The 57,671-nt window shown below is 61.0% G+C and carries 51 protein-coding genes and 4 pseudogenes (1 of these 55 running past the window's edge); 20 read left to right on the top strand and 35 right to left on the bottom strand.

Annotation, left to right across the window (positions count from 1 at the left end; all coding sequences use genetic code 11):
• The 6 genes from EN859_RS28265 to EN859_RS28240 all read right to left on the bottom strand — a co-directional run.
• On the bottom strand, window positions 1-364 hold the 5' end (the start) of the coding sequence (locus EN859_RS28265; RefSeq protein ID WP_127856005.1) for a CoA-binding protein. Its footprint begins 2,348 nt before the window's first position; 364 of the gene's 2,712 nt are visible here — the first part of the coding sequence; its start codon is at window positions 362-364; the stop codon falls past the left edge of the window.
• Between the two features lie 12 nt (window positions 365-376).
• On the bottom strand, window positions 377-1,660 hold the full coding sequence (locus EN859_RS28260) for an ATP citrate lyase citrate-binding domain-containing protein (RefSeq protein WP_127856004.1): 1,284 nt from the start codon (window positions 1,658-1,660) through the stop codon (window positions 377-379).
• Window positions 1,661-1,854: 194 nt separating this feature from the next.
• Complete coding sequence (locus tag EN859_RS28255) at window positions 1,855-2,631, bottom strand: ABC transporter permease (RefSeq protein ID WP_095491414.1); 777 nt, start codon at window positions 2,629-2,631, stop codon at window positions 1,855-1,857.
• Window positions 2,615-3,445 carry an ABC transporter ATP-binding protein gene (locus EN859_RS28250; RefSeq protein WP_127856003.1) on the bottom strand — a complete coding sequence of 277 codons (831 nt, stop codon included), beginning with the start codon at window positions 3,443-3,445 and terminating at the stop codon, window positions 2,615-2,617. The genes EN859_RS28255 and EN859_RS28250 overlap by 17 nt, the downstream gene beginning before the upstream one ends.
• Before the next feature lie 13 nt (window positions 3,446-3,458).
• Window positions 3,459-4,460, bottom strand: a complete 1,002-nt coding sequence (locus EN859_RS28245; RefSeq protein ID WP_127856002.1) for an ABC transporter substrate-binding protein — start codon at window positions 4,458-4,460, stop codon at window positions 3,459-3,461.
• Between the two features lie 45 nt (window positions 4,461-4,505).
• On the bottom strand, window positions 4,506-5,588 hold the full coding sequence (locus EN859_RS28240; RefSeq protein ID WP_127856001.1) for a 4-oxalomesaconate tautomerase: 1,083 nt from the start codon (window positions 5,586-5,588) through the stop codon (window positions 4,506-4,508).
• Between the two features lie 104 nt (window positions 5,589-5,692).
• Between EN859_RS28240 and EN859_RS28235 the strand changes: the two genes are divergently transcribed.
• On the top strand, window positions 5,693-6,613 hold the full coding sequence (locus EN859_RS28235) for a LysR family transcriptional regulator (RefSeq protein ID WP_127856000.1): 921 nt from the start codon (window positions 5,693-5,695) through the stop codon (window positions 6,611-6,613).
• Window positions 6,614-7,530: 917 nt separating this feature from the next.
• Window positions 7,531-8,754 carry a Fic family protein gene (locus tag EN859_RS28230; RefSeq protein ID WP_245525739.1) on the top strand — a complete coding sequence of 408 codons (1,224 nt, stop codon included), beginning with the start codon at window positions 7,531-7,533 and terminating at the stop codon, window positions 8,752-8,754.
• An 821-nt stretch (window positions 8,755-9,575) separates the two neighbouring features.
• Here the strand turns inward: EN859_RS28230 and EN859_RS28225 are convergent.
• Window positions 9,576-10,148, bottom strand: coding sequence for a peroxiredoxin-like family protein (locus EN859_RS28225; protein ID WP_127855999.1), 573 nt, complete (start codon window positions 10,146-10,148; stop codon window positions 9,576-9,578).
• A 107-nt stretch (window positions 10,149-10,255) separates the two neighbouring features.
• Here EN859_RS28225 and EN859_RS28220 point away from each other — a divergent pair, with 107 nt between their 5' ends.
• Complete coding sequence (locus tag EN859_RS28220; RefSeq protein ID WP_127855998.1) at window positions 10,256-10,870, top strand: TetR/AcrR family transcriptional regulator; 615 nt, start codon at window positions 10,256-10,258, stop codon at window positions 10,868-10,870.
• A 118-nt stretch (window positions 10,871-10,988) separates the two neighbouring features.
• Here EN859_RS28220 and EN859_RS38340 read toward each other — a convergent pair whose 3' ends face one another.
• The 19 genes and pseudogenes from EN859_RS38340 to EN859_RS28130 form a co-directional block, all read right to left on the bottom strand.
• Window positions 10,989-11,333 (bottom strand): DUF3047 domain-containing protein, encoded by a 345-nt coding sequence (locus EN859_RS38340; RefSeq protein ID WP_189502288.1) that lies wholly within the window; start codon window positions 11,331-11,333, stop codon window positions 10,989-10,991.
• Between the two features lie 16 nt (window positions 11,334-11,349).
• Window positions 11,350-11,472, bottom strand: a pseudogene (locus tag EN859_RS28215) (cytochrome c biogenesis protein CcdA); the annotation flags it as partial.
• A gap of 18 nt (window positions 11,473-11,490) precedes the next feature.
• On the bottom strand, window positions 11,491-11,886 hold the full coding sequence (locus tag EN859_RS28210) for a thioredoxin family protein (protein ID WP_348632950.1): 396 nt from the start codon (window positions 11,884-11,886) through the stop codon (window positions 11,491-11,493).
• Window positions 11,887-12,009: 123 nt separating this feature from the next.
• Window positions 12,010-12,681 (bottom strand): DUF1109 domain-containing protein, encoded by a 672-nt coding sequence (locus EN859_RS28205; RefSeq protein WP_127855997.1) that lies wholly within the window; start codon window positions 12,679-12,681, stop codon window positions 12,010-12,012.
• A complete protein-coding gene (locus tag EN859_RS28200; RefSeq protein ID WP_127855996.1) occupies window positions 12,678-13,340 on the bottom strand; it encodes an RNA polymerase sigma factor in 663 nt (220 codons plus the stop codon). Before EN859_RS28200 ends, EN859_RS28205 begins: the two co-directional genes overlap by 4 nt.
• Before the next feature lie 70 nt (window positions 13,341-13,410).
• Window positions 13,411-13,914 (bottom strand): DoxX family protein, encoded by a 504-nt coding sequence (locus EN859_RS28195; protein WP_127855995.1) that lies wholly within the window; start codon window positions 13,912-13,914, stop codon window positions 13,411-13,413.
• A gap of 41 nt (window positions 13,915-13,955) precedes the next feature.
• Window positions 13,956-14,756 carry a DNA-binding domain-containing protein gene (locus EN859_RS28190; RefSeq protein WP_127855994.1) on the bottom strand — a complete coding sequence of 267 codons (801 nt, stop codon included), beginning with the start codon at window positions 14,754-14,756 and terminating at the stop codon, window positions 13,956-13,958.
• On the bottom strand, window positions 14,740-15,636 hold the full coding sequence (locus tag EN859_RS28185; RefSeq protein WP_127856040.1) for a DUF692 domain-containing protein: 897 nt from the start codon (window positions 15,634-15,636) through the stop codon (window positions 14,740-14,742). Before EN859_RS28185 ends, EN859_RS28190 begins: the two co-directional genes overlap by 17 nt.
• Before the next feature lie 110 nt (window positions 15,637-15,746).
• Window positions 15,747-16,088, bottom strand: a complete 342-nt coding sequence (locus EN859_RS28180) for a DUF2282 domain-containing protein (protein WP_127855993.1) — start codon at window positions 16,086-16,088, stop codon at window positions 15,747-15,749.
• Between the two features lie 180 nt (window positions 16,089-16,268).
• Window positions 16,269-16,485 (bottom strand): annotated as a pseudogene (locus EN859_RS28175) (ISL3 family transposase); the annotation flags it as partial.
• A gap of 323 nt (window positions 16,486-16,808) precedes the next feature.
• Complete coding sequence (locus EN859_RS28170) at window positions 16,809-18,131, bottom strand: FAD-dependent oxidoreductase (protein WP_127855992.1); 1,323 nt, start codon at window positions 18,129-18,131, stop codon at window positions 16,809-16,811.
• Window positions 18,132-18,143: 12 nt separating this feature from the next.
• Complete coding sequence (locus EN859_RS28165; RefSeq protein ID WP_127855991.1) at window positions 18,144-19,031, bottom strand: ABC transporter permease; 888 nt, start codon at window positions 19,029-19,031, stop codon at window positions 18,144-18,146.
• An 11-nt stretch (window positions 19,032-19,042) separates the two neighbouring features.
• Window positions 19,043-19,993, bottom strand: a complete 951-nt coding sequence (locus tag EN859_RS28160; RefSeq protein WP_127855990.1) for an ABC transporter permease — start codon at window positions 19,991-19,993, stop codon at window positions 19,043-19,045.
• 106 nt (window positions 19,994-20,099) lie between these two features.
• Window positions 20,100-21,770: a peptide ABC transporter substrate-binding protein gene (locus tag EN859_RS28155; protein ID WP_127855989.1), complete on the bottom strand. Its 1,671-nt coding sequence runs from the start codon at window positions 21,768-21,770 to the stop codon at window positions 20,100-20,102.
• A 58-nt stretch (window positions 21,771-21,828) separates the two neighbouring features.
• The gene (locus EN859_RS28150; RefSeq protein ID WP_127855988.1) at window positions 21,829-23,160 is read right to left on the bottom strand and encodes an FAD-binding oxidoreductase; all 1,332 of its coding nucleotides are present in this window, start codon (window positions 23,158-23,160) and stop codon (window positions 21,829-21,831) included.
• Between the two features lie 2 nt (window positions 23,161-23,162).
• Complete coding sequence (locus tag EN859_RS28145; protein ID WP_127855987.1) at window positions 23,163-23,891, bottom strand: SDR family NAD(P)-dependent oxidoreductase; 729 nt, start codon at window positions 23,889-23,891, stop codon at window positions 23,163-23,165.
• Window positions 23,888-24,376 (bottom strand): MarR family winged helix-turn-helix transcriptional regulator, encoded by a 489-nt coding sequence (locus EN859_RS28140; RefSeq protein ID WP_127855986.1) that lies wholly within the window; start codon window positions 24,374-24,376, stop codon window positions 23,888-23,890. The genes EN859_RS28145 and EN859_RS28140 overlap by 4 nt, the downstream gene beginning before the upstream one ends.
• 266 nt (window positions 24,377-24,642) lie before the next feature.
• Entirely contained in the window at window positions 24,643-26,202 is a 1,560-nt protein-coding gene (locus EN859_RS28135; RefSeq protein WP_127855985.1) for an ABC transporter ATP-binding protein, read from the bottom strand.
• A 781-nt stretch (window positions 26,203-26,983) separates the two neighbouring features.
• Window positions 26,984-28,024 (bottom strand): EscU/YscU/HrcU family type III secretion system export apparatus switch protein, encoded by a 1,041-nt coding sequence (locus EN859_RS28130; RefSeq protein WP_127855984.1) that lies wholly within the window; start codon window positions 28,022-28,024, stop codon window positions 26,984-26,986.
• 84 nt (window positions 28,025-28,108) lie between these two features.
• Here EN859_RS28130 and EN859_RS28125 point away from each other — a divergent pair, with 84 nt between their 5' ends.
• Window positions 28,109-28,912: a tetratricopeptide repeat protein gene (locus tag EN859_RS28125; protein ID WP_127855983.1), complete on the top strand. Its 804-nt coding sequence runs from the start codon at window positions 28,109-28,111 to the stop codon at window positions 28,910-28,912.
• A gap of 83 nt (window positions 28,913-28,995) precedes the next feature.
• Here the strand turns inward: EN859_RS28125 and EN859_RS28120 are convergent, their stop codons facing one another.
• The 7 genes from EN859_RS28120 to EN859_RS28090 form a co-directional block, all read right to left on the bottom strand.
• On the bottom strand, window positions 28,996-29,436 hold the full coding sequence (locus tag EN859_RS28120; protein ID WP_127855982.1) for a hypothetical protein: 441 nt from the start codon (window positions 29,434-29,436) through the stop codon (window positions 28,996-28,998).
• A gap of 14 nt (window positions 29,437-29,450) precedes the next feature.
• On the bottom strand, window positions 29,451-30,749 hold the full coding sequence (locus EN859_RS28115) for a type II and III secretion system protein family protein (RefSeq protein WP_245525737.1): 1,299 nt from the start codon (window positions 30,747-30,749) through the stop codon (window positions 29,451-29,453).
• 108 nt (window positions 30,750-30,857) lie between these two features.
• Window positions 30,858-33,026 (bottom strand): type III secretion system export apparatus subunit SctV, encoded by a 2,169-nt coding sequence (gene sctV / locus EN859_RS28110; protein WP_127855980.1) that lies wholly within the window; start codon window positions 33,024-33,026, stop codon window positions 30,858-30,860.
• Window positions 33,023-33,334 carry a hypothetical protein gene (locus EN859_RS28105; RefSeq protein ID WP_245525736.1) on the bottom strand — a complete coding sequence of 104 codons (312 nt, stop codon included), beginning with the start codon at window positions 33,332-33,334 and terminating at the stop codon, window positions 33,023-33,025. The genes sctV and EN859_RS28105 overlap by 4 nt, the downstream gene beginning before the upstream one ends.
• Window positions 33,335-33,351: 17 nt before the next feature.
• Window positions 33,352-33,750 carry a hypothetical protein gene (locus tag EN859_RS28100; RefSeq protein ID WP_127855979.1) on the bottom strand — a complete coding sequence of 133 codons (399 nt, stop codon included), beginning with the start codon at window positions 33,748-33,750 and terminating at the stop codon, window positions 33,352-33,354.
• Between the two features lie 38 nt (window positions 33,751-33,788).
• Window positions 33,789-34,790 (bottom strand): EscD/YscD/HrpQ family type III secretion system periplasmic domain-containing protein, encoded by a 1,002-nt coding sequence (locus tag EN859_RS28095; protein WP_127855978.1) that lies wholly within the window; start codon window positions 34,788-34,790, stop codon window positions 33,789-33,791.
• 121 nt (window positions 34,791-34,911) lie between these two features.
• The gene (locus EN859_RS28090; RefSeq protein ID WP_126056235.1) at window positions 34,912-35,097 is read right to left on the bottom strand and encodes a hypothetical protein; all 186 of its coding nucleotides are present in this window, start codon (window positions 35,095-35,097) and stop codon (window positions 34,912-34,914) included.
• Between the two features lie 211 nt (window positions 35,098-35,308).
• On the opposite strand from EN859_RS28090, the gene EN859_RS28085 reads away from it, so the two are divergent.
• Both EN859_RS28085 and EN859_RS28080 read left to right on the top strand, forming a co-directional pair.
• Window positions 35,309-36,169: a MurR/RpiR family transcriptional regulator gene (locus tag EN859_RS28085; RefSeq protein ID WP_127855977.1), complete on the top strand. Its 861-nt coding sequence runs from the start codon at window positions 35,309-35,311 to the stop codon at window positions 36,167-36,169.
• Between the two features lie 77 nt (window positions 36,170-36,246).
• Window positions 36,247-46,215 (top strand): LysM peptidoglycan-binding domain-containing protein, encoded by a 9,969-nt coding sequence (locus EN859_RS28080; RefSeq protein ID WP_127855976.1) that lies wholly within the window; start codon window positions 36,247-36,249, stop codon window positions 46,213-46,215.
• Here EN859_RS28080 and EN859_RS28075 read toward each other — a convergent pair.
• Both EN859_RS28075 and EN859_RS28070 read right to left on the bottom strand, forming a co-directional pair.
• The gene (locus tag EN859_RS28075) at window positions 46,188-47,174 is read right to left on the bottom strand and encodes a LysR family transcriptional regulator (RefSeq protein ID WP_127855975.1); all 987 of its coding nucleotides are present in this window, start codon (window positions 47,172-47,174) and stop codon (window positions 46,188-46,190) included. The genes EN859_RS28080 and EN859_RS28075 overlap by 28 nt on opposite strands.
• Before the next feature lie 48 nt (window positions 47,175-47,222).
• Window positions 47,223-47,867 (bottom strand): L,D-transpeptidase, encoded by a 645-nt coding sequence (locus EN859_RS28070; protein ID WP_245525735.1) that lies wholly within the window; start codon window positions 47,865-47,867, stop codon window positions 47,223-47,225.
• Window positions 47,868-48,325: 458 nt separating this feature from the next.
• On the opposite strand from EN859_RS28070, the gene EN859_RS28065 reads away from it, so the two are divergent.
• From EN859_RS28065 to EN859_RS28000, 14 genes and pseudogenes are all read left to right on the top strand, one after another.
• On the top strand, window positions 48,326-48,757 hold the full coding sequence (locus tag EN859_RS28065; protein WP_245525734.1) for a type III secretion protein: 432 nt from the start codon (window positions 48,326-48,328) through the stop codon (window positions 48,755-48,757).
• 20 nt (window positions 48,758-48,777) lie between these two features.
• Window positions 48,778-49,410 carry a hypothetical protein gene (locus tag EN859_RS28060; protein WP_127855974.1) on the top strand — a complete coding sequence of 211 codons (633 nt, stop codon included), beginning with the start codon at window positions 48,778-48,780 and terminating at the stop codon, window positions 49,408-49,410.
• Between the two features lie 10 nt (window positions 49,411-49,420).
• Window positions 49,421-50,260: a type III secretion inner membrane ring lipoprotein SctJ gene (gene sctJ, locus EN859_RS28055; RefSeq protein ID WP_348632949.1), complete on the top strand. Its 840-nt coding sequence runs from the start codon at window positions 49,421-49,423 to the stop codon at window positions 50,258-50,260.
• Complete coding sequence (locus EN859_RS28050; protein ID WP_127855973.1) at window positions 50,257-50,880, top strand: SctK family type III secretion system sorting platform protein; 624 nt, start codon at window positions 50,257-50,259, stop codon at window positions 50,878-50,880. The genes sctJ and EN859_RS28050 overlap by 4 nt, the downstream gene beginning before the upstream one ends.
• Window positions 50,881-50,885: 5 nt before the next feature.
• Window positions 50,886-51,506 (top strand): type III secretion system stator protein SctL, encoded by a 621-nt coding sequence (gene sctL, locus EN859_RS28045; protein ID WP_127855972.1) that lies wholly within the window; start codon window positions 50,886-50,888, stop codon window positions 51,504-51,506.
• Entirely contained in the window at window positions 51,503-52,861 is a 1,359-nt protein-coding gene (locus EN859_RS28040) for a FliI/YscN family ATPase (RefSeq protein ID WP_127855971.1), read from the top strand. Before sctL ends, EN859_RS28040 begins: the two co-directional genes overlap by 4 nt.
• On the top strand, window positions 52,848-53,336 hold the full coding sequence (locus EN859_RS28035; RefSeq protein WP_127855970.1) for a hypothetical protein: 489 nt from the start codon (window positions 52,848-52,850) through the stop codon (window positions 53,334-53,336). The genes EN859_RS28040 and EN859_RS28035 overlap by 14 nt, the downstream gene beginning before the upstream one ends.
• A gap of 157 nt (window positions 53,337-53,493) precedes the next feature.
• Window positions 53,494-54,474 (top strand): type III secretion system cytoplasmic ring protein SctQ, encoded by a 981-nt coding sequence (gene sctQ, locus EN859_RS28030; protein WP_189502283.1) that lies wholly within the window; start codon window positions 53,494-53,496, stop codon window positions 54,472-54,474.
• A pseudogene (sctR, locus tag EN859_RS28025) lies at window positions 54,467-55,117 on the top strand (type III secretion system export apparatus subunit SctR); the annotation flags it as partial. The gene sctQ and the pseudogene sctR, both read left to right, overlap by 8 nt.
• A 21-nt stretch (window positions 55,118-55,138) precedes the next feature.
• Complete coding sequence (locus EN859_RS28020) at window positions 55,139-55,408, top strand: flagellar biosynthetic protein FliQ (RefSeq protein WP_127855967.1); 270 nt, start codon at window positions 55,139-55,141, stop codon at window positions 55,406-55,408.
• Between the two features lie 9 nt (window positions 55,409-55,417).
• The gene (gene sctT / locus EN859_RS28015) at window positions 55,418-56,233 is read left to right on the top strand and encodes a type III secretion system export apparatus subunit SctT (protein ID WP_127855966.1); all 816 of its coding nucleotides are present in this window, start codon (window positions 55,418-55,420) and stop codon (window positions 56,231-56,233) included.
• 164 nt (window positions 56,234-56,397) lie between these two features.
• Window positions 56,398-57,222, top strand: coding sequence for a DUF1445 domain-containing protein (locus EN859_RS28010; RefSeq protein ID WP_127855965.1), 825 nt, complete (start codon window positions 56,398-56,400; stop codon window positions 57,220-57,222).
• A 33-nt stretch (window positions 57,223-57,255) separates the two neighbouring features.
• Window positions 57,256-57,403 (top strand): annotated as a pseudogene (locus tag EN859_RS39655) (tartrate dehydrogenase); the annotation flags it as partial.
• A 76-nt stretch (window positions 57,404-57,479) separates the two neighbouring features.
• Window positions 57,480-57,671 (top strand): transposase (locus EN859_RS28000; protein WP_189502281.1); only part of this gene is annotated, 192 nt, incomplete at its 3' end.

Raw genomic sequence — 57,671 nt, 5'->3', positions numbered from 1 at the left:
TGATGATGACGATCTTGCGCAAGCCCGGGTTCACCCGCACGAGCTCGGCCACGCCGTCGCGCACGCCCGACGGCGGCAGGTAGACGACGCCGGTGTCGAAGGCATGGCCGGCGTCGAGCCCCTCGCGCACGTTGTTGTAGACCGGGATGTCGCCCACGGGCGTCTTCAGCACCTGTCCGCCGCGGCCGGGCGAGGTGCCGAAGACCACGTTGCCGCCGGAGAAGGCGTGGCTGGTCGGCGTGACCGTGCGCGACTCGCCGCCGAGGATGTTGAGTACGCAGACCCGGCCGTCGCGGGTCGCGATATCGGCCAGTGACCGGAGGCCGAGGAAATAGGGAAAGCCTTCGATGCCCTTGTGATACATGTCCGTCCTCCCTCAGGCCGCCGCGGCCTTGAGCCCCAGGGTAGCGGCGATCTCGTCGCGGCCGCCGTCGCGCATCCACGTGTCGACGCGCTTGGCGTAGTTCACGACCTCGGAGATCGCGCTGTCGAAGCCGAAGAAGCGATAGGGCAGGCCGAGGGACTCCAGCGTCTCGGCGAGGTTGCCCATACCGCGCACCAGGTTCGGACCGCCGCGTCCTACGACGACGTAGAGCGGCGTCGGCCCGTGCGCGGCGAAATATTCGCGCAGCGCGTCGCCCATGCCGCGGAAGGTCTCGAGGATGTCGGTGTTGTTCGACTTGCCGCCGATGATGAAGAGCACGTTGGTCTGGGCGAGGAAGTGCCGGTAGCAGATCGAGGCCACCGCCTTCATCTTCTCGTAGGGCGGGTTGCCGCCGAAGTCCGACGAGATGATCGCCGCCTCGCCCAGCACCTCGGTGACGAGGCTGTTGGCGCCGCCGCCGAAGGTCGGGGCAAGGATGGTGCCGCTCTCGTTGATCACGAAGACGTCCGACTGGCCCTGGTGGGTGCGGAGTTGGTTCACCTCCTGCTCGAAGGCAGAGATGTCTGCCGCGAACAGCTGGTTCGGCAGCCCGAGCCGACCTACGCGTGGATCGTCGCGGTCAAAGCCGCACTTGAAGTCGCAGGCCACCGGCGTCAACCGCCCGTCGCGCCCGGGACGCATGCGGATCGGGTTCAACTCCAGCGTCGTCATGCCGTAGTGGTGCATCAGCTCCCAGAGCTTCGGCAGGTGCTGCACCAGCGGCGAGATGATCTCCCGCGGCGCGCCAATGTCCGTCAGCGCGTTCGCCACCACGAAGGCCTTGAGCCCCGTGAGCGCCTCGAAGGGCACGGTCGCGATGTCGGACTTATCGAGATCCTCGATGTCCACGCCGCCGCGGTGGGTCAGCGTCATGGTCGGCGCGCGGAAATGCGTGTCGTCGGTGATGGCGAAATAGACCTCGTGCTCGGCGGGAATGCCGGCCTCGAAGGTCACGCCGTTCGCCTTGGCGAAGGCGTTGCCATGGCGGTGCTCGGCGAAGTAGAGCCGCTCCTTTTCGGCGAGCGCGGTCTTGAGGTCCCGCGCTTTGCCGATTAGTCCCGCCTTGCCCTTCTTGCCGACGCCACCGCGGAAGACCGGCTTGACGAAGATCAGGCCGTGGCGGGCGATCAGGTCCTGGATCGCGTCTTCGCCAGCATCGGGCCCGTGCACCTCGGACGCGGGGAAGTCGACGTGGCCGAGCAGCCTTGACCCATAAAGCATGCCGTTGAGGTGCATAGCCGTTCTCCCCAATGACCGAGGCGTGGTTCGGTCGTTTGACCTGATGGGCACTCAAATTACGAATTTGCCGAGGTCGATGGAGCGACCAGGTTAGGCTCAGACGCTCGCGGCAACAAGCGCCCGGCTAGCCTCAATTCCGTCGTCACCTTGGTCGCCGGCCGGCATCATTGCCGACCGGCCGTCGGCACCCGTCAGGTGGCCCGGCTCTCGGTCGAATGCGGGCTCCACTTGATCAGACGGGCCTCGGCGATGTCGAGGATGCGGTCGATGATCAGCACGAACATCGCGAGGATCATAATGCCGGCGAAGACGCCGACCGCATCGAAGTTGCCTTCCGCCTGGGCAATTAGATAGCCAAGGCCGGCGGAGGCGCCAAGGTATTCGCCGATGATCGCGCCGACTACCGCGAAGCCGACCGAGGTGCGCAGCGACGATAGGATCCAGCTGGCCGCGGCCGGGAAGTAGACGTGGGTCAGCAGGCTTGAGCGCTTGGCGCCGAGGATCCGCGCGTTCGCCAGCACCACCGGGTTGACTTCCCGCACGCCCTGCATGGCATTGAAGAAGGTGATGAAGAACACTAGCGTCACCGATAGCGCCACCTTCGACCACAGCCCGAGGCCGAGCCAGAGCACAAAGATCGGAGCGAGCACCACGCGGGGGATGGCGTTCAGCGCCTTTATGAACGGGTCGAGGATGCGATAGGCGCCACGGCTAAGCCCTAGCCAGACGCCGGCCGCCACGCCGAGGGCGGTACCAATCACGTATCCGAGCACCGTCTCGGTGAGCGTGATCGACACGTGCCTGTAGAAGCCTGGGTCGATGATCCAGGCCACGATCTGCTTCATGATGTCGAAGGGAGCAGGGAAGAAGAAGACATCGATCACTCCGGCTTCCACGCCGAGCTGCCACCCGCCGACAATGACGACCAGCAGTCCCAGCTGAATCATACGTTCAGTCATGGCGTTCATAGCTTTTCTCCACTTCGCCGCGCAGGGACGACCAGATATTGCGGTAAAGATCCATGAAGCGCGGATCGAGTTTGATTTCCGAGACGTCGCGCGGCCGGGCGAGATCGACGGGGAAGCTGTCGATCACGTGGCTGCAGGGCCCCGCAGCGAGAACGACCACGCGGTCGCCGAGCGCGATGGCTTCCTCGAGATCGTGCGTGATCATCACCACCGCGCGGCGCTCCTCCTGCCAGAGCGCAAGCAGCTCGTTCTGCATCAGGTGGCGGGTGTGGATGTCGAGCGCCGAGAAGGGCTCGTCCATCAGGATCACCTTCGGGCCGGTAATCAGCGCCTGCGCCATCTGAACACGCTTGCGCTGGCCGCCCGAAAGCTGGTGCGGGTAGCGTTGCTCGAAGCCCTTCAAGCCCACCTTGGCGAGCCATTTCATGGACTGTTCGCGCCTTTCGTTCGCGCCTGTTCCCTTGAACATCGGCCCGAGCTCGACATTTTCGAGTGCCGTCTTCCACGGAAGGAGCGCATCCTGCTGGAAAAGATAGCCAATGTTGTTCTGGACGCCATCCACCGGCGCTCCGTCGATCGAAACAGTGCCGCTCGCCGGCTTCAGAAGTCCGGCGATGGCGTTGAGAATGGTACTCTTGCCGCACCCCGTCGGACCGACGATGGCCAGAAACTCGCCATCCGCAACAGTCAGGTTGACATTCTGGACGGCGATGAAGGTGCCAAAGGACATGGTGACCGAATCGATCGACACCATCGGCCTTGGTTTGTCCGGGCTCATCATCGTTGTTGCCGACTTCACTACGGCCAGTGCCATGACTTCCTCCTTGTCAGTTGGCGACGTCGTGCGGCGCCTTGCCAACGAAGTAGTTCGTGTAGGTCTTGGAAAGGTCGATTTCAGCCGCCGCGACCTTTTCGTTGAAGCTTTTCAGAACCGCGAGTGGGGTTTTGACGTTCTCCTCGCTGATGAGGCCATCCGTCGAGAAGATCGCCTTGGCGTTTTCGACGGCCCTGATGTAGGTCTCGCGGTCGCCTGAGATGAATTCCTTTGGCAGTTTTTCGACGATTTCTTCGGCCGAATGGCTGTCCATCCATTCGAGCGCCTTTACCGTTGCGTTGGTGACCTTCTGGACCGTTTCCGGATTGGCGTCGATGTAGTCCTGGGTGGCGTAGAGAACCGATGTCGGATAGATGCCACCGTAGATTTCCTTGGCACCTTCGTCGCTACGTGCGTCAATCAGGATCTTGCCCACGCCCTTTGCTTCGATGAAGGTGGCCGCCGGGTCGTAGTTGACGAGCAGGTCGACCTTGCCCTGTTCGAGGGCTGCGACAGCAGCAGAGCCGGAGCCGACGCCGATCAGCGACACGTCGTCGGCCGACAGGCCGTTCCGCTGCAGATAGTAGCGGACAAAGAAGTCGGACGAGGAACCAGGCGATGTGATGCCGATTTTCGCGCCTTTAATCGTTTCCGGCTTAGACGGGTCGAAGGTGCTATCTTTGCCGCCGGCCAGAACGAGGCCCGAATTGCGGGCGAGCTGGATGAATGCGACGACCGCCTTGTTCTGCGACTGCATCTGGATCGTGTGATCGTAAAAGCCAACGGCGATATCCGTCGAGCCAGCCACGAGCGCCTGAAGGGTCTTCGAGCCGCCCGACGCGAAGTTCTCGACGGTGACCTCCAGACCCTCCTTCTCATAAAGGCCGAGGCCGGCTGCCACCGGGAAAGGCAGGTTGTTGAGGTTGTAGGAACCGACGCTGATGCGCACGGGTTCCGCCAGGGCGGAGCCTGCAAAGGCAACGGTAGCCGCAAGGGCAAGCATGAGCTTACGCATGATTTTCCTCCAAGTTATGTGGCGCCCTCCCGGCGGCCACGGTCATTATGCCGCGCAGACGAACTGCGCGACAGGTTTTGCGAAAACATGTCCTTCGAATAGGCGGCGGGCGGTGCGCAGGATGCCCGCGACGATCTTGCCGTTCCTGTCCTGAAGCTTGACATCGAGATGGCCGCTCGGATGCTCGATCGACAGGACCACCGGTGGTTTGCGAGTGCCAATCAACCGGGATGCCACCGTATTTTCGGTGATGCAGGCCATCGCGATCCCAACAGCACCTGTCGTGGCAAGCGAGGGATGGCACTGGTGCGGCATGAAATAGCGCACATTGAGGTCGCCGTCTGCCCTTGGCCGGGAAATCAGCACCGGCTTCGGTGTCACCTGGTTGCTGACATCACCCATACCCATTCGCTCACCGGCGGCGATGCGCAGGCTCTCGAGCCGTTCCAACAGCGCCTTGTTTCCGTTGAGTTCGGCGGCGGTCTCGAATCCGCTGACGCCGATGGCCTCAGCCTCGAGGAGTATCATTGGCATGGCGCAGTCGATGCAAGTGACGCTGACGCCGTCGATGACCTCGTTCGGTTTGCCTGTGGGAAATAGCTGGCCCGTGCGGGCACCTGCTGCATCCATGAAGGTAAGCGCAATCGGCGCCGCGCTGCCTGGAACGCCGTCAATCGCCGCGTCGCCGAGATAGGAGACGCTACCGTTGGGCGTCGGGACTTCTGCCTCGATCAGCTTTCCGGTGTTGACGTTGTGAATCCGGATGAGCGTCGTAGGACCCTGCACCGGCACAAGCCCCGCTTCGATGGCGAAGGGGCCGACGGCCGCAAGCATGTTGCCGCAGTTGGGTGAGATGTCGACGATCTGCTGGTCAACGCGCACCTGTGCGAAAAGATAATCGACGTCCGCGCCCTTGATGCTTGCGGGCCCGACGATGGCCACCTTGCTTGTGACCGGATTGCCGCCGCCAATGCCGTCGATCTGCAGCGGATGCCCTGACCCCATGACCGAGAGCAGAATCTGGTCACGAAAGGCTGGATCGGACGGTAGATCGGAAGCGAGGAAGAAGGGCCCCTTGGACGTGCCGCCGCGCATCAGAGCGCACGGAATGCGGATCAGATCGTTCATCGTGCGACATCCTCCCTTTCATGCGCTTGGCAGTTCAATCATCTTGTTTGTTACGTGAATCCGATTAATATGAGAAATGCTAAAATCGGAGCTTTTGATGCGTCATGCACATTAACTGTGAAATCCTGGACCTCCGCGCCTTTCTACTCGTCGTGGAGCTCGCGAGCTTCCACCGGGCAGCGGAGTCGCTCAATCTCTCGCAGCCGGCGCTGAGTCGTCGCATTCAGAAACTCGAAGGCTCCATCGGCGCCCCCCTCTTGGAGCGGACTACGCGCCATGTGGCGCCCACCGCCGTCGGCGGGGAGCTGGTCCCGCTGGTGCGCCGGATGCTGGAGGAGTTTGACGGTTCGCTCTTCGCCTTCCGCGAGCTGGGGGAGCGGCGAGGCGGTCTTGTCACCATCGCCTGCTTGCCGACGGCGGCTTATTACTTCCTACCCTCAGTGATCCGGCAGTTCGATGCGCAATACCCCAACATCCGCTTCCGGATTCTCGACCTTCCGGCGACCGACGGGCTTCAGGCGGTCGCGCGCGGGGAGGTCGAATTCGGGGTCAACATCATGGGTTCGTCCGATCCCGACCTGACCTTCGATCGTCTGATCGAGGACCCCTTCGTTCTCGCCGCACGAAAGGAGCATCCCCTGGCATCAAGGGATGTCCTGACCTGGCAGGATCTCGTCCCCTACCAGCTCATCACCGTCCATCGGTCGAGCGCGAACCGGATCCTCTTGGATGCCGCGCTGACGAAGTCCAACCTCGCGCTGCGCTGGTCCTATGAAGTGACGCATCTCTCGACGTCACTCGGTCTGGTCGAAGCCGGTCTCGGGATATCGGTCCTGCCGCGCATGGCGACCCCGCAGGGCGACCATCCGTTCCTGGTCACAAGGCCCATCCGCGATCCCGAAATCTCGCGCACCATCGGGGTCGTGCGTCGACGCGGCGCATCGCTCTCGCCGCCCGCCGAGAGGTTCATGCGGATGCTGATTGGAACCTGGGGTGAAGCTTCAACACCTCGAATGGCAACCTGAAAACAGCATTTGGCGGATGCAGCCTGCGGATCGACAATTCGCCTGCGGAAACCGGCTGACGAGTGAGGCGACCCCCTGGCACTGGGTTAGTCGCTTAGAGAGTGCCTGAGGGATGTGCCCCTGGCCGGGCTTTCGGAAGAATTTCGCGAGGCACCCACGACAGTGGGCCGCAAGCTGGGATATGCCATGTACTGCAAGGAAGTAGGCAGGAGTCTGACACCGGAGCACTATATCTGGACCGCCCCGGTTCACCTGACCAATTCAATGGCAAGGCCGCTCGGGGATTACCTAGCCCGCATGCTCCCCAACCAGACGATAGGGATGCACCGTAACATCAAAGATTACGGACGGTGGTTCGGCTACAAGTCTGGATACAAAGAAGAGGAAGATTTCTTCATTGCCGCATGCCAATTCGGGGCGGGCTTTCTGGTCATCACTATAACGGCCCGGCGGGGGCGAAGGGGAGTGACACCCCGAGCAACGAAATTCACCCGGATCCTCGATCCGCCTGCCGTGGCTAGTCCTGTCAGCCAACCATCGTCAGCGTAAAGAGCAGGACCAAGCAAACCGCAGATGCGCTCCAAACCCGCAACGTCAGCTATCGCTATGATTTTGGCTTTCCGGCCTAGAATGCACACGTCGGCTTCTGTCGCCAGGAGCCCTTCGAGCTCCCAGCGTCGAGTCAATGTGTAAGCTTCACCTCATGTATGCCTCCCTGGACTATCGAACCGACCAACGGCGCGGTTGGCAGCTTCGGCCGTAGTGAGGGCGGAGCCACATCAGGGACCGAAAAAACCGCCCGGGTCGTCGGCGACAATCTATTAAGGCACTCGCGCTAAGAACGATTTCTTGACTAACACTCCAGCGCTAGTAAAGACTTCGTTCCCAAAGAGGTCGCCAAGGAACGCTATCGTTCCTTGCTCGCCTCGATCCGAACGAAGCTGTCCCCAATTGGGCGTCATGAAATGCCGAAGCGAACAACGGGCCGATACGAGAACGTAACCGCAGGCGCAGAGAAGGTCGATGCGTTCATCCCGTTCGATCTGCCGCCTGCGCGTCCGGCACTCTTTGTTGAAGGCAAGCTCGAACATCGTCTGCGGGAAGCCGAGCAGGCGCTCGATCGGCTCGATCTCGCAGGCGATATGGTGCCTTCCCTCGATTGGTTCATCTATGCCTTCGTGCGCAAGGAGGCAGTGATCTCGTCGCAGATCGAGGGCACGCAGGCATCACTCGTGGACCTTCTCGCTTTCGAGGCCGAAGAGGGGCCGGCACCCAATGCCGATGTGGAAGAGGTCACGAACTATCTCGACGCGCTCGCCTATGCCCGCGACCAGCTTGCGTCGAAGCAGGGGCTGCCGATTTCCATGCGGCTCCTGAACGAGGCGCACAAACGGTTGATGCGCGACGTGCGTGGTTCGAACAAGCAGCCCGGAGACGTGCGCCGCAGCCAGAACTGGATCGGAGGAAGCCGGCCAGGCAATGCAACCAACGTCCCGGCGCCACCGGACAAGCTTCCCCAGCTTCTCAGCGAATTTGAGAAATACATCCCCGTCGACGATCCGCTACCGAAGCTGGTGCGGGCGGGTCTTCTCCACGTGCAGTTCGAGACCATTCATCCCTATCTCGACGGCAACGGCCGGATCGGGCGACTTCTGATCGCGCTGCTCTTGGAGCACTGGGGCTTGCTGAAGGCGCCGCTCCTCTATCTCAGCCTGTTTTTCAAACGCCACCGGGAAGAGTACTACCGGCGCCTCGATCTGGTCCGGCTGGAAGGGAACTGGGAGGGCTGGATCGACTTCTTTCTCGATGGGGTCGCCACGATTTCCGATGAAGCCGTCGCTACGGCACGGGAACTGTTCAATCTCGTATCCGCGGACCGGGTGCGACTGCTCGGAGCCCAGTCCGCCTCCGTCTCGGCAGTAAGACTGTTCGAGCAATTGCCGCGTCATCCGATCGTGAGCGTTGCCTCGGTCATAAAGTTGATCGGCGTAAGCAAGCCGACCGCGATCCGTGCGATCGAGGCGCTGACCGAAGCCAATATTCTCGTGGAAACCACGGGGAAGAAGCGCGACCGCAGCTTCGCCTATCGCGCCTATCTGGAGTGCCTGCGAACCGGAACGGAATTGGACAGCGGCAGCTGATCGCTACCAACCGCGAAATCATACCACGCAAGGCCCACATCCTAGGACCTGCATGAAGTCCCATCTTGTGCAGCGCCCTTTGCTTAGGCGCGGAACCATACGGAGCGATATGGAGCATCCAACAGGGGCCGGTCACATACCGTCAGCTGAATCAGCGTGCTGACGGTATTTTTCCAGAGGCTTAAGTTTTGAAATTGTTAGAGAAAAAGCTGTTTCAGGGGACATACCTTGCCTGACGGTATTTTGCGAGAATCCAGGTACTTGATATTGCCTCGCCGATCATCGATCCGGTGAATGGATCATTTCTCGGTCACCATCGGTCGGAACTGGTCGCGCAACCCTGCGAGCCGGATCCCGCACGTACTGTGCCATCTCGCAGCGACATCGGTTCGCGGAGCTGCACCCTCTCTTCGAGGTGCTGGGAGGATGCGATCCGAAGCCACAGAATGTGCGGTCTGGAACGACGAGCACCTCGCCCGCGCAGACGCCTTTGAACCTGAACGTCCGAAAGGCGTAAGCCTGACATTCAGTCAGTGGACTGCTGGGAATTCTCCGGGCCCGAGACAGTGCCGGCCCAGGGCAGCGTGATGAATCCGCTACCGACCAACAGGTCTTGAACGACATGCCTACGGACCATTTCGGGGCGGGATTCCGCCACGTTCGTGAATTCGCGTCACCATAGGCAACTACCTGGCTTGTCACACGAATGTGGCTGACGCGTCTGGTCGGCGCATCGATACTGGAGTTCCAGTGGTTAGGGGATAGCGGGCTCCTGGTGGTCGGCGGCCACGCTCGGCGCCGAAGCGATTAGGGTCTTGCTCTTACTTCGCTTCAGCAGGCTCAAAGTTTACGTCGACCTCGCCTCGCGCCGGGTAATTGTTCTTCACTACGAAATCGATCGCGCCCAGCATGTCCGCGAAATGGGGCCGTGCGAACGGCATTGTCTGGACACTGCCGAAATAGAGTGTCCCGTCGGGGCGCACCAAATAGAGCGCCGGCTCGGAAAAGAGATCAGGCTCCTCTATTCCGATGGACGTCTTCCCATGGCCATGAGAAACATAAAGGCCCCACTCGCGGGCGACCGGCAGGGGCAGCCCATAACCGATGCGAAGCTGCGACAATTGCCAATCGAGGCTCGTCCGAAGTGCGCGCTCTTCATCGTCGGAAGAAATCGCCACGACCAAGACGCCCCGACGCTCGAACTCACCAAGCCTGGTTTCGAGATCTTTCAGTTGGATCCTGCAAATCGGACAGTGCAGCCCGCGGTAGAATACGATCAGCGAGAAAGTCGCCGGAGCCTCCTTGCGGATGTCATAGGTGTTGCCTCCGACAACCGGCACCCTCAGTTCAGGGACGGTCTGGCGCGGAAGAAGGTGGGGAAAAGAGATAGTCATCGTACGCCTTCCTTGTGATACATGCCCGCTGGGCGGGATTGTAATTTTAGATCGATCGATATAAAACTTACACAGCTTGATCGGCTTGGCAAGGGCGGCGACGAGATATGGAATGGGTTAGAGAGGACCAAATGGGGCGACCTCGAGCTTTTGACCAGTCAGCAGCAGTAGGTGCGGCAATGGATCGGTTTTGGCGTCACGGATATGAAGCGACGTCCGTGCGCGATCTTGCGAGCGCGATGTCGATGACCGGCGCCAGTCTCTACAATGCGTTCGGCGACAAGCGTCGCCTGTTCCGGCACTGTCTGGACACCTATCTCGACACCTATGCGCGGCGAAGGATCGCGGAGCTTGACGCCAGCGATGATCCGATCAGTGGGATCCGGACCTTCTTCGACGATCTTGTCGCAGCGTCACTGAAGGACCGCCGTGGATGCCTGCTCGTCAATTCGGCGATGGAGGTCGCACCATGGGATCCGGAATTTGCAGAGCTGATCGAGGCGAGCCTGCGCGAAATCGAGGACGGCTTCCATCGTGCGCTGGAACGGCTTCCGGCTGAGCGGCATCGGCAGCCATATCAGGATACGCGCACCACGGCCCGCCTGATATTGTCGGCTGTTATCTCGCTGCGCGTTCTGGCGCGGGCGGGCGGAGACAGGGACCGGCTTTGCAGCATCGCACGATCGGCGGTCGCCCTGGCTGAAGGCGTACGGGCCACGTGAGCAAGCGGGTCGTCCCGGTCGGTTCAGCCCGGGCGTCTATCATGGACAAATTCCTGAGGACCGCCCTTTGGCTCAAGCGCTGGATCGACCAACGATTCGTCGATGGTTGCAGCCTGGTTTATTCCGGACTGAACCAGATGTCGCCATAAAATGCCGTCGCGCGTCCCTTATGATCGTCGGCGTCCGTCATGATCGCAACGGCATCGATTTCAGTAATGTGTTGACCGAACGCCCTCTTGAGATCGTCCCGCAGATTGCGCTTGCGATTGACCCAGGCGCCGAGCCCCTGTTGACCGCTGTCGGTCGCTACCAGGCGCACCCGATCCGAGTAGGGGCTCGGCCATTCGCTGCCCAGGCTATGCTGGCTTGCCCAGACGTAGTTGAGGGCGAGCGAGCTCGCTCCGAGTATGCCGCGTTTGACCACCACATAGATGCGGGCTGGAAAGTCGTCTCCCGACTTCACGCTCTCATCGATGTCCCGGCCCCGCCTTGTGCTCGGAGACAGCGGCGCCAAGAACGAGCGGCAAGAGCGGCAAGACGCAAGGCGACAGCGTCGAGAGGATGCCAGCCAAGAGGGCAAACAGGACACTGCCGGTTGCCATGATGTCGTCCTCACTTGATCAATGTCGAGCGAACCAGGCCGCAATGGAGTTTGGATCGGTATCGCCGACCGAGCGACCTGTCTCCGTCTTGTCCTGGAATGCTATCAAGGTACTCTGGCTCTGGGCGCGGAATTCCCGGACCACCGATTTCTGGCTGTCGAAATCGACCGCGAAGATCACGAGATCCTTGTTCACCGGCTGCTCGGCAAGCGAATCGATGATCGGCTTCTGGGCTTTGCAGGTCGGACACCACGTCGCCGAGATATCGACAAGGATTCGCGCGCCGCGTTGCTGTGCCGCTTCGAAGCTTGCCGTGTCGAAGGTGTTGCGTTCTGCCGCGCTCGCGGCAGAGATCGCCATCCATGAAGCCAACGACGCAGCGAGCGCGAAAGTAAGAAGCAGACGTCTTTGCACAGTTATCTCCTAGAGTTATGGGGTGCGTTGCCTTGGACGAGGCAGTGCCTCTCGTCCGAGGTGAAGGGGCGATCTCGTCCGGAAGCTTTCGTCAATGGGGTGCGTTCCTGACGTCCCCGGGCGTCAATCTCGGGTGGACAATGTGCGCGGCGCGACCCATCGGAATATCTTGCGACCGAACAGTCCTCCCAGCCCGACGAACAGGGCGGCAGTGCCGACATTCCACACCAGGATCATCGCCGTGGCGTCCATGGCGTGGAACAGCGACAACGCAGTCGCGGTGATCGCCGCTACAGCCAGGCTGCCCATCAAGGTCACCGCCGTCGGCCGGAGCGGCGCGGCGTAACGCAGCATCACCAGCATCGAGAGCGATAACGGGAGACTGGTCAGCACGAGCGTCGCGAAGCAGCGGGCTGCTTCTCCCAGGCTGACGCCCTCCGGGCCGACACCGATCCACTGAGCCAGGCATTGATAGCCAATATTCGATAGCCAAACGCCTAGCGCGGGCACAGGAAGAAGAAGCCAAAGGCGCGACCGGTCTGGCAGACTGACCAGAAAGGCCGCGATCGCCGCCAACACGCCGGTCAGCAGCGAAGCCACCATGCTGATGGCGAAAGCAGGCTGCTGAAGCTTTTGCGCGAGGTCCGGTCGAAGCCCCTGGCTAACGGCAAGTAGCGTCAGCACGACAGCCGCCAGCAGAAGCCAGCGGGCCGCGCGCCTCACGGGCGGACGCAAGCGCCGTACCGGGGTCAGGTTTGTCGCAAGCGATGCGATGAGGTCTGGTGTCTTGATCAACTCTTGCTCCGATCGGTCAGCATCTTTCGAAGGTTTTGGAGGGCGCGGTGGGTTGCGGTCTTGAGTGATGCAACGGAGCTTCCGCTTACCGCCGCGGCCCCCTTCAGCGACATCTCATTGAGCTTTAGCAGCCGGATGGCTTGCCTTTGCGAGGGAGGAAGATTGTCGATCGCGTCGTGCAGGCCATGCCGATCCAGTCTCTCGTCTAGATTCGCCTGAGGCTCCGCAAAGGTTTCGTGCTCGGGCGTTAGCGGTGTCTCTCGAGCTCTCACGCGGCCCTGGCCCCGCAGCCGATCGACAAAGCGGCGATGCGCAATGGCGACCAGCCACGGTCCAAATGGTCGAGTCGGATCATAGGTGTGGCGAATGGAATGCAAGGTCAGCAGAGCGTCTTGAACAGCATCTTCGATATCCTGCGAATTCCTAAGCAGCCGCGATGCGAGAGAGCGAAGATACGGCGTCACTTCCTCCAAGAGCCGAAGATAGGCCGCCGAGTCACCGTCCTGAGTACGCGCCATGAGAATCGTCCAATCGATGTCGGAGATTGCCGATTTCTTGCGCCCAACGTTGTGTCCATCATCGCGGTCGGCTGGTCCGCGCTGCTGATTTCCCGCCACGAGCCTCAAAGGAGACACGTGGCTACGCGGCTCCTGGGTCATCGGCCACGCCCGCGGATGAGGAAGAGACCTTGATAAAGGTCTGCATGCCCTACAGCAGAGCGAGCGGCCATCACGCAACTCCTCGCGGCTTTCGCGGCCTGAAGATCGCGGCTATCAAGTGATCGAGCGACAGCGCGCCCGGACCGATCGCAATAAGTGCGACCGCCATTGTGGCCCAGGGCAGATGGAAATTTGCCCAGCCGTCGGGCACGACAAGTTGAATGACGCCGGTCATGACAAGGAGGCCAAGAGCACTGAACCGCGTTGCAAATCCCACGATCAGCAAGATTGGAAGAATGATCTCGGCGAGAGCATCGATAAACGCCAGCATGTCCGGCGCCGGGAGGTCGTAGACGCCGCCGAGAATGTGCAGCTTGAACTGCTCTTCGAACAGGAAGACCGCTGTTGGAGACAGCGACAGGAACCCGTCCCATTTGGTCAGGCCAGATCGAAAGAAGGGCAGCGCCAAGGCAATGCGGAGAACCAGCGGTGCCACCAAATAGGCTGCCTGCCGCAGCCATTCGAGAACGGTGCTAATGCCACGTTCGACGCTCGCAATGCTGGTTCCGTTCATTCCTGGTCCTTCGCTACTCATGATCGGGCCATCCGCTCTTTTCATTTCATTCTGGTCATTCGTTCTGGCTCTTGATCGAGGTGACAGTCTACAAACGTTCCGGCTGCGACGAGGTCGCGGATGTTGCCCGAGAGATCGAAACGCGGATCCGCTGTAAGTGCGGTCTTCATGGCCTCGGTGAGCGATTGGCCTTGCTCGAGCGCCATCACGAATTCGTAGCCTCCGGGCGGCATTGCGCGGAGTTCCACCTCAGCCGCTGGCCGAACAACGAGAATGTCGTCGCCGCCGGCCGCAAGATCCACCGGCCCCGGCACGCCATCGCCGACGTTCATTCGCCAGATCGTCAGCGCCGGAAACGGAGAGCGGACCAGACGAAGGGACGGGTGAACGCTGAATTTCAGGGACGGTACATGGCGATCCGGTATGGCAGCGAGCGCCGCTGCCTCAAGCGGCGGTGTATCGCGAGCATGATAGGCCTCCATCCAGGCCCGTTCGATCCGCGCGATGTCGGGGAGATAGGGCAAGGACGCGGCGGGCTCGAACCCAGCAATGAAATCAGCAAATCCCGCACCGTATTCAAGAAGGATCGGCGAGGTTGGCGGCTCGGAGGCCACCAAGATGCGCGCCATCGCGTCGAAGAATTCCTCGCCTACGATGCGGCACACCGCTGGGAAATTGGCCTTGAGCACTTCCGTAAGGCCAACGACGACATTGTTTCGGTAGACCGCAAATCTCTTTGGGCTCGGCTCGCCATCCGGTCCAACGAGACCGGGTGGGACGCCGAGCGACGGGTCAAGCAGTGCTGCGGCGAAGCCTTGCAGCCGGTCAGCCAAACCTTGCACGGCTCTGCTCCTTCCGGCCGATCGCGAACATGATCGCCTCAGCCCGCTCCGCCTCGGCCTTCAGCTCTGTCCAAGTCGGGATTTTAGCATCCCATTCGATCAAGGTCGGCTGCGGGCCGAGTCGCGTTATCGTGTGCCCGTAGAGACCCCAGACGATCTCGTCGACCGGACGGTCATGGGTGTCGATCAGGAGCGTCCGTCCTTTCTCGTCCGCCTCACGCGTATAGCCGGCGAGATGAATCTCCTGAACATGCGGGAGCGGGTATTCGTCGATGTAACGGATTGGATCCCATTGTTGATTGGTAGCCGCGACATGAACATTGTTGACGTCGAGGAGGAGACCGCAGCCTGTCCGCCGCACGATTTCGGCAATGAAGTCGATCTCGGAATAGGTGCTCTCCGCAAAGGCGAGGTAGGTTGATGGGTTCTCCAGAAGCATTTGCCGCCCGAGCGTCTCCTGCACTTCATCGATGTGGGAGACGACACGCGAAAGTGTTTCAGCGGTGTATGGGACCGGCAGCAGATCATCGAAATACGCCGTGTCGTGGGTCGACCAGGCGAGATGCTCCGAAAACAGCCCCGGCTGATAGCGCTCGATGAGCTCGCTCAATCGTTTGAGGTGATCGCGGTCGAGCGAACGATCAGCGCCGATCGACAGCCCTACGCCGTGCAGGGACAACGGAAAATTGTCGCGGATCCGGCTAAGATAGCGGTGTGGCAGTCCGCCCGCCCCCATGTAGTTCTCGGCGTGCACCTCGAAAAAGCCGATGTCCGGATTTGTATCCAGAATCGTTCGGTAGTGTTCAGGCTTGAGCCCAACGCCAGCGCGGGGTGGGATTGCAATCCGGCGCGGGCTCTGCTCATCATTTTGTGGCGCCATGGCGATGCTCCTCATTCCAGAATTTAGGGAGGTGACCAAGCCGAGCGGTGTGTTGTCCGCCTTGGTCAAACGGCGCAGTTTCGGCCGCCGAATTGGATGCGTTGGTCCCGTCAGGCTTTCGGCGTGAGGCTGCCGTGGCCGCCCGGTACCTCCATGGCGGTGCAGGTGCCCTTTGCCACGAGCTTGAAGGCATTTCCCTGATAGTCGACGGTGCTCGTGCCGGCGCAGGTCGTTCCAGCTCCGGCGAAGCAGTCGTTATGGCCCTTCAGGGCAACGCCGTAGCACTGCTCGAATTTGCCGGTCTTCATGGCCTTCATCGTCTTTGCCTGGTTCTCCTTCATCATTTTTTCCATCTCGGCTTTGCTGGCGGCGCCGGCGGGCGCAGCAGCGAGCGAGCCGACGGCAGCGGCAAAGGCGGTGGCAACGACGACAGACAACATGCGGTTGGACATTTGTTCCTCCGATCGGTTGGAAGCGGCCCCGATGGCCGCCAGGCAGCAAGTCACCAAGACCCGCTTCTAGTTACTTCGCTTCTTCACGGCCAAAGGTTACGCGGCGGCGAAGAATCGGTGGCCATAGCTGTGATTTTTCATGGAATAGGGGATCTGACGCAATTTCGATGATATTGGTGTTTAGGCAGCCCCGAGCAATCTGGCTTGCCCGAGGTCGAGCTTTCCACGACCATGCATCATCCTCTTGACCAGCTTGAGTTTGTTCACCTGCCCCTCTGTTTGGCCATTCGGCCAAGGTTCGGTGATCGCGCCGCGGACGGCTGCGTGGTCGCGAATGGATGCCATTGGCGAAAGACGCGATAAGGCTTTTGCTGGCTGCCGCGATCCACGGCTCGAGATAGCGCTCGGAAAAAATTGTGCTGTTAGATCAAAACAATCGAGTGGGAGTAGGCAAAGACGTGCGAAATTCGGCGAAGCGGCCATTTTAGCGCGGAAAAGTATAGGGTTATTTGCGGTCTTGTTGACCATACGCACCACGTCATCAATTGAACCGGATATCGGCAAGCTTTGATTTTCAAGAGATGGCGATATTTTCCGCTGACGGTATTTTACGAAAATTCGAGTAATCTCAATAGATTACTTTTGGACGTCAAAGGCATTCTTCCCGAGCCGATAAATTTGAGATCCGAAAGGCGTCGCGAATCTTCCTTTCGATCCTGGCTAGGCGTGAGGTGGGAGTTGAGCCCCGCTCGTCTTTGCCCGCAGCCAGTCCGAGATGCGATAGTACCGCAACATGGCAGCGGGAGCGAACGACATGAAGAAGGGTGCCCGCCGGAGCGGTTCGAGTTTCAGCGAAAGGTCTTTTTCCGGGACGTCCTTCGCCCATTCGCCGAGTATGCCGCCGAGCATGCTTCCGGTCGGCACGCCGCGACCAGATAGCCCCGTCAGCGCGACGACGCCCGGCGCGAGTTGATAGAATCGCGGGATGGTGCGTTTCTGCATATCCAGCTCGCCGAACCAGAAATACTCCCATCTCAAATCGCTGCTGAGCTGCGGATGGAGCCAGCGTAGGCGATCGGACATGAGGCGGTGTGTGAACGTCATGTCCCTTCCGCGACGGCCCATCGGGAACATCGAGGCGACGATGCGTCCCTCAGCGTTGTACTTGTAGACGAAGATGTCGCCGCGGCCGTCATGCATCGTCGTGTTGCGTGGCAGGATGGTTTGGCGTTCGCTGGCGGTCAGCGGTTGGGTGGCGGCGACGAACACCCTCTGGATTTTGTAGGTCCGGTCGAGGCCGGGCCATCCGTCGACGGTGTAGGCGCCGGTCGCAAAGATAACCTTGTCGGCGACGACGGTTCCTTCGCCGGCGTGCACTGCCCAAGCACCATCCTGTCGCACGACGTCGCGGACCCGCGACCGCGTGTGGATTGTGCCGCCTTCCTCCATGACGGCACGGGCCAAGCCCCTTGCATATCCCAATGGATTGAGGTGACCGGCCTCGGAATGAAACCAGCCGCCATGATATCGCGGGCTGCCGGTCATTTCCTCAGTCGCTTGTCTGTCGAGCACCCGCGTCTTGGCGCCAACGGCATTGTACTGCTGCGCCTTTGCCTCGAGCTTGGCGACGGCGCCTGGCGTCAGCGCGCCCATGACGTAGCCGTTCTGCTGCCATTCGCAGTCGATGCCGTAACGTTTGATCATCCCGGCGACTTGTCTGTTGGCCCCTGTCTGCCGGGCTATCAACCTTTCGGCCCACGGCTCGCCCAACATGGGGCGCAGTTCGGGCAGGCTGTAGTGCGTGAAGGTGGGCGTGCAGTGGCCGGCATTGCGCCCCGAGCCGCCAAATCCGATCTCCTGGGCTTCGAGAAGAACAACGCTTATGCCGTCGCAAGCGAGATCGAGCGCGGTCGTCAATCCGGCATAGCCGCCGCCGACGATGCAGACGTTCGCCCGCCTGCATCCTTGCAACGGGCCGGTTTTTGGCGGCTGCGTCGCGGTCGCATACCAGAGTGAGACTTCGAACGGCGAAAACCTCGTCACGCCGAGCAGCCTTCACAGCAAATCGCTTCGCGCGTCGAGCGCATCGCGTAACCCGTCGCCGACAAAATTGAAACTGGTGACCGCCAGGGTGATGGCGGCGCCAGGAACGATCGCCAGCCACGGCGCGCTATCGAGATACTGTTGTGCGCCGTTGAGCATGTTTCCCCAACTCGGCAGCGGCGGCTGGATGCCGTAGCCAAGGAAGCTGACATAGGCTTCGAGAAGAATGGCACGGGCGACGGTAAGCGTGGCCGCGACGATGATCGGGCCGATCGCATTGGGCAGAAGCTCGCGAAACATGATGTGGCTGTTGCTGAGCCCGAGCATCCGGGCGGCGACCACGAAGTCGCGTTCGCGCAGGGAGCGCACTTCCGCCTCGACAATGCGCGCGATTTCCATCCAACTCGTCGCCGCTATGATCAGCGTGATCATGGTCGGGCTCGGCTTGATGAAGGCAGCCATCGCCAGCAGCAGGAAGATGTTGGGAAAGGACAGCATCGCGTCGACGAAACGCATCAGCACCGTGCCGATGCGGCCGCCGAAGAAGCCGGCCACAATCCCGAGCACGGTTCCGAAGACGATGCTGAGGAGCATGGCAGCGAAACCGACCAGCAGCGAAATGCGGCCAGCCATGAGGAGGCGCGCCGCGATGTCGCGTCCGAGCGGATCGGTGCCGAAGAAATGATAGCCGGTGAACGGCGGGGAGAACCGGCCACGCAGGTCGATGTAGAGATCGTCAAAGGGCAGGAGAAAGGGTCCGATGACGCAGGCGAGGACCAGTACAATGATCATGGCCAGGCCGAACATCGCCAGCCGATGGCGGGCAAATCGGCGCACGGTGCGGCTGCGCCACCAGGGCTGCGTGGAGCGGGCGGGGACGAGTAATTCCGACTGGCTCATTTTTTCGTTCCTCAGCTCAATCGAATGCGCGGATCGACGAACGCGACGGCGAGGTCGGCAGCCAGATTGCCGACCAGGACGAGAACTGCCGACATCATCAGCAGGCCCATCACCACGGGATAGTCGCTGTAGCCGAGACTATCGAGGAACAGCCGTCCCATGCCGGGCCAGGTGAAGACGGTTTCCGTCACCAGGGCGCCACCCAGTATTGTCGGCAGCTGCAGCCCCAGCAGCGTGATCATCGGAAGCAGAGCGTTTCCGAGGATGTGACGGATCAGCACGCGTCGGGGCCTCAGTCCCTTGGCCCGGGCAGTGCGGACGAAATCCTGATTGATGACGTCGAGCGTCGCGGTCCGCATATAGCGGCTCCACACGGCGATATTGACCAGCGCAAGAACGATGCTCGGCATGATGAGATGGATCGCATAGTCACCGAGCGAGCCGTCGCCGATCGTGTACATGTTGCCGGCCGGCAGCCATCTGAGCCGGAGCGAGAAGATGTAAATCGCGATCAACCCGAACCAGAAGGTCGGGATCGACAACGCCACCATCGCGCCGACCGTCGCAGCGTAGTCGAAGATCGAGTACCGTTTGAGCGCGCCCAGTACACCTACGCAGGTGCCGACGAAGATGGCGATCGCAGTCGATACGCCCATCAGCAGCAGCGTCGCGAGAAGGTGGCCCCAGATGATGTCGAGCACAGGTCTGCCGTCCCGGAAGGAACGTCCCCAGTCACCGCGAAGCAGGTGCCCCAGCCAGTCGAGGTACTGCACGGGAAGAGGTCGATTAAGACCCATTTGCGTGGCGATCCGGTCAAGATCGGCTTGCGTCATTCCCGGGGTGAGAGTGAACTGCGAGAGCGGTCCGCCCGGAGCGAGGTTCAGGACGGCAAAGCCAATCACCGAAACCAGCAGGAGCAGGACGAGACTTTGCCAAAAGCGTCCCAGCAGATAGCGAAGCATGCCGGTTGTCTCCGTTTTGCTGTCAGTCGGATACGGGTCGCGCCAGGGCGCCTTTGTCGGCGATGCAAGCCGAGCCGGTGATTGCCGGCCCGGCCTATTTCCGTCACTATGACCAGTACCAGGTGGCCACGTCCCAGGAGTCGATGCGGACGTTGATGTTCGGGACGACGCCTTCGACACCGGACTTGTGTCCGCGGACCGTCGCATATTGGAACATCGGCAGGAATGGCAGGTCGTTGCGCACGGTCTCCTGGATTTTCAGGTAGGCTTGCTTGCGCTTTTCCGGCTCGAATTCGACACCGCCGGATTCGAGCAGCTTGTCCACCTCCGGGCTGGCATACTGCCAGGTATTCTGGCCGGCGCCACCCTTGGCCGGAGTTGATTTCGAACCGAGGTAATCCGAAGTATCGGGGTCGGACCCTGTCAGGAAGTTGATGCCGACGACAACGGAATCGAATTCCGACTTCACCCAGTAGTCTCCCCACATGACCGCAGGCGGCAGGTTGGAGATCTCCACTTCGACACCGACGTCGCGATACGATTGCTGAATGAACTGCTGCGCCTGTTCGCGGATATGATTGCCCGCCGTGGTTGAGTTCTTGAACGAGAGGCGGACGCCATCCTTGACGCGAATGCCGTCGCTGCCAGGGACCCAGCCGGCGTCGTCCAGCAATTTCTTTGCCTTGTCCAGATCGTATTCCTGCTTCGGCAGATCCGGATTGTAATAGAAGGATTGCTGCGGCATGTAGGTTTCGGTTGGAGTCGGCAGTCCGTAATAGAGGGCGTCGATGATCGTCTGCTTGTCCAGCGCATAGTACAGCGCCTGGCGAACGGCGAGTTCCTTGAACTGCGGGCGCTCCATGTTGAAGCTGAGCGATTCGACCGTGGCGGCGGGAATGACGGCAACGGACGTCCCGCTCAATCTCTTGGCTTCCTCATAGTGGTCGGCCGTGATCCACTGCAGTCCGATGACGTCGATGTCGCCGGTCTTGAACTGGGTGTAGAGAACCGTCAGGTCCGGAATGTATTTGTAGATCAGCCGCTCGAGATAAGGGCCGTCGCCGAAATAGTCGGTGTTGGCGGCCAGCTCGATATGATCTCCGGCCGTGCGTTCCACCCATTTGAACGGTCCCGTTCCGATGGGAGCATTGTTGAACGGCGCGGTATTCTTGTCCTCCGCCGCACCGAGCACATGTTTCGGGACGATGAAGGTCGCCGCCAGGATCGATGGATAGGGTGCGTAAGGCTCCTTCATCTTCCAGCTAATCTCGGTTGGCGAGACGACGGTCAAATCCTGGACAAGTTCGTGGCCGGCGCGCCGCCAGCTCAGAAATTTCGGGTCGACCAAGAGTTCGAGGGTGAACTTGACGTCCTCGGCCGTGAACGGCTTTCCGTCATGCCACTTGACGTCGTCGCGCAGCTTTACGTGCCACTCGAGCCCGTCGGCCGAGATGCCGCCGTTTTCCACGGTCGGCACCTCCTTGGCAAGTGCGGGGAAGAAATTACCTTTCGGGTCGACGCCAAACAGCGGATCGAAGACGCTGAAGTGAATGCCCTCGTCGACCTCGATATGCACCAGGTGTGGATTGAAGACGGTGGGTTCCTGAGAAAAGCCGACGATCACCTGCCCCTTGGGCCCGCTCGGCGGGGTTGCGGCAAGGGCCTTGCCGGCCCCTGTCAGGTTGGGCATGGCGAGGCCGGCGGCGCTGGCGATTGCCATTCCAAGCGTCTGGCGACGCGTCGGCCGAAAGATTGTGCTGCTGCTCTGGTTTGACATTAGAGTCTCCTTTTGAAGTGTTCCACTTTCGCTGCGTCCCGCTCTCTTGTCGGAGCGGTTAGAATCCACTGATCGGCGCGACCTTCGATCCGTCCGAAAACCGCGACCATCTGAAGTCCGTCGGATCGACGATCGGCGGCCGCCCGGTGACGATGTCTGCCATCAGCCGGCCTGCCGCCGGGCCGATGCCGAAGCCATGGCCCGAGAATCCGGTCGCGACATGAAAGCCGGGGACGGCATCGACCGCGGAAATGACGGGGACGGCGTCGGGCGTGACGTCGATATAGCCAGCCCAGCGCTGCGCGATCTCTGCCTTGTCCAGAACCGGAAATGCCTTGCGGGCGTTCGAAAGGATACGCTCGGAGCTTTTCTTCGACGGCTTGGGATCGAGCACGCGACAGTATTCGAAGGGGCTCGCCTCATCCATTGCCCAACGGGTCGGCATTCTTGCCTCGTCGAGGAAACGGGGGCCCAGATGGAAGTTCAGCGATCGCCACTCCATCTTCCAAGCCGGAAGAAAATCGCGCGCGTACCGAAAGGAGTTCGGCACGATGTCGACGACGTTGGTCATGCTGGAGGCTATGGTATACCCGCCGTCTTGGCGCTTGCGTATAGCGAAATTGTTTGCCCACACGGCCTGTTCCGGTCCGTTCTCGACCGGCGTCGTGCGAAGAACCGTGTTCATGACCTTCAACTGCGGCAGGTCAAGGTCAAGCGCTCCGCAAAACAGGTTCGACCAAGCGCCTCCGGCAAGGACGACTGCCTTGCAGGCAATGAAACCGCGTTCGGTCACGACGCCCGAGACGGCGCCGTTGGTTGTCTCCACGCCGCGCACTGCGCACTCCGTTAGAATGGCGGCGCCGCGCTCGCGCGCGGCTTCGGCAATCGCCGGGGCGGCCTTCTGCGGCTCCGCGCGGCCGTCGGCGGGCGTGTACAGCGCTCCTTTGACATCGAGATTGGAACTGGGAAAGAGGTCACGCAATTCTCGCACGCCGATCATTCGCGACTCGAGCTGATAGCCTTCGAGATGACGTCCCCAGCGTTCGTGCTGTTCGTATTCCTTGTCGTTCGCGCAAGTGAACACAATTCCTGCGCGCGTGTAGCCGGTATCCCGGCTCGTACGTTCGGAGAGCCTCATCCAGATGCGCAGTGCTTCCGCCATCAGTGGGACCTCACGTGGATCCCGACGGGAGATGCGTACCCAGCCCCAGTTGCGGCTGGACTGCTCCTGTCCGATTCCGCCCTTTTCGCACAACGCTACACGCAAACCGCTTTCTGCGAGTTCCAGCGCCGTGGAGGCGCCGACGATGCCGCCGCCGACGACGACGCAGTCCACCTCCTTTGGCAGTTCAATATCTCCATGGACGGGGACGACGAACGGTCCGGGCATGCTTAGTAGAGCTCCTCGAGCTGGCAATTGATGGAAAATTCCGCGACGCTTGCATGATTGGGCAGATTGAGGAGCATCCCGATGGTCCGTGCGAGATCATCGGGATCGGTCATCAGCGCATCGGCGCGATCGGTGATGCTGCGTGCCATATCGGTGGCGACAAAACCTGGACAGACGGCCGTGGCTCGAATTCCAAGATCCCACCCCGCCTGTCGGATGCCGTGGGAAAGGGCGACGGCTGCAAACTTGGAGATCGAGTAGGAACCGGCCATGGCGGACTTGACTCGCTTGCCTGACAGCGAGGCGAGAATGATGACACGACCTGCTCCACTTGCCGCAAGCGACTCCCAGGAAGCGCGCACCAGACGGCGCGGAGCCTTCACGTTGATCTCGAACATGAGATCGAGATCCGCGTCGTCGGCATCGATGACCGACTTTGGAATCATGATGCCAGCGCTGGCAATGACTGCGTCGATCCGGCCGAAGCCATCGATGGTGCGGTCGACCCACGCCCGTTCGGCGTTGGCAGCCGCAGCCTCATAGGGGAATACGCGGACGCGCTCACTGTCGGCCCAGTCGGGCTGCACCGGTTTGCGCATGCCGAGCGACAGCGACCAGCCCGTTTCAAACAAGTGCCGGGCGCAAGCCGCGCCGATGCCGCGATTTGCGCCGGACAGGAGCGCCACCTGCTGGGCGGCTTGCACTTTGCCAACTGCCGCCGGCTCACTCATTGGCCGAGACCCACGGTGCGACGATAGACGCGCCGCAATATGTCGAGCAGACGCTTCTGGTCTTCCTCGGGCACACCGGCGAAGAAATCGCTGGACTGTTTGGTTGCAATCTTGCGCACCTTCCGAGCGAGCTCTGCGCCCTTTTCGGTGATGTGGAGCTCCTGTGCGCGTCCGTCGTCCGGCGCGTTCCGGCGCGTTATCAGGTCATGATCGATCATCTGGTCGACCAGCCTGCCCATGGCGGAGCGATCTCTCATGATGAGCTGCGCGATGACCGAGGGCCGTATTCCTGGGTGGCTGTCGACAAGGAGCAAGGTCGTGATCTTGCCGGTTCCCCGAGCAACATCGAGACCTTCCAGACGGTCGTCAAGATCGCGCGAAAGCGCTATGTTGATGCTTCGGATATAGAAGCTCAACGTGTCTTCGAGGACATCCAGCCCTACTGTTTCGACAGGATGAGGCGGACCTTTCTTCTTTACCGGCATCGAACACTCTCCCGAGGCTGTCCTGACAGCCTTCATCGAGATCGCCGCAACCCAATCCAGGGTTGTCGCGGGTCTTCCAGGGCATGATTGAGCCGGTAGTGGACAAATGCAACTACTTTTGGTGGACAAACGCAACTATTCTGCTCTGCTCCGCCGGACCGCACGCATCGGCGACCCGATCGAAGAACAGGCTTGCAGCCGTGCTTTTGTCGGCACAGTCATTCACGTTCAGGGACGTTCAGAGGGGCGTCAGCTTCGCCGAGAGGTCAAGCCGCGGGGACCCATTCCTTGCCGGGAATGGCGGAGATCAGTTGCCTCGTATAGGGGTGATGTGGCGACCGGAATATCTGCGACGGCAGGCCGCACTCCACGACCTCGCCGCGGTTCATCACCAGAATCTCGTCGCAGATGCGGCTTGCCACCCTCAGGTCGTGAGTGATGAAGATCATGGCGATCTTCATTTCTTCCTGGATGCTGGCCAGCAGATCGAGGATCTGCGCCTGGATGGAGACATCGAGAGCGGAGACCGCCTCGTCGGCGACTAGGACCTTGGGGTCCATCATCAGGGCCCGTGCGATGCCGATCCGCTGACGCTGGCCGCCTGAGAACTCATGCGGAAAGCGGTCATAGGCACCCTCGTCGAGCCCGACTAGACGAAGCAGCTGCAGCGCCTTCGCGCGCGCCTCCCGGGCGGACAGGCCGTGCGCAATTGGGCCGACGGTGAGGATCTTGGCGATCGTCTGCCGCGGATTGAGGGAGGCGAACGGATCCTGGAAGATCATCTGGATGTGCGGCCGCATCGGCCGGAATTCGGAGTCCGAAAGTGCGGCGATATCTTTGCCGTCGAACAGGATGGTGCCTCCGTCGCAGTCCAGGAGTTTCAGCAGGACGCGGCCCAGCGACGATTTCCCCGAGCCGGACTCGCCGACGATGCCGAGCGTTCTGCCCTGGCGGACCTCGAAGCTCACCTGCTTGACGGCGTGAACGATGCGGGACCGCGAGAAGAAGCCGATGCCCGGCCGATAGGTCTTGTCGAGTTTGTGCACCTCCAGCACAATGGGAGCATCCTCACGCGTCTTCGTTTCGTTCTCGATCATATGCGGGACGGCGGCGATCAGTCGCCTGGTGTAAGGATGGTTTGGATTGCCCAGCACGTCGGCGGTGGCTCCTTGTTCGACCATCGCGCCTTTCTCCATGACGATAACGCGATCGGCGATTTCCGCGACAACGCCAAAATCGTGCGTGATGAACATCACGCTCATGTTCTTTTCGCGCTGTAGCCGCCGGATCAGGGCAAGGATCTGCGCCTGGGTGGTGACGTCGAGAGCCGTCGTCGGCTCGTCGGCGATCAGCAGATCGGGCTGGAGTGCGAGCGCAATGGCGATCATGACGCGCTGGCGTTGCCCGCCAGAGAGCTGGAACGGATACTGGTGCCGCAGAACCTCCGGCTCCGGCAGGCCGACCTCGCCGAGCAGATCGACAACCGCCTTGGCGCGGGTCGCCGAGGTGCCGGACCGGTGTGCTTCCATGACCTCGGCTACCTGCTGGCCGACAGTCATCAGCGGATTGAGCGCCGACAGCGGATCCTGGAAGATGATGGAGACCGAACGGCCACGCAGGCTCCGCATCACGTCTTCCCCGACACTGGCGAGATCGTGACCCTTGAAACGGATGCTTCCCTGCGCAATCCGCACCGAAGACGGCAGCAGACCCATGATCGCATTTGCGGTGACCGACTTGCCGGAGCCGGATTCGCCGACGATGCAGAGCATCTCACCCTTCCTCATGTCGAAGGATATGTTTTCGACTGCGTTTTCACGTTCCATGTTCGCGGGCAGTCGGACGGTCAGATTTTGAACGGAGAGAACTATTTGCTCACTGGGCACATGGGGTGTCTTTTCGCTCGGCGACATTGCTGGCCTTTCGAAATCCAGTGATCTGACGACGCATACTAGCCGCACGACCCACCGTCAGCGCAAGCCCGCATTTGTGACATTGGGCGCTGATGTAGCCCGAGATTGGCGGGCGTTCGAGATGGTTACATCACGGGCGCGCAACGCTGCCTCGCCCCGCGCGTCGTCAAATCAACCCGGTCAGCGAATGTTGGTATCGGTCGTTACGTGCCCGCGAGGCAGAGGCGATCGAGGTTTCCATAGCCTGGCTGTCGCCGTTCATCGGCCGCGAGACCATACGAAACGATACGGCAAGATTTCTGTTTCAGGCCCACGAAAAATGCAACGAAATCAATGATCTGAATACGTCCTCCGGACCCACCATGACCATTGATTTGCACGAAGAAAGTGTCCTAGTTGGAGCGGTGACGGTACTTTTCGAGACGGTGTGTTTGCGCCGTGGGACGCCGCAAGGTGCAAAAAATCGTCCGATTGGTCTCGATAGTTGGTGAAACCTCAAAAATATTTTTTGGGCGATTTTCCCTTCAAAATCAAAAGCCCGATTTTTTTTACGGTACGCTCGTCGGTATCGGTGTTGAGTTAAGATAATTTGCCTTTCAAAATCAGTCTGTTATCAGGTGTTGAAACAATCGAGTGGGAGTAGGGGAAAGGCGAAATTCGGTGAAAGGCGATATTTCTGCGGGCGATTCCTGCCTCAAGTGAGCCCGTGCCGGACGAGATGGCGAACGACCGGCGAAAACATCTGATGGCCAATATAGGATCCGATGTTCGCATTCTCGAAGAGTGGTTCGGCGACGGCCGCATCCTCGACGATCGCGATACCTGCCTGGCGTGCTTGAGCCATCATCTCGTCGGCCGCCAGGCCCTGGCCCTTGCCGACGACCGTCGGCACCGGCGTTTCACCCTTGACGTAACGCAACGCCACTACACGGTCACCAGACGCGAAGACGATGACCGCGTTTTTCACGCCCAGCTTCGCAGGTTGCATCACGGCTTCGCGCCGCTGTCGCTGCTGTTCATGCCGGATCAAGGGGTCTCCTTCGAGATCCTTGTGTTCGCGCTTGTATTCGGTTGTCGTCATGCGCATGTCGCGCAGGAACAGCCAGCGCTGAATAGGAACATCAATGACGCCGATTACGACAAAGGCCAGGGCGGCGGCAATTCCAAGTGGTGCCAGCACCGCCTTGATAATCGGCTCCAGGCATGACGGACCGCATCCCGGAGCATCGAAGAGCGGCTGCAGCCACGCAGCCAAAATGAACACGAAGAGGCTTGCCAGCAACACCACCTTGGCCAGGCCCTTGGCGAATTCGATGACGTTGCGGAGCGACAGGATCTTCTGAAGGCCCTTCGCCGGGTTTATGTGGTCGAACTGCGGCTTGAGCGGTTCGAACGAGAAGACTGGCCCGAACGTCCCAAGCATGCCGAAGGCCACGGTGAGAACGACAACGATTGCGACCAGCGGCAATGTGACAAGCATCAGCACCGAGAACGAATGGCGGATGGCCCGCAGGCTGACTTCCCCGAACGAGCCGCCGGGGACCGTCACGGTCTGCACGAGCTCCGAAAGGTGCGTGAAGAGCAGCGGCCAGGAAAAATAGAGATAGCCAAGCGCTGCGAAAAGAGTGAAGCCGGAGACCAGGTCACGGCTCTGCGAAACCTGGCCCTTGCGGCGGGCGTCACGAAGCTTCTTGTCGGACGCCGCTAATTTCTTTTCCTCAGCTTCTTCGGCCATGTTGCAATCTTATCGCACTGTCGTGGTTCCAGTGGGCCGATGCCCTGTGTAAGGTGCGGCGGGCTTGAATACGGAGAGGTGGATATGCGGCAGCATGTCGTGTTCTTGCCAGTCGTCGCCATGCTTGCGCTGGCCGGTTGCCAGACGACCAAAAACAACACCGAGCAGGCGAAGGCACAAGGTCCGTCGTCGCAGTCGGAGCGTCTGATCAAGCTTGCGGACGATATTGATGCCCGCGGAGAAAGTGATACTGCAATCGCGCTCTACCAGCGCGCGGCAGCGATGCCGGATGCCAAGGCGAGCGCGTTTGTCAAGGCGGGCGCCGCTTATATGCGGGCGGGCTATCCCGCCGAGGCCGCCAAAGCCTATCAGGCTGCGCTTGCAAAAGCTCCCAATGACGGGGAGGCAATGCTCGGGCTTGGCTCGGCGATGATTGAGGCGGGCGATATCGATGCCGGCATGCGCGCGCTCGCGCAGGCAGCGCCGCTGGTCAATACCAGCAGCGCCTACAATCGGTTGGGCGTGGCGCAGACATTTGCTGGCCAGACAGGGGAGGCGCAGACTACTTTCGCCCAAGCGTTGAAACTTGCGCCGGGCGATCTCGACGTCGAGACCAACATGGCGTTGGCGGCAGCACTCGAAGACAATTCCGCAATAGCACTCCCGCTGGTGCAGAAGATTGCCGCTGCACCCAACGCGCAATTGCACCACAAGCGCAATGTCGTGGTGGTCTACGGGCTTCTTGGCCAGGCCGATCAAGTCAAGACCTCGCCGCCCATCGGCCTGACGACCAAGGAGGTGGCCACCTTGCTTTCGCGCGCCAGAACCATCCGGTTGAAGGGCAGCACTCAGGCCAAAGCGAAAGCGCTCGGCTCCATCCTCGGCTAGCGCATTGGGCCGCAAAGCCTGAAGCGGTCTTCCGCCAAGCTCGACGCGTAGAGTAGTGCTACGCGGGCGAATACCGCGTCGGCTCACTCGACTGGAAGCGGCGCCGGCGGCCCGCTATTGGCGCCGCCTATCGGAGCCTCCTCGCCATCGAGGTAACGACGGGCAGCGCGCGCAGTCGGCGCGGCCGCCGCCGGTCCCATGCGCCGACCCTCGACGAGGTCACGCTGGCTTTCGGCCATACGTTGAAGATTGTAGGCATTGGCGCAGCCGGACGGCAGGTGGGAGCCGACGCCGGAGACGATCGTCAAATCGGTCTTGGCGGCAGAGTTGTCGTCATCGGCCGGTTCGGCCAGACATGCATCGGGAGCAAGGACGGAGCCGCTGACGCCCTTCTCGGAGCCGCCGGTTTCGGTCGAAACATAGCTGTAGCCGGGAGAATAATCCTGCTGCTGTTGCGGGCTGTTCACGCAGCCGGCCAGTAGCAGCGCTGGAAGAATGGAGCAGAAAGCGATGGGCAATGTCATGTTCGTTTCCCCCACTACTTGATGATCAGACCCGTCGACGACGCGTCATTGGCGTGCTTCCGGCTGGGGCGCTTGGCTGCCGGACGGTCAAGCGGCGTGGCGAGGCTGTCGCGCACCGGTTCGACCAGATAAGGCGTGATCAGAATAACCAGTTCGGTCTCTTCGTGCTGGAAACGCTGTGATTGAAAAAGCGGGCCAAGCACGGGCACATCGCCGAGAACCGGAAATTTCTCCAGATTGCGCGAGGTCCGCTGTTGGAAAAGTCCGGCGATCGCAAAGGTCTGGCCGCTCGCCACTTCGACCGTCGTGTCAGCCTTGCGCACGACGAAACTCGGCATGGCGAAGCCGTTGGCACTTACGGAGCCTGCTTCCGACAATGAACTGACCTCCGGCTGGACGTGGAGCGCAATGCGATTGCGGCCGATCAGCGTCGGGGTGAACCCCAGGGAAACGCCGAATGGCTTGTATTGGACGGTGACGACGTCGGTTCCTTGCGGAATCGGAACCGGAATTTCGCCGCCTGCGAGAAAGCTTGCCGTCTGACCGGTCACAGCCGTCAGGTTCGGTTCGGCCAGTATCTTAACGACACCGTTGCGCTGCAGCGCTTCGATCAGAATGTCGAAGTTGATGCCGTGCGCCTGGTCCATGTTCAAACCGAAATTCCCGCTGCCCGAGGGCACGCCATTGTCCTGGAACATGTTGAACTCGAAGCCGCCGCTCCTGTATCCGACAGACCAGTCGACGCCGTACGACTGCAGCTCCGTGCGGGAGACTTCGGCGAAGCGGACCCGGATGTTGACCTGCTGCGAGCCCTGCACGGTCATGTTGTTCAGCGGCGGCTGTTCCGGCGGCGAGAACGTCCGGGCTACATTGTCGACATCCGTTGCCTCATCGACGCCTCGTGCCTCGCCGGTCGTAACGATGCGAGTTCCGAAAATGTGGAGATTTGTCGCCGAGTTCGGCTGCATTGCATGCTTTGCTTCATTGGCAGGCGTGACATCGGGGGTGACGCGGAACTGGGCCGTTGCCTCGATCCGCTCATCGGCTGTGACTGCAATGAGGTTGGTCAGGCCGGGTTTGAGGCCGAAGACATAAACCATGCTCGGCGACACGACCTGAAGGTCTGCAATCGTGGTGTCCGCAATCAGGACGGATTCGACCGGTTCATTGAACCGCAATAAGCGCCCTTGCCCGACCGGCAGGTCGAGCGTTGGCTTGCTCGGCAAGGGCGATGCGTTCTGTGCCGTCGCGTCGGCAAGCGTGAACAACAAAGCCAGCAAAACCCCAACCGTCGCGATAGCGAGCCAGCGCATGTCCGTTCGCCCAGTGAGAGGCGCGGATCGAACGCCTGCTGCGGTATCGTGGATTGTCATGCCGTTCCTCTCCTGATTCCCCAAATGTCCCCGTCCGTTCGGCTGGCATCATGAGGGTGCCTCTTGCGCGGCTTTCGCCCGAGCCGATGGCAGAGACTGGGAGACATTGCGCGCGCCAGCTTTGCCGGACCGGCCGGCGATCGTGGCCAATGGCTGGACGTTGAATTCTTGCGCGAGTTCCTGAAAGGACAGAACCGGAAGCTCGATGGCATTGTGCATGAGCAGGCTACGCATGTGACGGCGCACATCCATCGCGGCGAGGACGACCGGCGAAACATCGGTGGAGTTCTGCGACAGCGCTCGCTCGATTTCGGTGACCAAAGCCTGCGCATCATCGTCCGAAAGGTTCAGGAATGTGCCGGTCGATGTGCTTTGCATTGCGTTTCGGAGGATATCCTCGGCCGACCGCTGCAGCACATAGGCTGCGATGATGTTGTTGCGGCCAGCGGAGCGGAAGCTGATCTGGCGCTTCAAGGATGTGCGGACATATTCCGTCAACAGGACGACGTCCTGTTCGCGTTGGCCCCATTCGATCAGTGCCTCGAGGATCAGGCGCAGATTGCGGATCGGCACGTTTTCGTCGACAAGCCGCCGAAGCACTTCCGCGATCTTCTGCAGCGGCACGATCTCCTGCGCCTGTTTGACCAGATCCGCATAGTCCGGCTCCATGTCCGACAGGAGCCTGCGTGTCTCCTGAATCCCGACGAAATGGCCGGCATAGAGGCGAAGCGCATTTCCGGTCCATTTGGCCGCTGTTTCCGCCGGTGTGGAGAAGGCGAGGCCGGCCTCTTTCAATGCCGATACATGGCGATCATCGACCCACATGAATTTGCGCTGGCCGGCAATTGAAGGACCTTTTTCGTAGGTCACATCGAGCAGATCGAGATGCATCAAGTCCGCTTCGACAAGAACGCGATCCGGGGGAATTTTGGTATCCAGAATAGGTGCCCCCTCCAGGTCGATGCGGATGCTTCGCGGTGCAAGCATTTCGTCGACCTGCAGGCCGATAGCTGGAACGTCGACACCGAGATCGCCGAAGAGTTCACGGCGCACGCCGTCGGCAAGCGCGGCAAATTCGGGCTCCGGGATCGAGCGTCCGAGTTCGGTTCCGAGGCGTACGACGATGCGATAAGAGGCGGGTAGCGTTCCGGCGGGGATTGCCGAAAGCGAGGCGGAATTCCCCGGTTGTTCGTGCAAGGTAATCGGGCCGATGTCCTTAGGCTCGGATTCCTTTGCGGTACGGCGATTGATTGCATAAGCGCCGGCTCCGAAGCAGGCACCAAGGATCAGGAACACGATGGCAGGGAATCCGGGCACCATGGCAAGGCCGACCATGATCACCGCCGCGAGTGCGAGCGCACGGGAGTCCCGCAGGAGCTGACTGGTTATTTGTCGGCCAAGGTCGCCCGTGCCGTCCGCGCTGCCGACGCGCGTCACCATCGTACCGGCGGCCACAGCGACGAGCAGCGCCGGTATCTGTGCGACCAGCCCGTCGCCCACGGTGAGCAATGAGTAGGTCGCAGCGGCGTCCCCCAGCGACATATCGTGCTGCAGCGTTCCGACCGCGAAACCACCGATCAGGTTGACCAGAATGATCACGATGCCGGCGATGACGTCGCCCTTGACGAATTTCATGGCGCCGTCCATCGCACCGAACAACTGGCTCTCGCGCTCAAGCTGCTGGCGCAGACGGCGTGCCTCCGCCTGATCGATGTCTCCGTTGCGCAACTCCGCGTCGATACTCATCTGCTTGCCCGGTAGTGCATCGAGCGTGAAGCGTGCGGCTACTTCAGCGACGCGTTCCGCACCCCGCGCAACCACGATGAACTGCGCCACAGTGATGATCAGGAAGATGACGAGGCCCACCGCAATGCTGCCGCCGACGACGAAGGTGCCGAAGGCGGTAATGATCTCGCCTGCGTCGGCCTGGAGCAGGATCAGTCGTGTGGTCGTGATCGTGATCGCCAGCCGGAACAAGGTGGCGATGAGGATGACCGATGGCAGCGAAGAGAACTGGAGTGGATGAGAAACGTAAAGCGAAGCCAGCAGGATAAGCACGCTGATGGCGATATTTGCAGTGATGAGAATGTCGACGAGGAAGGTCGGCAATGGAATGAGCATCATCACCACTGCGACGAGCACCAGAACGGCAATGACCAGATCGCTGCGGCGTGACAGCCTGGCAAGGAATTGCAGAATTCGCTCCGACACGGTCATTCGACGCCTCGTTGCGACAGGAAGCTTAGCAAGGCACTGTGCGCCTCTGTCTTGCGCCCGGCCACGAGCAAGGCGCGGCTCTTCAGCAATGCAAGCGCCGGATGGTCCATTCCTTCCAAGGTCTCCAGCCTGGCAATCGTGGCAAGCGCTTTGTCCGCTTCGCCATCGAGTATGAGCAGATGCGCCAATGTCCGCAGGACGCCGGCATTTCCCGGCGAAAGCTGTGCAGCGATAAGCAGGTATACCGCGCCCCGCTTTGCCTGCCCGTGACACCCGTAGAGATAGCCCAAGACATGCAGCAGATGCACCGTGTCACGCGGATCGGTCAGGTTTCGATTCCTTCCTGAATCCGGCCAAGCAGATCGCGATGACGCTCGATTTCATCCTCCATCAGCGTTCTGGCAAGTGTCTTGAGTTGCTCGCCACCCTCAAGATCGGGAACCAAATGCGTCACGAAATGCTGGAGAATAGGAACGGAGCGACGCAGGATGGCTGGCTCGGGTATACCGGGCATGACGAAGTTGATGAGTGCCTCGTCGAGTGATTCGCCGGCCGTACCTTGAGAGGGCTGGAATTCCGCGGCTTCTGGCTTTTCCATACCAGCGGCCGATTTCGTCCCCTGAGCACGGCTTGCGGCTTTGTCGACGCCATTCATCCGCCGCCGGTTTATTGCCTGACCGCGCACACCTTCCGCCTGCCGCACCTCGCGGCCGGCCGTGTCCATCCTTGCCGTATCGAATCGCGGCCCTTCAAGCCGGCGATTCACGGATATTTCAGCGCGACCGTGGCGCCGCCCTTCGTCAGGAGAAGTTCCGTCTCGCCAATGTGCTTGATGGTCCAGCCGTCATTGGTGAATGCACCTTCATGATAGCGTGCGCCGTCGGTGGCGATGACGTAAGGCCGCTCGCCATACCAGATCGCCTGCAGCGTCAGGCGCGGAGCCTGCTCGGCGTTGCCGACCATGACATTGGAGACCAAGGGGATGTGCGCGCCGAACGCCTGGTCGAACCAGGATTGCGTTTCCGTCCAGGCACCACTCTTGTCATTCGGGATCATACCTGTGACCACGAGGCGTCCAGGTGATCGCTGAACGGTCAACGTGCTTATGCCGGATTGCTCGAGGCGCTGCTTGATTTGGCCTTCCGCGTCGGCGGCACTGTGTATCTGTGTTGGCGATGAATCGTCCAGGACACCTTGCCCTGCCTCGCCAGCGAAGGCCATTCTGATCGGTTCACCGTCTTGAGAGGATATCTTTTCGCCAAGGTCGGGCTTGGCGAACGAGAACCCATTCGCAGCGACGGAAACAGCGAATACGGCAAAGAGAACGCTGCCCGCAACCAGGAGGGGGCGATTGGAAACAGACCACCGATTCGGTGGGCGTTCTGGGTTGACGAGCCGGATACGGGCACCGCCGACACTTATCGTGAGCGGCAACCTGCAACGGCTGCCATGGCCCTCATGGATGGTCTCGCCGGTGGCGAGTGTAACATCGCCGCCGACGGCTTCGATTTCGATTTGGCTGCCCTTGCGCCGCAGCCTTGCGTGGATCGGCGCGATGCCGGCATCCCTGAGGACAATGTCCGACCCCGTGCTGGAGCCGACCGTATACAAAGGCTCGACCAGACTGAGCTCGGCGCCGGTATGAAATCCGTGAGTTACGCTGAGTGCAATGGAATGTCCGGATGCCGGGGAGGGGGTAATAATCGCCCGGAGCCGGCGCGCTGGCGCCGCGTCCCAATATCTGCCGATAGAATTAGCGGTCATGCCACTTCATCTCCCGCCGATGACGATTTCAAATGCAGCCTGACGACGGCGTTGAAAGATTTCTGCCGTGCAAGTACGCCGCCGGTTGCTTGCGGCGGCGCATGGTTCGAGATCCGCTGCCTTAGGCCTTTTCAGCCGACTGGCCGAGCGTCCTCGCGGTGCTCATCAGCATGTCATGTTGGGATTTCGCGATCTCTTTTGTGATCTCCAGGCCAAACATGCGCTCCTGATGCTTGATCATCTTGTCCAGGTTCTGTTCCGGCGACCCGGCAGAGCCTGATGTAATGGGAGGGGTAGCAGCCATCATTGTCTCCTTGAGGGACCATTCAAGTCACAAACTCCGGAATCACGCCGCTGCGATCCGGCAGGTTGCGAAAGCAGCTTAAGGCAGCATAACCGAAAATGAAAGTCCACTTGGAATATATGAACCACTTCAGTTCCAACTGTTGCGTTGCCGACATCCGAGGAGTAATCTGCGATCCGGGTGAATGGGGTATTTCAGAATGGAAAAAGGTCCTTTGGCGGAGCTGTTGGTCGAACGGTTCGAGAATATGCCGCCGCAGCTGCGGGTCGCCGCGCGTTTCGTGCTGGATCATCCTAAGGATGTCGCACTGATGTCGATGCGCGAGCAGGCGCACCAGGCCGGCGTTTCGCACAGCACGATGATGCGGCTGGCGCGATGGCTTGGCCTTGAAGGCTACGAGGATATGCGCAGCCTTTATGCGCGCGCGCTGCGCGAGACAGTCGCCGGTGAGCCAGCGCGACAGGGTATCGGACAGGATGGCGATCCGGGATATTCGACTGCCGGCGTCGTTGCCGACACGCTCGCGGCCCAGATCTCAAGTCTTGGCGAATATGGCAACGCCATGCAATTCATCGCCGCAGCCGGTCTCCTTGCCCGATCACGCAATCTGTTCGCTCTCGGCTCTCGCGCCGCTTATCCGGTCTCGAGCCACTTCGTTCACGTCATGTCGTTTCTGGCTGGCGCTGACCGCAAGGTGACGCTTGTCGGCGAGATGGCCGGACAGGGTCTGGATGCCCTCCAGCACGCGGGACGTGGCGACGTGCTTCTTGCTGTGGGCATGTCGCCTTATGAACGCACGACGATCGACGTGGCGCGTCAGTCGGCTCGGCAGGGCGTCGGCGTGGTGGCAATCACCGACAGCAGCGTGTCGCCGCTGACGCGGATCGCGCGGGAAACAATCATCGTCACGTCAAATTCACAGTCGTTCTTCCGAAGCATGGCGCCGGCGTTCGCCGCCGTCGAGATTCTGGCGGCACTGACCGCAGTGCAGTCTGAAACGAATGCTGCAGAACGGGTAAAACAGTCGGAAGAACAGCTTGCTGCTTTCGGCATTTATTGGAAGCCCCCTCGATAACATCCGAAAGGTTGCGATCGGGCGGGCGTGCCGGCAGCCAGGGCTGTCGGCAACAGTGATTTCCGGAGGTCCTCCAGATGGTTCGCCCGATAACGCTCACCAAGCCACCCGTTCAGCCGCAGAAGGTCAACGCCTCGGCAAACGCCGCACAGATAGCGCGGCTAGAGGCGCAGGCAGCGCAGCTTCGGGAGCAGATCAGACTAGCCAACAGGATGGGCGAGCGTGATTGGGCTGCACAGGCCCGCCAGGAACTGGCACATGTGAACGCCGAACTAGGTTCCCTTCAACCGCCGCCGGTTGCGGCTACGGCGGCGCCAGGTGTCAACGTCGTGAATGCCAGCAATGGCACATCAGGCAATGGCACGACGGTGACGCCGGCCCTCTACGTCCGGCCCGATCTCGCGGCACCCGTGCTGACGCCGGTGAAGCTTGACGGAGGTAAGCCCGAAGACAACGCCGCGGAAGCGACGACCGCCCGCAACATCGTCAACGATGTCACCGGCGGCAAAAGCATTGACCAGATTGCGTCCGCCCGCGGCATGACGCGCGAACAGGTTATCGCTACGCTCAGGTCTGGCGGGATGACCGTGTCGACCACCAATCCGACCAGCGACAATGGCGATGTGCAGGCGACGAAAATCACGGACGCCAGCGGCCGCACCGTCTCGCAATATTACGACTACCAGCACGACAGCTACTATACGAGCGTTGGGCAACCCAACGGCACGGCGACCACCACGCCGGTCCGGGATGGGCTCGGACGCAAGGAAACCAGTAGCTATAATCCCGATACCGGCGCCATCACGACGCGTTACGAAGACGATCTTGGCACGGGAACCGTCACCGAGCGAACCTCCTTGCCGAACGGCACTTCCGTGGAAACCGTCACACCCGGGAGCGGCCCGGCCCTGCCGGTAACCACCGTCAGCGGCCCAGATGGTCACAGGACCGTGCTTGCGGCCTCTCAGGATCCGGGCGGAGCAACCACCCAGGGCATCAAGGATGATCTCGCCGTAGGCAAGAATATCGAGCAAATCGCGCAGGAAAGGGGTCTGACCAGCGAGCAGGTGATCGCCGAACTGCAGGCCGCCGGCTATCAGGTCACGACGCGGGAACCGACCAGCGACAATGGTGACGTGCAGTCGGTTGAAGTCGTCGATCCTCACACCGGCGACAAGACCGTCTACTATCATGACTACCAGCATGACGAGCGCACCGTCGTGACGACGTCTGACGGCAAGGAAACGACGGTGTCGGAGGACGGGAACGGCAGGACACGCAACAGTGTTCGCAATATCGAAACGGGCGAGACCACAACCACAATCGTCGATCCGAAGGCCGGAACTGAAACCAAGATCGTCACCGACAAGGACGGTCGGGTGACGACAACGACCACCGAGGAGATCAATGGCGGCGAGCCCGTCGAGTACGAGGTCAAGCCAGGCGACAACCTGACCCTGATTGCGCAGCAATATGGCGTGTCGCTGGACGATCTGAGGAGAACGAACCCCGAGCTCTTCAATTCGCATCGTGACCCCGACATCATCCACCCGGGCGAAAAGGTTACCATCGAAAACGGCACCCGAACGACCGTGGAAGTCACCTTCAACGGCTATACGCTGACCACGAGGCCGGACGGCAGCATGACGCTGCACAACAATACCACCGGGGCCGACCTGAAGATCGAAGCAGGAAGTACGCAGGAGGCCTTGGCCAGGACACTGCTGGCGGTGAACCCCAACAGCAGTGATGCCACGGAGGCAAAAGAGGGTGAGGTCGTAAAGACCTTCGTCGAAGGGCTGCTGGCCGGTGAAACCTTGCCCAGTCTCATCGACGCGGCAGAAGAAGCCGGACAAAACAAACAGGACCTGATCGAGAGATACGGGCTAGGTACCGTCGCCACGCCCAAGCTAGACGGTGAGAACAGGGTTGTCGATCCATTCGGCGATCCGCCGCAGGGCAACGCACCCTCCGGCGGAAAATGGACGCCAATGAAGATCGATGGCGTCTGGACCTGGGTCGATCCCGAGGTGGCGCAGGCCATCATTGCTGAGAACGTCGCACTGTCTCGCATCACCGAGACGCGAGCTCTGGCCGGCCAGCGGCAGGAGCAGTTCAACGTCCATATGCTCGATCCCGCCTACAAGGATGCGGTCGATGGCGCGCAGACCATCATAAACGAGGCACTGGCACCTCACGGTCTGCAATGGACGGCGCAGAAACCGAAGGGCACGCTTGCCGACGCACGGGAGCGGTTGACCAAGGCCAACAGCTTGCTGCAGAACGCGCAGGATGCCCGCAGTGAATACGAGACTGCCGGGCGGGTTCTCGCCGATGCCATCACGCAACAGAGCGAAGTTGCGCCGCTGATTGATCCCAATGCTGACGTTGTATCCGCGCAGGGACAGCCAGGTCCCAATAGGCAAACGCAGTATGCGCAAGGCCTCGCGGATCATGCGGCTGTCGACGAGCTATTCTCCGAAGTCGGCCTGCATCTGAGCGAGGGTGACAAGCTCACCATCGACTTCCTGGTGGGGCAGGCCGAGCTCGACGGCATCCCGACTGACTCGAAGGAATACCAGGACCTCAAGGCGCTGCAGACCACAGCCGGCAATCAGCTCGAGTTGGCGGAAGCCTATCAAAACTACTTCGACGCCCATGCCGACGCCACGCAAGTGGGTGCGCAGCAGACGGACCTCGAGCAGAGACTGCTCGCCGAATACAATAGCGAGCACCAGTTTCTGTTCGAACAGGGAAAGAAACATCAAAGGGTCAGTGGCGATTATCTGGGTCTCTTCCAATCGCAAAAACTGGAGGTCCGCGACGGCCAGCTGTGGGTGGTCAACCAATTCGAAGAGGGCACGACCGAGCAGCAGCTCACCTACAGTCTGAGCGAAACGAACGTCAGGGATGAGTACCGGGATCGGCAACTCAACAAGGACTGGCAGCAGCTTTTGGGCGGCGCCAATTCCAGCGGACCGGTGTGCACGGCCAATGGCCTGGAAGCGGTGAAGGCGGGCGAGGCGCAGGCGGCGAAGACTCTGAACGATGTCCTGGACAAGCAGCTCGGCAACAGCATTACCGACCTGAACAGCAAGCTGACGACGCTGCAGACCAACTTCAACAATGCGCTGACCGAGCACGGGCCCGGAACAGTCGATGCCCCCGCCGGCACGCTGCCCAATGGCGTGCAGCCGGTCGAGATCAATGTCGGCGGCCAGACGATCAAGGTGGCGCCCGAGGTTGCCCAGAAATACAACCAGATAGGGATCGATGCGCTGACCGAGGGCGGGAAGGCGGTCTGGATCGACCTGGATACAAAGGATGACGATGCCAGTGGACGCTGGGTCGATCCCGAACTGGCGGTCGCCAAGCTCAAGCTCGATGCGACAAGGCTTCAGATAACGCAGGCCGAGGACCTGCGCAGGGTGGTGCAGGGCTTCAGCGACTACCATGAGCTTCGGCTCAGCGATCCTTCGCTGTTGGCCGACCGCAACAGCACGGTGGACAAGACCTATCTCGACGAGCATGAGCAGCAGACGCTCGACGGCATCTATCAGCCGAAGTTCCAGCAGCTGCTCGACAGCGGCTACGACAACGAGTTCCGGCAGCCTGGGACGGACCTTGAGGAAACGGTCGCCAGGACGCTTAGCTTGGATCGTTCGACCGAGGAAGGCCGCGAGGCGCTCGAGAATGTGACGGACGAGATCCGCGATATCGGCGGCGACAATCCGTACGTGCGCCGCGTGCCGATCTTCTATGTCGACGACGAGGCCGGGACGCAGCAGGTTACGCTCTTTGCCGTGCGCGACGGCGATGGCAACACCCGCTATGTCGATGTGACCGGCAAGAAATTCGACGATCTCGGGGATTTCCAGGACAACAACAACCAGTTTGGCGAGAATGGCAAGCTCGTCGTTCCCAAGGGCCTGGAGATGAAGGCGGGAGACGACGGCAAGATCGCGCTTGAGGTCGTCAAAGCGCGCAACGTCTCCGTCTGGGACAAGGTTGTCGATCCGCTGGTTGGCATCGGGACCGGTATAGCCACCATCCTGTCGTTCACGCCGGCCGCGCCGGTGGCGGCACCGCTGGCCTATACGGGCGCCGCCTATCTCGGGACCAGAGCGGTCATAAACCAGGTCAACCATCTGGAACATGGCGGCGAGTGGGACGATACCGAGTCACTGATGAATGTCGCCACGGTGGCGACCACGGTTCTGCCCATGGCTTCCAGCGGCCTGCGCACCATTGGAATGGCGGGAAAGGAAATGACCGCCCTGCAGGCCTTTCGCGGCAGCATAGGCGCAACGCGGTCCGGCTCGCCCCTGGCGCTCGAAACCCGCACTTATATGCAATCGACGGCCGGTTTGAACAAGGTGGCCTGGGCCACGGATGTCGGCTCGGTGATTGTGGGCGCACCTTTGCTGGCGACATCCGCCTACGATCTCGCCGTCAACGGAGACCAGATGAATGGTCTCCAGCTTGCCAACGCACTTACGGGTCTTGGCACCGGGATCACCGGCACGGGCCTCGGCATCCATGGTCTGCGCACGCTGCGGCCGGGAACGGGCACGCAGGCGAGCTCCAACGGTCCCGGCGCCAACCCGCCGCCGGGCAGCGGCGGACCGTACCAGCAGCCGCCCGGCAGCAAAGGACCGCGACAGTCGCCGCCGGCGCTGGAACCCGGCCCCTCGGGGCGTCCAATGAATGTCTATGAGATCGGCGCCGACGGCGTTTACAGGCCGACAGGAGAGCAGGTCTTCCACGACCCCAGCCACCCGGTCATACCCGGAGAAGTGATCAAGACCGATGACGCCAGCGGCAATGGCTCGACGATGCTGCCGGGCCGCGACCCGCATGGTTCGACCCCGCCCGGTGCACAGCACCCCGCCGACGGCGACCCCATCGTCGTGCCGAATAAGCCGGCAGAGAAAGACGGATCGGTGCACCTCGTCTGGGACCCGGTGACACGCAGCTTTACCGGCATGCCTGAACGCGACACGAGTGGCTACGTCTACACCAGCGGCAAGGATCCAAAGACGCCTTCGGCCTATCTCGATGGCCTGACCGTCGAGCAGCTTGTGGCCCGCTACGAGCAGGAGAAGAGCTATTACTCCAGCCGCGAGATGGCCGAGCGTTATGGCCCGGACGGCGTCCAGATACCGCGCACGCCGCTTCGCGAAACACTGCCGGACTTCCGCGTCGGCGTCACCTTCCGGGTCCGGTTGAACACCGGCCAGGCATTCGGGATCGGCTCGCCGACGGTTGCGGCCGTCGGCTTCGGTGTCGGAACCAAGACTGATTTCGGCATGATCGGATGGTCGATCGTCGACAGCGTCAGCCAACGCAGCCTGACGCCGTTCAAGGACGCGCTCGGCACTCAGGGCGTCGTATCTTACCGGGCACGCGAATATAGGAACATCACAGCCCTCCAGGCCGGCGTCTGGCCGGTGTCCAATCAGACGGCCTTCCCGGTTCGCAGCAGCGATCTCTCGGCGGCAGCGAGCAAGGCGATATTCAGCGACGCGACCGGCTACAACGCCAAGCCGCTCGATGCTGCCATCGTCGGGATGACACCGGATGGCGAAGGCACCGTGATCGAGATGACCTACACGCCTTCGCTCAATGGCAAGGAGGTCACGCTCGCACCCGGCCAGCACGATTTCTTTGGTGTGCCGGCGGAAAACAGCTCCGGCCATGTCACGCTGCAAGGCGTGCTTCCGTTCGACCGTATCATGACCGAGACGAAGGTCGGCATACGCCTGCCGATCGTGGCCAATCACGTCGCGGCGGTCGACCAGATGCCGCGCATCGGCTTCGAGAAGCGACCGGAACTTGCGGTCAAGGACACGCTGCAACCGGGCGACATCGTGTCGACGCAGGCGTACGACCAGATCCAGTCCGCTTTCGGCTCGACAACCCTGAAGATCCAGTTCGCGGTCAAGGATCCGGCGAAGGCATCCGAACTCATCGCAGCCATTGGACAGGGCGATGGCATCCGCTCGATCCGTGACCTCGTCAAGTCGGGTCAGATCGATCCGTCGAACACGGTTTCTCTCGTCGATGAACCAACCCTGAGCGGATTGCGACTTTCGGCCGTACCGGGCAAGGCGCCCACGGCAGACGTCGTCTTGCTGACCGGCCAGAAAGTTCGCGTTGTAAACCCCGAGGCGATGCTGGTCGACGTCATCTTCAACGATCGCAACGGGCTGTCTGGCGTATTGGGCTTCAATCCGGATCGGATGACGACCTCGACGACCTACAAGGTGAAATCAAAAGTACAATCATGGCTTCCGGCGCGGTTCCAACCCGAGGGATCACCGCAGTCCCGCTACATGCCGAGCGCCGGCAACATCTATAAGAACCTCTACCGTTCGGATGGCACGCCTGCCACGCGCTACACGCTTTCGCTGTCGTCGCCTCCTCTCCCGGCAGGCGCGGTGGCTTACAGCGCCGAGGTGAGAATCCAGTACAAGTCCAAGGCGGCCAAGGTCGCCCCTTCGATCGCCAAGAACGAAACAGCGTCACTGACCTTCAATCGCGCCGACGGGCAAATTGAGGAACTGACGATCCCGGCCTGGCTCGCCCGTGCAGCGGAATCGTCGCGCGACGGGGCCTCGACCGGCATCCCGAAGGGCGGCAAAGCCTCCCTGGACCAGTTCCTGAGCGAACTGCAGAAGACGGCACGGCCGGATCAGCTCGCCGCTATCGAACAGTTCAAAACCGATTTCGGCCCGTCGATCGTCGATGGCGGTTTCATGCGCCAGGACGTTGCCGACGGCGTGCTGACGTTCCTCTCCTCGCAGGTGGGCAGCCGCAGGAGCGGCCCGATCCAGATAAGGGACGAGAACGGACAATCCGTGACGGCCACGCGTTACGGGCCGCTGCCAAGGAGCGCGGAGAACGTCTATGTGCCGCCAGCCGACGGACCGCCAGCGCGCGGCGACGAACCTGAGTTGATGCACAAGTCGCATATTCTGTACCGGGACCCGGAGACCGGAGAAGCATACGTCCTGCCATGGGTGCGCGGTGGTTCGCAGGACCATGTGCCAGGCAGCCAGGGACGGCCGGAGGGAGAAGTCGTGCCGCCGCAGGCAATGCCGGCCAGGAAGGCAATCGAGGCCGCGCCGCCGACGAGCTATTCGCTACAACAGGTCCGCAATATGCGGCAGCCCGAAAAATGGAAAGCCGGCGAGACTTACACGCGCGAACTCAATGGATCGCTCGGCGAGGCGCATTTCCCGGTCGAGGCCAATTCGGATGGTTCGCATCCCGTTTTCGGCGAGGGCGGGCGCTACGTGGATTCGCCTGTCTTCAAGAGCCAGGACGTGATCGAGGCGATCGAGGTCAAGACCTACCATCGCTGGACGACGATCAACGGTGTCGCCCAGATGCGCGAAGTACCGCTCACGCCGAAACTGCAGGAGCAGATCAACAAGGACGTGGCGCTGCGCGACGAGAATCCGGGCTATCAACCGCGCTGGGTCTTCCTTGACGCGCCGCCTTCGGCGGAGTTGCAGCGGGCGCTCGACGATGCGGGGATTGTCGGCAACATCTTCGGACACAACAAGCCCGCCACGGCAACACCGCAGTCTCAACCGACGTCAAGCCAAGTCGTCGCCGGGCGAACCATTCGTCTCCAGGGTAAGAATGGCGAGGCGATTGTGGCGGCAATGTTGGGCGCGGAGCCGAGAAGCCCGGAACAGGTGTATGTGCCGCCTTCCGATGGACCCCGAGCCCCGGCCGATGCTCCGGAGGTGCAGGACAAGACACACATACTGGTATACGACCCCAACACCGGCAAAGCCGTCGTGCTGCCGTGGATACGCGGCGCTTCCGACGATCATGTGCCGGGCAGTCTGGGCCGTCCGGATGAGAGCGATCAGCCTGCCAGTGCAGCGGACGGAGCAAGCAATGCCGGCCGACTGTTGCGCGGCAATATCGGCCCCTACATGTTCCGTGCCGATGACGTCAGAGCGACCCCGCTTGACCAGGTGCCGGATCTTGTCATGGGCGATTTCCAGCCGAACCAGATTCCATGGCTTAAGCGCGAGCAGGTGGCCGAACTGACGCAACAGCAGTTCCGCGACATGGATCAGGCCGGCTTGCTGCCCTGTCTGACCAAGAGCCAACTGCGCGGTATCCCGAAGGCAAAGATAGGCCAGGTCAACATCGCGGGCCTCGACGCGAAACAGATTCCCTGGCTGACTGAGGGCCACATCCGGAATATGACCGACCAGCAGTTCCGGGATCTCGGCAAAGCCGGTTTGACGCTCCGCCTGACGAAATCACAGTTGCGGGCGATAAAAGGAGACATGGTCGATCTCGTTGACGTGTCGAAGTTGGAAGCGCGCCAGGTTCCGTGGTTCAAGCCCGGCCAGGTCGCGAAGTTCACGTCACAGCAATTCAAGGACCTGGGCGAGGCCGGATTGCTGAAGAACCTCACCGAGCGCCAGGTTCAGGCGATCCCCGAAACCGTGGTCGATTCCGTGGACGTGGCGAAGCTCGATCCTAACCAGGTGCCGTGGCTGACCGAGAAGCAGATTCCGGTGCTGACCCGCGATCAATGGGGTGCCTTCACGATCCACCACACCGAAGCCCTGACCCAGCCGCAGATCGAAGCGGTGACACCAAAACAGTTCGAGGAAATGAGCCCCGGCCAGTTCCGCAAGTTCACGCTTGAGCAGTTCGAGTGGATGAGCGGGGACCAGACGAACGCCCTCTCCGTGCTGCAACTGACGACCTATCGGGCGACCCACAAAAAGGCGATGACGCCGGATCAGGCCACCAGCGTCGATCTGGCCCTCAGCCATGCCAGGATGCGGGAAAACGCTCAGGCACTCGCCACCTTTGGCGGCATGTCGACCACCTCCTACATGTTGTGGAGTTCGTTGCCGCCAACCTGGACCGCCACCGCCGGAGCGGTGGCATTTGGCGTGCGAGGCGTCGTTTTCGGCACGCAGGCGCTCTTCCCCAATGCAACCGCAAGCCACAAGCCGTTCGGGCGATTCCTCAACGCGCTCGGCGGAGCCACATTCATTGCCGCAGCGCCAGGTGCCGCGACCGGGATGATTCAGGGTAAGGATCTTGTCGTCAACAGCACGTTCACGCTCGGCAACATCGTCTATGGCACGAAGTCGATGCTGCAGTCGTTCACCGGCAGACCGGTGATCCGAAACCTGGCCGAATATCTTGCTGGACCCGGCTATGTGCTTGGCTGCGCCGTCTATACGGCGCACTCCTGGCCGGCGCCGATCGCCACAGTCGCCGGCACCATGTTCACGTTCGGCTGCGCGGAATTCTGGGCGTCGGCCATAAGGACGGACCGGATGAATCGCCGTTCAGTGCCGCGAACCGATGCTGATATCGCGGCGGCGGAAAAGTCCGACAAAAGATGGGCTGCATGGGATCGGTGGACTCTGGGCATTACCTTCGGCGTTGGAATGCTGCTCTTCTCGCTGGACGCCCTGCTCGCGGAGCCTTGGGAGGGCGCGAAGACAACCCCGCCACCCGATCCGAAAAAACCGGATGACGATGCGTCGTCTCAGCAACCCGATGATCCTTCGGATGTTCCAGATGGGCCGCAGATCCCAGGAGAGGATTTCCCGCAACTTGTCGTGGTCGCCGATGATGGCCTGAATTTGAGAAGCCGGCCTGACGGGGATTCGACCGTGGCAACGGTTCTGCAACCCGGCACATTCGTCGAACAGACCGCGAAGCCATCGACCGATCCGTCAGGGGAGACCTGGATACCCATCGAAGGTTTCGGACCGGACGGCGAAATGCATAGCGGATGGGTTTCCGGCGACTATGTCGAGGCTCATGCCGAGGGCAGCAGCAATTCTGAGGGCCGCACGAACCCAACGCTGGAGAAAGACGGCTATCAGTGGGTCGAGGTCAAGGATGGCGACAGCATTCGCCTGATTGCCAAGACCCATTTTGCGGATGTGGCGCAAACCGTGGTGCTCAATATGGATCATATCCTGAGCCCGGATATGATTTTCTCAGGTGACCGCATCTACCTGCCGGTCACCTCGGTCGGCTGAGAAATCGCCGGCCCAAGCCTTTCGTCCATCGGCTCCTGCGCCTTGGCGGTTCTCGCGGCATATGCGTGTGCAACGGAGGCGGCCAGCTTTGCCGCCTGCTGCGCTATCGGATTGGATGGTTCGGAAGAGTAGGAGGCGGTAAATTGCAGGTCGGACGGGTGCCATTCGCATTCGACGATGCGCAATTTACCGCTTGCGATATAGTCTTGGACGACTTCCTCGGGGAGGGAGGCTATGCCGATTCCGTTGAGTGTCATCTTGATGGAAGCGGCCAGCGAATTGGCCGGAAAGATGCGCGGCGTTTCTTCGAATTCACCGGTGAGCTTGCGGTAGAGTTCGCTATAGGGGCGCGTGGTTCGCGCGTAGCTGATGATCGGAAACTGCATCAGGTCGTTCAGTGTCACCTTGCGTCGGTTGGGCAATTTCAATTGCGGCGAGCAGACCCAGACGAGAGGAAAGGACGGCATCTCGATGTTCTCGATGCTGTACTCCAGGATAGGGCCCATCAGCACCGCAAGATCGAGCCGGTGTAATATGAGTTCGTTGCGAAGGGTCGTCGTCGCATCGACGACGATATCCGTCTCGACAAGCGGATAGTTTGCTTGCAGTTCCTTGAGAAAATCCGGGAGCCAAGTGTGCACGATTGTTTCGGCAACCCCAAGCCTCAGCACCCTCGTCGTCTCTGAAGTCTCTGAAAGAGAGCTGGCCATCAGTTGCAGCCGTTCCGCTACGCGCAGGACCCGTTGAGCAGCTGGCAGCAGCCGCTGTCCCTCGGCGGTCAGCCTGACTGTGCTGCTCTGCCGCTCGAACAGCCTGGCACCCAGCGCTTCCTCCAGCCCGGCAATTCGGGTGGATACCGCCGGCTGCGTGGTGTTCAGGCGTTCCGCCGCCTTTCGAAAGCTTCCGAAAGTCGCCACCAGGAGAAAGGTTTCGAGCTGCTTGATGTTGAAAGGTATCACGACGGTAGGTCACTCATTGCGGCGGCTTTCGGGGAGGGAGTCGAACCATCAATGCCGTACAATAATCTGGGTACCGATCTTCACTCGGTCGTAAAGATCGATGACATCTTCGTTGGTCATGCGAATGCAACCGGAGGAGTTGGCCTGTCCGACGGTCCATGGCTGGTTGGTGCCGTGCACCCGATAAAGCGTGTTGCCGATATACAGTGCGCGCGCCCCCAATGGGTTGTTCGGTCCTCCTTCGACACGCGCGGGCAGGAGGCGGCCTTTTGATGCTTCTCTGGCTCGCATTTCGGCCGGCGGCCGCCAATCTGGCCAGTTCTTTTTGCTCGAAATCGTGTCGCGGCCGGACCATTCCAACCCCTCCTTTCCAACGCCCACCGCATATCGCAGCGCCTTGCCGTTTCCCAGGACGTAATAAAGGCGCCGCTCCGTGGTGTTGATCACGATCGATCCCTTTGGCTGAGCCTCGCTGAAATTCACGATCTGCCTGGGGATCACCGACCACGCCGGTAGCGTTCCTTCGCCCGACATCTGGTCGGGAGCCGAAGGGGAGACCAGCACATTTTTCGCCTGATCGTAAGTCCAACTTCTAGGGTCATAGCCGCTGTTCGATTGGGCCTGTGCCGACGTTATAGCCGCAACCAATACTGCAGCAGTCAAGCTCTGAAGCAGGATCTTGTTTGCCGCCACCGAGACCGATCCCTTTCTGCATTCTGCCGTTGAACCGGGTGATCATGGACCGGTCTCCAGCTGATTCCAGCGCGCACGATATCGTTTTGCTCACTGTTCGCAACATTTGGCACCGAATACACAGATGCAATCCAATTGGACTTCCAATTTCACGGTGCGCACGATAGAGTGAATTGGCGGGTAAACCATGAGACAAGCGACGCGTGCCATCGCTCGTGTGTCCCTTTGTAATAGGACTGATGTTGACGGGACGCGGTATCTGCCACGCGGATCGATTGTCGGGAGCAAGGGCTGCCTTTGCCGCCTGCGGCCTGGCCATGGTCCTGGCGTTCGGCCTTGTCGCGCGGCCCGCGCACGCCGCCGAACCACGCTGGCCTTCCGGCCCCTACAAATACATCACCGTCGACCAGTCGGTGACAGACGCGCTCGTCGAGCTTGGCCGCAACATGCGGGTGCCCATGCGTGTCAGCAAGCTTGTAAAAGGGCGCCTCAGCGCCGGCATGCCGGTTGGAACGGCCCGCGAGTTTCTGGAAGAGATCTGCAATCGATACGGGCTGGTCTGGCATTTCGACGGCATCGTCATGAACGTCGCGACCGAAGCTGAAGTCCGGACGGAAATGATCCCGCTTGATGCCAACGCGGCTGTCAGTGCGGAAGATCGGCTTTCGCGGCTGGGGGTCATCGATCCGAGGTTTCCAATAACGGTTTCCAAGCAAGATGATGTTGTCTCGGTATCGGGGCCGCCGTCCTACGTTGAACTCGTCAGGAAAACGCTAGGAGTTCCTGCGGCGCCGAGCACGAAGCAGGATTCTGGCAAAGTCGTTCCGGTCCGCGTTTTCCGCGGAAAGCAGGCGGAGGCGCAGAATGTCCCCTCCGGCAAACCGAACTAAGGAAGCAGGAGGGCAGGTTCATGCAAATCGCGCCGATTGGAGCCCTTGAAGCCACGCTGGCAAATTTGACCACCAGCATGAGCGCACAACAACAGATCACCGCCGGTGCGACAGCGCAGCCGACTAACCGAATGGTGGGCGCCAACCAGGAAAAACACGATGCAGCGAAGGTCAACACGCCTGAGCGCAGCGATGTCGCCACGCGGGCAGGCCAGCAGGTGGCGCAGGAATCGTCCGGCACCAATCCGGCAATGGCCGGACAATCCTCCAAATCGGAAAAGACCGAGCCTATCGTCGAACACAAGCTCTTCGACTATCTGGCCGAGGTGGAAAAGGCAGGGGGCGGGGCGTTCACGGATCCATCGGCATTGTTCGGTTCTGCGGTTCAGTCGCTGGAAGGAACCATGCAGCAGGTCCAGAAGGCCCTTAGCCAGGCAAATGCCCCCGTGAATGCTGAAACGGCCAGCATGCAGGATGCCGCCGGCAAGACCGCCCCATCAGGCAAGGAAGGCGAAAACGCCACCGCAAAGAATGCCGAGCAACTGCTTGAACGATCCATTTCGGTGATGTGGGCAGCCGCCAATCTCGAGGTGGTTACGAGCAGCGTGACGGCCGTTACGTCGTCCACCAGCACGCTCATCAAGCAACAGTAAGCGCTACGGAGTGTTCGTGCACACGCTACCCTTGCCGCGGCGATCAACACCATTGAATCGATGCGGCGTCCGGTGCCGCGTCGCTCTCGTTGTGGTGGGCATGCTAGTGCTCCAGGCGTGCTCCGTGGAGCTATATTCCAACCTCAACCAGCGGCAGGCCAACGAGATCGTGGCCACGCTGATGCGTCACGGGATTCCGGCCCAACGCGAGGCCGGCAAGGACGGCAAGATGACAGTCTCCGTACAGAAGGACCGTTTCGCCGAAGCCATGGCGATTCTAGACGAAAGCGGATTGCCCAAACAGGAGTTCCAGACGCTCGGCGAGGTTTTCAAGAGAGACGGGCTTGTATCCTCGCCGGTGGAAGAGCGGGCGACGATGATCTATGGCCTAAGCCAGGAACTGTCGCAGACGATCTCGGAAATCGACGGCGTGCTTTCCGCACGCGTTCATCTCGTCCTACCAGAAAACGATCCGCTGAGACAGCGGCTGGTGCCATCATCCGCCTCCGTCTTCATCCGGCATCGCGCATCCGTTCCGATGAATGAGCTGATCCCGCAGGTCAAGATGCTGGTGGCCAAAGGCATCGCCGGACTGACCTATGACAATGTATCCGTCACCCTCATTCCGGTGGCCGCGACAGCCCCCGAGCAGGGAACCGGTGAGGCAGGTTTCACAACATTCTTCGGCCTCTGGCTGCATCCAGACAGCCTCGCCGCCGCGAAGTGGCTGTTCTACGGCATGGCGGCGGCCATACTCGCGCTGGCTGCCCGACTGGCCTACGTCCAGTGGTATCGGCGGCCCGGTGTCTATGCGCTCGGCGCTTCTGCAATGCCCGTGAAGAAGACATGATCCAGACCCGCTCGAAGCAAACTGCCAGCCCAGAATGGCAGACATTCATGTCCAATCCCGCAGGCTATGCGGATGCGGCCCGACTCGCGCAGTGCTTTGACGGCACGATCAGCGAGGCTGCCTGCGAGCGTATGCTACGGTCGCAACGCCTGCATGAGCGATTGTCGGAGCTTCTGCTCGACCGTTACGGGCTCGGCGGCGCTGTCGCCGACGAACCGGCCGATGAGGTGGATCGGGCGATCGCTCTGTCATCGGGTGAGGAGTTGGAGGGACTTGCGCTTCGCTCGGGCGCGATCTACTGGGCCGGCAGTCTGGCCGCCGCCATTGATGGACGCGAAGCGGCCGCGTTGCAGGCGGCACTCGGCGCGGATCTGTGCACTTTCGCAGTCGCCAACCGCGATCTGGCCGGTCCGATGCAGCCGTTGGAGCCCCTGGAAGATATTCACCGCCGTGTCTATGCCGACGGTCTGAGTTGCCTGGGCGCGTGGTGTCAGGCGATGCCCGGCGATACGAGCATGCGGATTCGCCTCAAGCTGATGCCGCACGAGCTTGTTGACCAGACGACGGCCGCACCATTTGCCGAAACCGGTCCGGTCATTGTTCGACGAGCGATGAGTTAGACGAGATGGTCGAACCGGGCACAGCGACCAATGATGTGCCGAGGCGGCCTTACGCCCGCATCCTGCGCGCCGCCGAGGCACGCGCATGGCAGGACGGGTATGCCTTTCTCGACGACGCCAGGCGTGATGCACAGCAGTTGCGCGACGCCGCTCGGCGAGCCTATGCGGCCGAATATGCGCAGGGTTATGAAGACGGCAAGGCGCAAGGCGACGCGGATGCCGCGCGCTTGGTGAGCGAGACCGCGGTCAAGGTAGATCGCTATCTTGGCGGGCTGGAACCTGAAATCATCAATCTAGCCCTCGATGTCGTCAGGCGAGTGCTGGGAGAATTCGACGTGAGCATGCTTGTCGCCAAGGCGGCCGGGCAGGCCGTCACTGAAATTCGTCGCGCCAAATATCTGAAGGTCCGGGTTCATCCCCTTTCCGTTGACAGGGTTCGCAACGAACTGGATGCGGTCCTGCGCGAGAGTAACTTGGGCATGACGGTCGAGATCGACGCAGCCGATACGCTGGCGAGGGGCGCTTGCATCCTCTCGACCGACATTGCCGTCATTGACGCCAGCATCGACGCACAGCTCAATGCCATTGCCGCTGCGATTTCATCAAAGGCCGAGGCGCCGGCATGACAAGTCCCGCCACCAAGATCGAGAGCCGCCTCGCATCCATCGTTCCGAACCTGCGTTCCGGCCTGCGCGACGATGCCAGCCGACCCAGGAAAGGGCGGGTACGGCGGGTGACCGGCACGGTCATTCACGCGACGGTGGAGGAGGTCCGGATCGGCGAGATATGCGAACTCGTCGATCCCGGAACCGGCAGGGCAACCAAGGCGGAAGTCGTTGGGCTCATGGACGAGATGGCGATCCTTGTTCCGCTTGGCGATCTCACCGGCCTTTCAAGCCTCACGGAGGTCATTCCGACCGGAAAGAACCAGCTGGTGCCCGTCGGGCCCGGCCTGCTTGGTCGGGTGATCAGCGCGCTCGGCGAGCCATTGGATGGCAAGCCGCTTTCGCCGGATGGCATTACCGGCAGCTATCCGGTCAATGCCTATCCGCCATCTCCGCTGGAGCGCAGCTTGATTTCCGAGCCTATCCAGCTCGGAATCCGCGCCCTCGATGGGCTTCTCACCTGCGCGCGTGGGCAGCGCGTCGGCATCTTCGGCGAGCCTGGCGTCGGCAAGTCGATCCTGCTTTCGGATATCGTCAGCGGCACTGACGCAGATGTTGCCGTGGTTGCTCTTGTCGGCGAACGCGGACGTGAAGTGCGCGAATTCATCGAGCATCAGCTCGGGCCGGAAGGGCTGGCGCGGGCAATCATCGTCGTCGCGACGTCCGACCGGCCTGCGATAGAGCGCGTCAAGGCCGCCTATGTGGCTACCAGCATTGCCGAATATTTTCGCGACCAAGGCAAGCACGTGTTGCTGGCAATGGACAACATAACGCGGTTTGCCCGTGCGCAGCGCGAGATTGGCCTTGCTTCAGGCGAGCCGCCGACGCGTCGCGGTTTTCCGTCTTCGCTGTTCGCGGTCCTGCCACGTCTGCTTGAGCGCTCAGGGCCTGGCCGCGTCGGCTCCATTACAAGCCTCTACAGCGTTCTTCTGGAGGGCGATGGCACGCTGGATCCGGTTGCCGAAGAAATCCAGGCGCTTCTCGATGGCCACGTCTTTCTGTCGAACGAACTTGCGCAGCGCAATCATTTCCCGGCCATCGACGTGCTGCGCAGCCGGAGCCGCCTGATGGACACGGTGGTGCCGTCTGAGCATCGGTCGGACGCCGGCCGCTTACGGGAGCTGCTCGCTCGCTACGCCGACGTGGAATTGCTGCTGCGCGTCGGTGAATACGAAAAGGGCAGCGATGCGGTGGCGGACGAGGCGGTGGCGAAGATCGACACCATCAACGCGTTCCTGCGACAGCCGTCCGCCACTCACGAGACCATCGAGAAGACACGCGAACGCATGCGGGGGATCGTCAATGAAAGATCGTGACATAATCGCACGATTGCGCGACCTCAGGCGTCGCGGTGAAAAGCGCGCAAATGAAGCGGTCATAAGGAGATACGCCGCTGCGCACCGGGCCGCCGGGGAGGTTCAGGAGGCGGCCGCCGCGGTCGCGGAACACCTCCAGCGCACAGCCGACGCCGAGGATGCAGCATTCGGTTCGCTTGTTGGACAACCGGTGAAGGCCGCCAGCCTCTATAGGCTTCAGGGACAATTCGAGAGCGCCGCCAGAAAAACCGAGCAGCTTCGGGAAAACGAGAAGATGGCCGGCATCACCGAGCAACGACGGAAAGCGGAGTTATCGGCAGCCCGCAATGATCATCGCGCGAGCCTGAAGGCGGTGGCGAAGCTGGACGGGCTGTTGGAGCATCTGACCAAACGCACGGCGCGTCGTCGCCTCGCGCTTGCCGAACTTTCCGAGGAAGACGATCGCAGTCCACCGCGCTTGCCTGCAGAACGATAGTCCAATCAGTGATCGTGAATATGGAAGTGTGATGCCTCAGGCCTTGGCGTCGGCAAAAAAGAAAGCGCGTGTAGAACCGGTGAGACGCACGGCCACACGCTCGAGCGTCGGCGAGCCGCTGACATTGGAATCTGTTGCGGCTGTGGAGGTTGGGGCATTGAACGCCTTCTACCGTCGCCGTGCCCCCGCGGAGATGACGATTGCGGGGAAAACCATGGCGATCGCGGCGGTCTGGCCGGCACCCAATCCTGTGGAGCAGCGGCTGTGCACGATTGCGTTCACTGTCGCAGACACGGCGGGCAAATTGCGCGTGCCGCTTTCTGTTGTCGAACGGGGTCTTGCCAGGGCCGACGAGCTAATCGACGTGAAACGACTGGCACCCGCTCACGCCGCACTGCTGCTGGAATCGGTATTCGAAGACGATCTCGAATGGATCGAGGGCAAGCTGGGCGAGAGGATCGCGATCACCTCGGTCGCACAAGCAGATACCGTTTCGGGCGATACCCCGTTCGCTTTTGTCATGACCGGCAAGGATAAGACGATTGACTGCGTCTTGAACACGAATAACGCCGGCCTGGTCGTGCGGATCGGCCGCTTTCTCGACGAGATCACAAAAGCGAAGCCACCGATCCCAGGCGAATTCCCGCTGCCGGTCTGCCTTTGGCGTAATGCGCTTACGATCAGCCTTGGTGAGCTTCAAAGCCTGCGTCCTGACGATGTGGTGCTCTTCGATGACGCGGAGGAAGAAGGTGTGGCGGCACTCGTCATTGCCGAGCGCCTTTATGCCCCGGCCGCCCTGACTGCCGATGGGCCGCAATTGCTTGCCGCCCCGACTGCAATCGCTGGATCGAAATGGGAGTGGACCATGAATCAGAACACGCCGCCGCATGCCGACCAGACATTGGAAGAGTCAACTCTGGACGAGTTGCCGGTTGCGCTTGCCTTCGAACTCGGCCGCACGGCAATGCCTCTCGGGGAGGTAAGGCAGCTCGCGCCCGGCGCTATCGTTCCGCTCGCCCATGTCGCGAAGGAAACGGTCGACATCATCGCCAATGGCAAACGCGTCGGCCGTGGCGAGATCGTGCGGATCGGGGAGAGTCTGGGCGTGCGGATCGCCCGCATGTTCGACAATGCTTGACAATTCGCCCAACCTCCTTGGGATTCTGATCGCCGTCGGCTTCGTCGGTTTGCTGCCGCTGGCAGTCGTCACGATGACCGGATTCCTGAAAATCTCGGTCGTGCTGTTCCTCATCCGCAACGCGCTCGGCGTCCAGCAGATGCCGCCCAATCTGGTACTCTACGGCATAGCACTCGTGCTCACGGTCTATGTCACGACGCCGTTGCTGAGCGAGATGTCGGGCCGGCTTCAGGAAGGGCAGGTTCAGTTCCAGACTACGGACGACCTCGCCAGGGCGGCGCAACTGGTCAGGGAACCATTGCAGCAGCACCTTATGAAATTCACCCAGCCGCAAGAGCGGCAGTTCTTTCTCGATGGAACGAGCCGCCTGTGGCCGGAACAGGCACGCCAGAATCTGAACGACGACGATCTTTCGATCCTTGTTCCTGCCTTTGTCGCATCCGAGCTTACTCGCGCGTTTGAAATCGGCTTTCTGCTTTATCTTCCTTTCCTCATCATCGACATCGTTGTTGCCAACATCCTGATGACGCTCGGCATGATCATGGTCTCGCCGGTCCTCATTTCGATCCCGCTGAAACTGTTCCTTTTCGTCGCCATAAATGGCTGGTCGCGGCTGATGCACGGCCTCATCCTGAGTTATGGCTGACGCCGCCGGGAGGTTTGCATGAGCAATGACTTCATCCTGGCGAAGGTCCAAAGCGCCCTTTTGACGGTGCTGTACGCGTCCAGCCCAGCGATCATCGCGGCGCTGGCCGTCGGCATCCTTGTCGGCCTTGCCCAGGCGCTGACGCAAATTCAGGACCAGTCCCTGCCGCAGACGATCAAGCTCGTCGTCATTCTGCTGGTCATCCTCGTCTTCGGCCCGCTGCTTGGCCAGCAGATCGCGGAGCAGGCCTCAACGGCGCTGGACGAATTCCCAGTCGTGACGCGTTGAGGCGCGCAGATGCCGGTCGAACCATTCTTCGCCTCGGTCAAAGAGCTTCAGTTCTATCTTTTGGCGGGGGCTTTCGCGCTCGCACGCATGACCGGATTCATGCTCCTGATGCCGCTCTTTTCGCGTGTGCCCCTATCCGGCCTTCTGCGCAACGGCGTTGCCCTGGCGTTGGCGGTTCCGGTCTTTCCGATGATCGTGAACAAACTGACAAACACTGACATCGCGACGACGATGATCGTCGCGTACATGCTCAAGGAGGTCGTGGTCGGGGTAACGCTCGGGCTGGCGATGGGCATACCGTTCTGGGCGGCCGAGGCTGCGGGCGATATCCTGGACCTGCAGCGCGGCTCCACGATGGGGACGCTGATCGATCCGATGATGACCCATGAGACGAGTGCCACCGGCACCTTGCTCGCCGTCATCATGGTCACGATCTACCTGGCTGCCGGCGGCCTCGAACTTTCTTTGACCAGTCTCTACGACAGCTATGGCCTTTGGCCGATCGACCAACTTCTGCCCGTGTTCAGCAAGGACGCAGCCGGCATCTTCCTCGATCTGCTGAACCGCATTCTGATGATGGCATTGACCCTCGTTTTCCCGCTCATCATCAGCATGCTCTTGTCCGACATTGTGCTGGCTTTCTTGGCGCGCGCCTCACCGCACCTGAATGTCTTTGCGCTTTCGCTGATCGTGAAGACGCTGGTCTTCAGCCTCGTCTTTGTACTCTACTCGGCTTTCCTGCTCTTCTACATGAACCGGGATCTTGGCTTCCTGCACGAGGCAGGCCGACAGATAGAAGCGATCGGCTGCCGTACCTGTCGATGAGAAGAGGAAGATTAGCGGATCGTAATAGAAGGTAACGTTGGTCGGCCAATAAATACAATTTATCGTTGAGGGAAGATTCTGACAATTTGACAAGCGGCCGAACTGCCAACGATCTTACGCCCTCCCGACGTGTCTCTGAAAAACGCGCATATCCCTCGGTAGCCATGGCTCGCCAGACCACTTCATCGATATTCGAAGACCTACGGCTAGTCGATGCGGATAGGCTGCGCAGGCTTGTCAGAATGGGCGCCTATGAGGGGCATACAGGAGGGCTTGCGCGCGGCAAGCTCCAGGCCAATGTTGTGATTGTGCCCCGCAGCTTTGCCAGCGATTTCCACCAGTTTTGCATCCGCAACCCGAAACCCTGTCCATTGGTCGGCGTCAGTCGCGCCGGCAGTCCATTGATCCCAGCGCTGGGCGATATCGACATCCGCACCGATGCCCCCCAGTACAACATTTATCACTTCGGGGAGCTGACCCGTCAGAAAACCGACGTTATCGACCTTTGGCGGGATGATTTTGCCGCTTTCGCGCTCGGCAGTTCGCTGACCGTCGAGGCTGCGCTTGCCGAAAAGGGCGTGAAACTCCGCCGCATCGGCTGCGGCAAAGCCTCACCCAAGTTTCGAACCAGGATCGAGACTTGTCGCGTCGGACCGTTTGGTGGCGAAATGGTCGTCTCCATGCGCCCGATAAGACGATGCGACGTCGACAAGGTTCGCGCCCTCACCGCACGCTTCCCGCATGCCCACGGCTCTCCCATCCATGTCGGAGATCCATCGATTATCGGAATAAGAGATTTGATGGCTTCCGACTGGGGCGATGCGGTCGAAATCATGGAAGGGGAGGTCCCGGTGTTCTGGGCCAGTAGCCTAACCGCGCAAGACGCTCTTGCTCGTGCCGAACTCGCGATCTCGATCACAGTATCGCCGGGGCACATGCTGATCACCGACGTGGATGCACGGGCAGATGGGGGCGCGTTCAAGGTTTAGGAACGTCGCCTTCCACAGCGGGCGGAGTGCGCTCACGGTTCCGCTTTCGACATTTACAGGTGAAGGCATCGCCAATCCGCTCGGCTCGTTCTGGACGACAAGCCTGGTGCTTGGGCATCACGGCGAGCCGGCTGCGACTCGTCGTCTTATGGCTGCTATCGAAACCGTCACCGGTCGAGGAGAGTATCTAAGAGACCGTTTTGAAAATCGGCTGGCTATGGGTTCCGTCTGAGGCTTGGTTGTGATTCAAGCTTTAGATGTGGACAGAGCAGAGCCGTGGCCGGATGGCCCAGATCGCCAAGAAGACCAGGCGCTACCCGTCTGATTTGACGGACGAGGAGTGGGAGCAGTTCGCGCCGCTGATGCCCAAGCCTGGGCGTCGCGGCCGTCCGCGCGAGGTTGATTTCCGGGAGGTGGTCAACGCCGTGCGCTACCTGGTCCGCTCCGGT

The sequence above is a fragment of the Mesorhizobium sp. M00.F.Ca.ET.216.01.1.1 genome, assembly GCF_004010325.2.
Classification (GTDB): domain Bacteria; phylum Pseudomonadota; class Alphaproteobacteria; order Rhizobiales; family Rhizobiaceae; genus Mesorhizobium.
Note: the sequence above shows the minus strand (reverse complement) of the source record. Positions and strands in the feature narration are given on the sequence as shown.

What these genes read in the sequence shown, in the direction of transcription:
- EN859_RS28260 (WP_127856004.1), bottom strand. Translation starts at nt 1,660, where the DNA reads ATGCACCTCAACGGCATGCTTTATGGGTCAAGGCTGCTCGGCCACGTC.
- EN859_RS28255 (WP_095491414.1), bottom strand. Translation starts at nt 2,631, where the DNA reads ATGAACGCCATGACTGAACGTATGATTCAGCTGGGACTGCTGGTCGTC.
- EN859_RS28250 (WP_127856003.1), bottom strand. Translation starts at nt 3,445, where the DNA reads ATGGCACTGGCCGTAGTGAAGTCGGCAACAACGATGATGAGCCCGGAC.
- EN859_RS28245 (WP_127856002.1), bottom strand. Translation starts at nt 4,460, where the DNA reads ATGCGTAAGCTCATGCTTGCCCTTGCGGCTACCGTTGCCTTTGCAGGC.
- EN859_RS28240 (WP_127856001.1), bottom strand. Translation starts at nt 5,588, where the DNA reads ATGAACGATCTGATCCGCATTCCGTGCGCTCTGATGCGCGGCGGCACG.
- EN859_RS28235 (WP_127856000.1), top strand. Translation starts at nt 5,693, where the DNA reads ATGCACATTAACTGTGAAATCCTGGACCTCCGCGCCTTTCTACTCGTC.
- EN859_RS28225 (WP_127855999.1), bottom strand. Translation starts at nt 10,148, where the DNA reads ATGACTATCTCTTTTCCCCACCTTCTTCCGCGCCAGACCGTCCCTGAA.
- EN859_RS28220 (WP_127855998.1), top strand. Translation starts at nt 10,256, where the DNA reads ATGGAATGGGTTAGAGAGGACCAAATGGGGCGACCTCGAGCTTTTGAC.
- EN859_RS28200 (WP_127855996.1), bottom strand. Translation starts at nt 13,340, where the DNA reads ATGACCCAGGAGCCGCGTAGCCACGTGTCTCCTTTGAGGCTCGTGGCG.
- EN859_RS28195 (WP_127855995.1), bottom strand. Translation starts at nt 13,914, where the DNA reads ATGAACGGAACCAGCATTGCGAGCGTCGAACGTGGCATTAGCACCGTT.
- EN859_RS28185 (WP_127856040.1), bottom strand. Translation starts at nt 15,636, where the DNA reads ATGGCGCCACAAAATGATGAGCAGAGCCCGCGCCGGATTGCAATCCCA.
- EN859_RS28180 (WP_127855993.1), bottom strand. Translation starts at nt 16,088, where the DNA reads ATGTCCAACCGCATGTTGTCTGTCGTCGTTGCCACCGCCTTTGCCGCT.
- EN859_RS28165 (WP_127855991.1), bottom strand. Translation starts at nt 19,031, where the DNA reads ATGAGCCAGTCGGAATTACTCGTCCCCGCCCGCTCCACGCAGCCCTGG.
- EN859_RS28160 (WP_127855990.1), bottom strand. Translation starts at nt 19,993, where the DNA reads ATGCTTCGCTATCTGCTGGGACGCTTTTGGCAAAGTCTCGTCCTGCTC.
- EN859_RS28155 (WP_127855989.1), bottom strand. Translation starts at nt 21,770, where the DNA reads ATGTCAAACCAGAGCAGCAGCACAATCTTTCGGCCGACGCGTCGCCAG.
- EN859_RS28150 (WP_127855988.1), bottom strand. Translation starts at nt 23,160, where the DNA reads ATGCCCGGACCGTTCGTCGTCCCCGTCCATGGAGATATTGAACTGCCA.
- EN859_RS28145 (WP_127855987.1), bottom strand. Translation starts at nt 23,891, where the DNA reads ATGAGTGAGCCGGCGGCAGTTGGCAAAGTGCAAGCCGCCCAGCAGGTG.
- EN859_RS28140 (WP_127855986.1), bottom strand. Translation starts at nt 24,376, where the DNA reads ATGCCGGTAAAGAAGAAAGGTCCGCCTCATCCTGTCGAAACAGTAGGG.
- EN859_RS28135 (WP_127855985.1), bottom strand. Translation starts at nt 26,202, where the DNA reads ATGGAACGTGAAAACGCAGTCGAAAACATATCCTTCGACATGAGGAAG.
- EN859_RS28130 (WP_127855984.1), bottom strand. Translation starts at nt 28,024, where the DNA reads ATGGCCGAAGAAGCTGAGGAAAAGAAATTAGCGGCGTCCGACAAGAAG.
- EN859_RS28125 (WP_127855983.1), top strand. Translation starts at nt 28,109, where the DNA reads ATGCGGCAGCATGTCGTGTTCTTGCCAGTCGTCGCCATGCTTGCGCTG.
- EN859_RS28120 (WP_127855982.1), bottom strand. Translation starts at nt 29,436, where the DNA reads ATGACATTGCCCATCGCTTTCTGCTCCATTCTTCCAGCGCTGCTACTG.
- EN859_RS28115 (WP_245525737.1), bottom strand. Translation starts at nt 30,749, where the DNA reads ATGCGCTGGCTCGCTATCGCGACGGTTGGGGTTTTGCTGGCTTTGTTG.
- sctV (WP_127855980.1), bottom strand. Translation starts at nt 33,026, where the DNA reads ATGACCGTGTCGGAGCGAATTCTGCAATTCCTTGCCAGGCTGTCACGC.
- EN859_RS28100 (WP_127855979.1), bottom strand. Translation starts at nt 33,750, where the DNA reads ATGGACACGGCCGGCCGCGAGGTGCGGCAGGCGGAAGGTGTGCGCGGT.
- EN859_RS28095 (WP_127855978.1), bottom strand. Translation starts at nt 34,790, where the DNA reads ATGACCGCTAATTCTATCGGCAGATATTGGGACGCGGCGCCAGCGCGC.
- EN859_RS28090 (WP_126056235.1), bottom strand. Translation starts at nt 35,097, where the DNA reads ATGATGGCTGCTACCCCTCCCATTACATCAGGCTCTGCCGGGTCGCCG.
- EN859_RS28080 (WP_127855976.1), top strand. Translation starts at nt 36,247, where the DNA reads ATGGTTCGCCCGATAACGCTCACCAAGCCACCCGTTCAGCCGCAGAAG.
- EN859_RS28065 (WP_245525734.1), top strand. Translation starts at nt 48,326, where the DNA reads ATGCGTGTCAGCAAGCTTGTAAAAGGGCGCCTCAGCGCCGGCATGCCG.
- EN859_RS28060 (WP_127855974.1), top strand. Translation starts at nt 48,778, where the DNA reads ATGCAAATCGCGCCGATTGGAGCCCTTGAAGCCACGCTGGCAAATTTG.
- EN859_RS28050 (WP_127855973.1), top strand. Translation starts at nt 50,257, where the DNA reads ATGATCCAGACCCGCTCGAAGCAAACTGCCAGCCCAGAATGGCAGACA.
- sctL (WP_127855972.1), top strand. Translation starts at nt 50,886, where the DNA reads ATGGTCGAACCGGGCACAGCGACCAATGATGTGCCGAGGCGGCCTTAC.
- EN859_RS28040 (WP_127855971.1), top strand. Translation starts at nt 51,503, where the DNA reads ATGACAAGTCCCGCCACCAAGATCGAGAGCCGCCTCGCATCCATCGTT.
- EN859_RS28035 (WP_127855970.1), top strand. Translation starts at nt 52,848, where the DNA reads ATGAAAGATCGTGACATAATCGCACGATTGCGCGACCTCAGGCGTCGC.
- EN859_RS28020 (WP_127855967.1), top strand. Translation starts at nt 55,139, where the DNA reads ATGAGCAATGACTTCATCCTGGCGAAGGTCCAAAGCGCCCTTTTGACG.
- sctT (WP_127855966.1), top strand. Translation starts at nt 55,418, where the DNA reads ATGCCGGTCGAACCATTCTTCGCCTCGGTCAAAGAGCTTCAGTTCTAT.
- EN859_RS28010 (WP_127855965.1), top strand. Translation starts at nt 56,398, where the DNA reads ATGGCTCGCCAGACCACTTCATCGATATTCGAAGACCTACGGCTAGTC.